The sequence below is a fragment of the Elioraea tepida genome (assembly GCF_019203965.1).
GTDB classification, from domain to species: Bacteria; Pseudomonadota; Alphaproteobacteria; order Acetobacterales; family Acetobacteraceae; genus Elioraea_A; species Elioraea_A tepida.
On sequence record NZ_CP076448.1, the window covers coordinates 1057502 to 1113191 of the forward strand.

53 protein-coding genes and 2 pseudogenes (2 of these 55 cut by a window edge) are annotated in these 55690 nt (G+C 71.1%); 31 read left to right on the forward strand and 24 right to left on the reverse strand.

Annotation, left to right across the window (positions count from 1 at the left end; genetic code table 11):
- Window positions 1–77: the 5' portion of a PAS-domain containing protein gene (locus KO353_RS05090; protein ID WP_218286645.1), read on the reverse strand. Its footprint begins 2965 nt before the window's first position; 77 of the gene's 3042 nt are visible here — the first part of the coding sequence; the start codon lies at window positions 75–77; its stop codon lies beyond the left edge, outside the window.
- Between the two features lie 180 nt (window positions 78–257).
- Here KO353_RS05090 and KO353_RS05095 point away from each other — a divergent pair, with 180 nt between their 5' ends.
- Genes KO353_RS05095 through KO353_RS16690 form a run of 6 tightly spaced genes read left to right on the forward strand, consistent with a single transcriptional unit; the run spans window position 258 to window position 5075 of the window.
- Window positions 258–1478 carry an NADP-dependent isocitrate dehydrogenase gene (locus KO353_RS05095; RefSeq protein WP_218286646.1) on the forward strand — a complete coding sequence of 407 codons (1221 nt, stop codon included), beginning with the start codon at window positions 258–260 and terminating at the stop codon, window positions 1476–1478.
- A 35-nt stretch (window positions 1479–1513) separates the two neighbouring features.
- Window positions 1514–2050 (forward strand): type VI secretion system tube protein TssD, encoded by a 537-nt coding sequence (gene tssD, locus KO353_RS05100; protein WP_218286647.1) that lies wholly within the window; start codon window positions 1514–1516, stop codon window positions 2048–2050.
- A gap of 17 nt (window positions 2051–2067) precedes the next feature.
- Window positions 2068–2751: a DUF599 domain-containing protein gene (locus tag KO353_RS05105; RefSeq protein WP_218286648.1), complete on the forward strand. Its 684-nt coding sequence runs from the start codon at window positions 2068–2070 to the stop codon at window positions 2749–2751.
- Between the two features lie 34 nt (window positions 2752–2785).
- Complete coding sequence (locus tag KO353_RS05110; protein ID WP_218286649.1) at window positions 2786–3298, forward strand: DedA family protein; 513 nt, start codon at window positions 2786–2788, stop codon at window positions 3296–3298.
- A gap of 41 nt (window positions 3299–3339) precedes the next feature.
- A complete protein-coding gene (locus tag KO353_RS16685; protein WP_268906213.1) occupies window positions 3340–3957 on the forward strand; it encodes a SulP family inorganic anion transporter in 618 nt (205 codons plus the stop codon).
- Window positions 3870–5075 carry a SulP family inorganic anion transporter gene (locus KO353_RS16690; RefSeq protein WP_268906214.1) on the forward strand — a complete coding sequence of 402 codons (1206 nt, stop codon included), beginning with the start codon at window positions 3870–3872 and terminating at the stop codon, window positions 5073–5075. Before KO353_RS16685 ends, KO353_RS16690 begins: the two co-directional genes overlap by 88 nt.
- Window positions 5076–5157: 82 nt before the next feature.
- Here the strand turns inward: KO353_RS16690 and epmA are convergent, their stop codons facing one another.
- A complete protein-coding gene (epmA, locus tag KO353_RS05120; RefSeq protein WP_218286650.1) occupies window positions 5158–6186 on the reverse strand; it encodes an EF-P lysine aminoacylase EpmA in 1029 nt (342 codons plus the stop codon).
- Between the two features lie 92 nt (window positions 6187–6278).
- Here epmA and KO353_RS05125 point away from each other — a divergent pair, with 92 nt between their 5' ends.
- The 9 genes and pseudogenes from KO353_RS05125 to upp form a co-directional block, all read left to right on the forward strand.
- The gene (locus tag KO353_RS05125; protein ID WP_218286651.1) at window positions 6279–7583 is read left to right on the forward strand and encodes an HlyD family efflux transporter periplasmic adaptor subunit; all 1305 of its coding nucleotides are present in this window, start codon (window positions 6279–6281) and stop codon (window positions 7581–7583) included.
- 18 nt (window positions 7584–7601) lie between these two features.
- On the forward strand, window positions 7602–9584 hold the full coding sequence (locus KO353_RS05130; protein WP_218286652.1) for a glycosyltransferase: 1983 nt from the start codon (window positions 7602–7604) through the stop codon (window positions 9582–9584).
- Between the two features lie 40 nt (window positions 9585–9624).
- Window positions 9625–10701 carry a lysine-2,3-aminomutase-like protein gene (locus tag KO353_RS05135; RefSeq protein WP_218286653.1) on the forward strand — a complete coding sequence of 359 codons (1077 nt, stop codon included), beginning with the start codon at window positions 9625–9627 and terminating at the stop codon, window positions 10699–10701.
- A gap of 44 nt (window positions 10702–10745) precedes the next feature.
- A complete protein-coding gene (gene efp / locus KO353_RS05140) occupies window positions 10746–11312 on the forward strand; it encodes an elongation factor P (RefSeq protein WP_218286654.1) in 567 nt (188 codons plus the stop codon).
- Between the two features lie 18 nt (window positions 11313–11330).
- Entirely contained in the window at window positions 11331–12155 is an 825-nt protein-coding gene (locus tag KO353_RS05145; protein WP_218286655.1) for an inositol monophosphatase family protein, read from the forward strand.
- Between the two features lie 83 nt (window positions 12156–12238).
- The gene (locus KO353_RS05150; RefSeq protein ID WP_218286656.1) at window positions 12239–13093 is read left to right on the forward strand and encodes an OmpA family protein; all 855 of its coding nucleotides are present in this window, start codon (window positions 12239–12241) and stop codon (window positions 13091–13093) included.
- Entirely contained in the window at window positions 13093–14229 is a 1137-nt protein-coding gene (locus KO353_RS05155) for a flagellar motor protein MotA (RefSeq protein WP_456236932.1), read from the forward strand. The genes KO353_RS05150 and KO353_RS05155 overlap by 1 nt, the downstream gene beginning before the upstream one ends.
- Window positions 14230–14274: 45 nt before the next feature.
- A complete protein-coding gene (locus tag KO353_RS05160) occupies window positions 14275–15810 on the forward strand; it encodes a peptidoglycan -binding protein (protein WP_218286658.1) in 1536 nt (511 codons plus the stop codon).
- 34 nt (window positions 15811–15844) lie between these two features.
- Window positions 15845–16447 (forward strand): annotated as a pseudogene (gene upp / locus KO353_RS05165) (uracil phosphoribosyltransferase); the annotation flags it as partial.
- Between the two features lie 199 nt (window positions 16448–16646).
- Here upp and KO353_RS05170 read toward each other — a convergent pair.
- The 3 genes from KO353_RS05170 to KO353_RS05180 all read right to left on the reverse strand — a co-directional run bounded on the left by KO353_RS05170 (window position 16647) and on the right by KO353_RS05180 (window position 19970).
- The gene (locus KO353_RS05170) at window positions 16647–17180 is read right to left on the reverse strand and encodes a class I SAM-dependent methyltransferase (protein ID WP_328774525.1); all 534 of its coding nucleotides are present in this window, start codon (window positions 17178–17180) and stop codon (window positions 16647–16649) included.
- A 359-nt stretch (window positions 17181–17539) separates the two neighbouring features.
- Window positions 17540–18538, reverse strand: coding sequence for an alpha-E domain-containing protein (locus KO353_RS05175; RefSeq protein WP_218286661.1), 999 nt, complete (start codon window positions 18536–18538; stop codon window positions 17540–17542).
- Between the two features lies 1 nt (window position 18539).
- On the reverse strand, window positions 18540–19970 hold the full coding sequence (locus KO353_RS05180; RefSeq protein ID WP_218287269.1) for a circularly permuted type 2 ATP-grasp protein: 1431 nt from the start codon (window positions 19968–19970) through the stop codon (window positions 18540–18542).
- Between the two features lie 297 nt (window positions 19971–20267).
- Here KO353_RS05180 and KO353_RS05185 point away from each other — a divergent pair, with 297 nt between their 5' ends.
- Window positions 20268–20780: a hypothetical protein gene (locus tag KO353_RS05185; protein WP_218286662.1), complete on the forward strand. Its 513-nt coding sequence runs from the start codon at window positions 20268–20270 to the stop codon at window positions 20778–20780.
- Window positions 20781–21094: 314 nt separating this feature from the next.
- Here KO353_RS05185 and KO353_RS05190 read toward each other — a convergent pair whose 3' ends face one another.
- Window positions 21095–21511 carry an OmpA family protein gene (locus tag KO353_RS05190; protein WP_328774503.1) on the reverse strand — a complete coding sequence of 139 codons (417 nt, stop codon included), beginning with the start codon at window positions 21509–21511 and terminating at the stop codon, window positions 21095–21097.
- A 456-nt stretch (window positions 21512–21967) separates the two neighbouring features.
- Window positions 21968–23050: an OmpA family protein gene (locus tag KO353_RS05195; protein ID WP_218286663.1), complete on the reverse strand. Its 1083-nt coding sequence runs from the start codon at window positions 23048–23050 to the stop codon at window positions 21968–21970.
- 343 nt (window positions 23051–23393) lie between these two features.
- Between KO353_RS05195 and KO353_RS05200 the strand changes: the two genes are divergently transcribed.
- Window positions 23394–24023 carry a GNAT family N-acetyltransferase gene (locus KO353_RS05200; RefSeq protein WP_235692031.1) on the forward strand — a complete coding sequence of 210 codons (630 nt, stop codon included), beginning with the start codon at window positions 23394–23396 and terminating at the stop codon, window positions 24021–24023.
- Window positions 24024–24077: 54 nt separating this feature from the next.
- Entirely contained in the window at window positions 24078–24614 is a 537-nt protein-coding gene (locus KO353_RS05205) for a GNAT family N-acetyltransferase (RefSeq protein WP_218286664.1), read from the forward strand.
- Between the two features lie 19 nt (window positions 24615–24633).
- Here KO353_RS05205 and KO353_RS05210 read toward each other — a convergent pair whose 3' ends face one another.
- Complete coding sequence (locus KO353_RS05210) at window positions 24634–25806, reverse strand: M20/M25/M40 family metallo-hydrolase (protein WP_218286665.1); 1173 nt, start codon at window positions 25804–25806, stop codon at window positions 24634–24636.
- Window positions 25807–25952: 146 nt separating this feature from the next.
- On the opposite strand from KO353_RS05210, the gene KO353_RS05215 reads away from it, so the two are divergent.
- The 4 genes from KO353_RS05215 (at window position 25953) to KO353_RS05230 (ending at window position 30509) form a co-directional block, all read left to right on the forward strand.
- Window positions 25953–26642, forward strand: coding sequence for a CYTH domain-containing protein (locus tag KO353_RS05215; RefSeq protein WP_218286666.1), 690 nt, complete (start codon window positions 25953–25955; stop codon window positions 26640–26642).
- A gap of 16 nt (window positions 26643–26658) precedes the next feature.
- Window positions 26659–27393, forward strand: a complete 735-nt coding sequence (locus tag KO353_RS05220) for an aspartate/glutamate racemase family protein (RefSeq protein ID WP_218286667.1) — start codon at window positions 26659–26661, stop codon at window positions 27391–27393.
- Between the two features lie 81 nt (window positions 27394–27474).
- Window positions 27475–28626, forward strand: coding sequence for an MFS transporter (locus tag KO353_RS05225; protein WP_218286668.1), 1152 nt, complete (start codon window positions 27475–27477; stop codon window positions 28624–28626).
- A gap of 107 nt (window positions 28627–28733) precedes the next feature.
- Window positions 28734–30509, forward strand: a complete 1776-nt coding sequence (locus KO353_RS05230; protein ID WP_218286669.1) for a glucan ABC transporter ATP-binding protein/ permease — start codon at window positions 28734–28736, stop codon at window positions 30507–30509.
- A gap of 103 nt (window positions 30510–30612) precedes the next feature.
- Here the strand turns inward: KO353_RS05230 and KO353_RS05235 are convergent, their stop codons facing one another.
- The 4 genes from KO353_RS05235 to KO353_RS05250 are packed head-to-tail and all read right to left on the reverse strand — an operon-like array spanning window position 30613 to window position 34501.
- The gene (locus KO353_RS05235; RefSeq protein WP_218286670.1) at window positions 30613–32007 is read right to left on the reverse strand and encodes a dipeptidase; all 1395 of its coding nucleotides are present in this window, start codon (window positions 32005–32007) and stop codon (window positions 30613–30615) included.
- The gene (locus KO353_RS05240) at window positions 32007–32762 is read right to left on the reverse strand and encodes an SDR family NAD(P)-dependent oxidoreductase (protein ID WP_218286671.1); all 756 of its coding nucleotides are present in this window, start codon (window positions 32760–32762) and stop codon (window positions 32007–32009) included. The genes KO353_RS05235 and KO353_RS05240 overlap by 1 nt, the downstream gene beginning before the upstream one ends.
- Complete coding sequence (locus tag KO353_RS05245) at window positions 32759–33790, reverse strand: ketopantoate reductase family protein (protein ID WP_218286672.1); 1032 nt, start codon at window positions 33788–33790, stop codon at window positions 32759–32761. Before KO353_RS05245 ends, KO353_RS05240 begins: the two co-directional genes overlap by 4 nt.
- Window positions 33791–33802: 12 nt before the next feature.
- The gene (locus tag KO353_RS05250; protein WP_218286673.1) at window positions 33803–34501 is read right to left on the reverse strand and encodes a creatininase family protein; all 699 of its coding nucleotides are present in this window, start codon (window positions 34499–34501) and stop codon (window positions 33803–33805) included.
- A gap of 80 nt (window positions 34502–34581) precedes the next feature.
- Here KO353_RS05250 and KO353_RS05255 point away from each other — a divergent pair, with 80 nt between their 5' ends.
- From KO353_RS05255 to KO353_RS05265, 3 genes are read left to right on the forward strand one after another with little or no spacing between them, the layout of a single operon-like run.
- Window positions 34582–36171 (forward strand): ABC transporter substrate-binding protein, encoded by a 1590-nt coding sequence (locus KO353_RS05255; protein WP_218286674.1) that lies wholly within the window; start codon window positions 34582–34584, stop codon window positions 36169–36171.
- Between the two features lie 45 nt (window positions 36172–36216).
- Entirely contained in the window at window positions 36217–37113 is an 897-nt protein-coding gene (locus KO353_RS05260) for a DMT family transporter (RefSeq protein WP_218286675.1), read from the forward strand.
- A 59-nt stretch (window positions 37114–37172) separates the two neighbouring features.
- Entirely contained in the window at window positions 37173–39137 is a 1965-nt protein-coding gene (locus KO353_RS05265) for a methyl-accepting chemotaxis protein (protein WP_235692091.1), read from the forward strand.
- A gap of 7 nt (window positions 39138–39144) precedes the next feature.
- Here the strand turns inward: KO353_RS05265 and KO353_RS05270 are convergent, their stop codons facing one another.
- The 3 genes from KO353_RS05270 to KO353_RS05280 are packed head-to-tail and all read right to left on the reverse strand — an operon-like array spanning window position 39145 to window position 42061.
- Window positions 39145–40137: an ABC transporter ATP-binding protein gene (locus KO353_RS05270; RefSeq protein WP_218286677.1), complete on the reverse strand. Its 993-nt coding sequence runs from the start codon at window positions 40135–40137 to the stop codon at window positions 39145–39147.
- Window positions 40134–41027 carry an ABC transporter permease gene (locus tag KO353_RS05275; protein WP_218286678.1) on the reverse strand — a complete coding sequence of 298 codons (894 nt, stop codon included), beginning with the start codon at window positions 41025–41027 and terminating at the stop codon, window positions 40134–40136. Before KO353_RS05275 ends, KO353_RS05270 begins: the two co-directional genes overlap by 4 nt.
- The gene (locus KO353_RS05280) at window positions 41024–42061 is read right to left on the reverse strand and encodes an ABC transporter permease (RefSeq protein WP_456236926.1); all 1038 of its coding nucleotides are present in this window, start codon (window positions 42059–42061) and stop codon (window positions 41024–41026) included. The genes KO353_RS05275 and KO353_RS05280 overlap by 4 nt, the downstream gene beginning before the upstream one ends.
- Before the next feature lie 269 nt (window positions 42062–42330).
- Between KO353_RS05280 and KO353_RS05285 the strand changes: the two genes are divergently transcribed.
- The 4 genes from KO353_RS05285 (at window position 42331) to KO353_RS05300 (ending at window position 46424) form a co-directional block, all read left to right on the forward strand.
- On the forward strand, window positions 42331–43098 hold the full coding sequence (locus KO353_RS05285; protein ID WP_218286679.1) for a PEP-CTERM sorting domain-containing protein: 768 nt from the start codon (window positions 42331–42333) through the stop codon (window positions 43096–43098).
- 530 nt (window positions 43099–43628) lie between these two features.
- Window positions 43629–44609, forward strand: coding sequence for a TRAP transporter substrate-binding protein (locus tag KO353_RS05290; protein WP_218286680.1), 981 nt, complete (start codon window positions 43629–43631; stop codon window positions 44607–44609).
- On the forward strand, window positions 44606–45121 hold the full coding sequence (locus KO353_RS05295) for a TRAP transporter small permease (protein WP_218286681.1): 516 nt from the start codon (window positions 44606–44608) through the stop codon (window positions 45119–45121). The genes KO353_RS05290 and KO353_RS05295 overlap by 4 nt, the downstream gene beginning before the upstream one ends.
- Window positions 45122–45146: 25 nt before the next feature.
- Window positions 45147–46424 carry a TRAP transporter large permease gene (locus KO353_RS05300; protein WP_218286682.1) on the forward strand — a complete coding sequence of 426 codons (1278 nt, stop codon included), beginning with the start codon at window positions 45147–45149 and terminating at the stop codon, window positions 46422–46424.
- A 17-nt stretch (window positions 46425–46441) separates the two neighbouring features.
- On the opposite strand, the gene KO353_RS05305 is transcribed toward KO353_RS05300, so the two are convergent.
- The 8 genes and pseudogenes from KO353_RS05305 to KO353_RS05340 all read right to left on the reverse strand — a co-directional run bounded on the left by KO353_RS05305 (window position 46442) and on the right by KO353_RS05340 (window position 53144).
- Window positions 46442–47494 (reverse strand): ABC transporter ATP-binding protein, encoded by a 1053-nt coding sequence (locus KO353_RS05305; RefSeq protein WP_218286683.1) that lies wholly within the window; start codon window positions 47492–47494, stop codon window positions 46442–46444.
- Entirely contained in the window at window positions 47491–48702 is a 1212-nt protein-coding gene (locus KO353_RS05310) for an FAD-binding domain-containing protein (protein ID WP_218286684.1), read from the reverse strand. The genes KO353_RS05305 and KO353_RS05310 overlap by 4 nt, the downstream gene beginning before the upstream one ends.
- 41 nt (window positions 48703–48743) lie before the next feature.
- Complete coding sequence (locus KO353_RS05315; RefSeq protein ID WP_218286685.1) at window positions 48744–49523, reverse strand: alpha/beta fold hydrolase; 780 nt, start codon at window positions 49521–49523, stop codon at window positions 48744–48746.
- 9 nt (window positions 49524–49532) lie between these two features.
- Window positions 49533–49757, reverse strand: a pseudogene (locus KO353_RS05320) (hypothetical protein); the annotation flags it as partial.
- 69 nt (window positions 49758–49826) lie between these two features.
- The gene (locus KO353_RS05325; protein ID WP_456236927.1) at window positions 49827–50459 is read right to left on the reverse strand and encodes a DMT family transporter; all 633 of its coding nucleotides are present in this window, start codon (window positions 50457–50459) and stop codon (window positions 49827–49829) included.
- Window positions 50460–50476: 17 nt separating this feature from the next.
- Entirely contained in the window at window positions 50477–51289 is an 813-nt protein-coding gene (locus tag KO353_RS05330) for an EAL domain-containing protein (RefSeq protein ID WP_218286687.1), read from the reverse strand.
- A 111-nt stretch (window positions 51290–51400) separates the two neighbouring features.
- On the reverse strand, window positions 51401–52138 hold the full coding sequence (locus KO353_RS05335) for an SDR family oxidoreductase (RefSeq protein WP_218286688.1): 738 nt from the start codon (window positions 52136–52138) through the stop codon (window positions 51401–51403).
- A gap of 4 nt (window positions 52139–52142) precedes the next feature.
- Window positions 52143–53144 (reverse strand): NAD(P)H-quinone oxidoreductase, encoded by a 1002-nt coding sequence (locus KO353_RS05340; protein ID WP_218286689.1) that lies wholly within the window; start codon window positions 53142–53144, stop codon window positions 52143–52145.
- Between the two features lie 145 nt (window positions 53145–53289).
- Between KO353_RS05340 and KO353_RS05345 the strand changes: the two genes are divergently transcribed.
- The gene (locus tag KO353_RS05345) at window positions 53290–54498 is read left to right on the forward strand and encodes an ABC transporter substrate-binding protein (protein WP_218286690.1); all 1209 of its coding nucleotides are present in this window, start codon (window positions 53290–53292) and stop codon (window positions 54496–54498) included.
- A 22-nt stretch (window positions 54499–54520) separates the two neighbouring features.
- Window positions 54521–55291, forward strand: a complete 771-nt coding sequence (locus KO353_RS05350; RefSeq protein WP_218286691.1) for an SDR family NAD(P)-dependent oxidoreductase — start codon at window positions 54521–54523, stop codon at window positions 55289–55291.
- A gap of 63 nt (window positions 55292–55354) precedes the next feature.
- Here the strand turns inward: KO353_RS05350 and KO353_RS05355 are convergent, their stop codons facing one another.
- Window positions 55355–55690 carry the final stretch of a Bug family tripartite tricarboxylate transporter substrate binding protein gene (locus KO353_RS05355; protein ID WP_218286692.1) on the reverse strand. Its footprint extends 639 nt past the window's final position, so 336 of the gene's 975 nt are visible here — the last part of the coding sequence; its start codon lies beyond the right edge, outside the window — the gene reads right to left on this strand; its stop codon occupies window positions 55355–55357.

The window sequence follows — 55690 nt, forward strand, 5'->3', positions numbered from 1 at the left end:
CGCGCCGCCTCCTCAACGGAGGGCGGCGTCGCCGCCGGCGCCGCCGCGGCCGCTCCTGTCTGACCCTGACCGGTCATCGGTCGCGCGTCATGCCTCGCTGCCTCAGCGCCTGCCACTCTGCCGGGCAGGCCGGCGTGGCGCAACAACCGGGGCAGGTGTGCGGGCCTGTGCCTTGCCCGGGGCGTGCCGCCTACCTATGGTGCCGCCGCGCCGGAGCCGGCGCCTCGAGCCAATGCGCGTTCCGGAGACGAGAGGCGATGTCGAAGATCAAGGTGAAGAACCCCGTCGTCGAGATGGACGGGGACGAGATGACGCGCATCATCTGGGGGTTCATCAAGCAGAAGTTGATCCTTCCCTATCTCGACATCGACCTGAAATATTTCGATCTCGGCATCGAGAATCGTGACAGGACGAACGACCAGGTCACCGTCGATGCCGCCAACGCCACCAAGCAATATGGCGTCGCGGTCAAATGTGCGACCATCACGCCCGACGAGGCGCGGGTGAAGGAGTTCGGGCTCAAGAAGATGTGGCGCAGCCCGAACGGAACCATCCGCAACATACTCGACGGCACGATCTTCCGCGAGCCGATCATCTGCCGCAACGTGCCGCGCCTCGTGCCGCACTGGGACAAGCCGATCGTGATCGGCCGCCATGCCTATGGCGACATCTACAAGGCGGCCGAGTTCAAGATCCCTGGCCCCGGCAGCGTCACGATCACCTGGACGCCGCACGACGGCACGCCCGGGCTCGCGATGGAGGTGATCGACATGAAGGGCCCGGGCGTGGCGCTCGGCATGCACAACACGGTCGCCTCGATCGAGGGCTTCGCGCGCGCCACCTTCAACTACGGCCTGATGCGCAACTTCCCGGTCTACCTCTCGACCAAGAACACGATCCTCAAGGCCTATGACGGCACCTTCAAGGACGTCTTCCAGGAGGTCTTCGAGCGCGAGTTCAAGGCCGAGTTCGACAAGCGCGGCCTGACCTACGAGCACCGCCTGATCGACGACATGGTGGCCTGCGCGCTCAAGTGGCGCGGCGGCTACATATGGGCGTGCAAGAACTACGACGGCGATGTCGAGAGCGACATCGTCGCCCAAGGGTTCGGCTCGCTCGGGCTGATGACCTCGGTTTTGCTCACCCCCGACGGCAAGACGGTGGAGAGCGAGGCGGCGCACGGCACGGTCACCCGCCACTATCGCGAGCACCAGGCCGGCCGCGAGACCTCGACCAACCCGATCGCCTCGATCTTCGCCTGGACGCGGGGGCTTGCCTATCGCGGCCGGTTCGACGGCACGCCCGAGGTCGAGCGGTTCGCGACCACGCTCGAGCGGGTGTGCATCGAGACGGTCGAGGCAGGGTTCATGACCAAGGACCTCGCGATGCTGATCGGGCCGACCCAGCCCTGGCTAAACACCCAGGCCTTCCTCGACAAGATCGACGCCAACCTCAAGGCGGCGATGGCCGCCTGGTAGGCTGACAGGCCCGGGCGGAGCAGGCGACGCCCTGGATGTACCCCTTCTACGTGAGGATCGTCGGCGCGCGTCAGGGCGCCTTCCCCGGCGAGGCGCCCTCGCCGCACGAGGGCAAGTTGGTCGGCCTTGCCTTCGAACTGTCGAGCAGCGTGCCGGACGGCTCACGCGGGCGCGCGGCGGCACGGGCTGTAGCTGGCCCGGTGCGCTTCACCCGTGCCTGGGGCGCGGCGAGCCCGTTCCTGCTCGCCGCGCTTGCCACCGGCGAGACGCTGACCGAGGTCACGTTCGAGTTCGTGCGCACGACCGAGGAGGGGATCGAGGCGATCCTTCAGCGGGTGCGGCTCCACGGCGCGCGTGTGGTCGGGCTGCGACGCGTTATCGGGCTTGATGCGCAACCGGCGAGCCTGCTGCCGCTGCCGCCGCTCGAGGAGGTGACGCTCTCCTGCTCCGGCCTCGACCTCGAGCACGTTCCGACCGCCACGACGGCGATGATCGGGACGGGGGCGGCAGCGCGGCGACCTGGGACGCGTCGAGGCGCCGCAGCGCCGGCCCGGCCCTTGCGGCGTCGCTGACCCCTCGCGCGGCGTCGATGCTCGGCCCGTTCTCGCCGCTCGATCTCGTGGCGCTTGCAGTGTTCGTCGCCTCTTGGGTCGGCTACGCCACGGTGGTCGACCGCGTGCCCGCGATCCGGGCGAGAAGCGTGATCGCGGCGATGGACGAGCACAGGCGCCGCTGGATGCGGGCGATGGTGACGCGCGACCCGCGCGTCGTCGATGCCATCATCATCGGCAACCTGATGTCGTCGGCGACCTTCCTCGCCACGACGGCGATCTTCATCCTGGGCGGCCTCGTCGCCATGCTCGGCGCCTCCGACCTCGGCTTGCGCGTCGTCGGCGCCCTGCCCTTCACATCGACCGGGACCGAGCTCCTGTGGGAGATCAAGGTCGGGCTGTTGATCCTCATCTTCATCCAGGCCTTCTTCGCGCTCACCTGGTCGATCCGCCAGTTCAACTACGCCCAGATCATCATGGGCGGGATCGGCGCGACGGCCGATGACGACGCCTTCGCCCGCGCCGAGATGGCGGCCAAGATCGCCAACCGTGCCGCGCGGCATTTCAACACGGGGCTTCGGGCTTACTATTTCGGGCTCGCCGCGCTCGCCTGGATCATCCACCCCGTCGCCCTGATCGCGGCAAGCCTCGCGGTGCTTGCGGAGCTGCACCGGAGGGAGTTCCGCTCGGTCGTGAACGAGGCGATGCGCTCGCGGCCTTGACCGCGGCGGCAGCGCGAGCCCATCTCCGCCGCGCATGCACGAGCTCGGCGCTGACATCACCTCGCTGATCCGCGAGAACGCGGGCCTTGCCGTGCCGCTGACCTTCCTGGTCGCCTTCTGCGAGTCGGTGGCTCTCGTCTCCTTCCTCGTCCCGGCGACGGTGATCCTGCTCGGGCTCGGCGCGATCGTTGGCGCCGGGGCGGTCGAGTTCCTGCCGGTCTGGGCGGCCGCGGCGGCCGGGGCGGTGGCCGGGGACGTGATCTCCTACTGGCTCGGCTGGCGGTTCAAGCGCCGCGTCGCCGGGCTCTGGCCGCTGTCGCGCGATCCCTCTCTCCTGCCGCGGGCGGAGGCGTTCTTCCGGCGCTGGGGCATCGCCGGGGTGTTCTTCGGCAAGTTCCTCGGCCCGATGCGGGCGACGGTTCCGCTCGCGGCCGGTCTGACGGCGATGTGTCCGGTGCGCTTCAAGCTCGCCACCGTCGCCTCGGCAGCCGTCTGGTCGGCCGCGATTCTGGCGCCGGGCGCCTTCGGGGTTTCGCTGCTCGCCTGATCGGGACTTGAACGCGCTCCCGAGCGCCGCGAGCATGGCGCGTGGCCGAAAGATCAGCCGCTGTTGCCGCCCAGCCGCGACAGGGTGCCGCGCCCGGCTTTCGCCTGTTCGTCCCGAAGCGTGTCACCGTTCTGCGGCAGGGCTACGGGCCGGCCGATTTCCAAGCCGACCTGCTGGCCGGCCTCACTGTTGCGATCGTCGCCCTGCTGCTTGCGATGGCGCTCGCCATCGCCTCCGGAACCACTCCCGATGTCGGCCTCGTCACCGCGGTGGTCGGCGGGTTCCTGGGCTCTGCGCTAAGCGGCGCTCGGTTCAACATCTCAGGCCCCACCGGCGCCTTGGTGGTCGTCGTGTTCGGAGTGATCGAGCGGCACGGCTATGACGGGCTCGTGGTCGCCACCATGATGGCGGCGATCATGCTCGTCGCGGCGGGCCTGCTTCGCTTCGGCACCTGGATCAAGTACGTGCCCGAGCCGGTCGTCGTCGGCTTCACCGCCGGCATCGCGGTGATCATCTTCTCCTCACAGGTGCGGGACCTGTTCGGCCTCTCGCTCGAGAAGCTGCCGGGGGTGTGGCCTCGCAGTGGCAGGCCTACTGGGCGGCGCGCGGGACGGTCTCGTTCGCGGCCACCCTGGTCTCTGCCGAAGCGCTTGGGCTGATCCTCGCGGTCAGACGCTTCGCCCCGCGCCTGCCCGGGTTCCTGATCGCCGTCGTCGCCGCCTCCGCGCTTGTCGCTGCGACGGGGCTGCCGGTGGAGACGATCGGCTCACGTTTCGGCGAGCTTCCCTCCGCGCTGCCGGCACCGCGCCTGCCCGAGGTCTCGCTCGAACGGATGGGGGAACTCGTCGAGCCTGCCTTCACCATCGCCTTCCTCGCCGGAATCGAGAGCCTGCTCTGCGCCGTGGTGGCCGACGGCATGACCGGGCGGCGGCACCGCTCGAACGCCGAGCTCGTGAGCCAGGGCATCGCCAACTTCGCCTCCGCCTGCTTCGGCGGCCTGCCGCTGACCGGGGCGATCGCCCGCACCGCCACCTCGATCCGCGCCGGCGCCAAGAGCCCCGTGGCGGGAATGCTGCACGCGGTGTTCCTGCTCGCGTTCATGATGGTGGCGGCGCCGCTCGCGGCCTACGTGCCGCTCGCCTCGCTCGCCGCGGTGCTCGTGATCGTCGCGTGGAACATGAGCGAGCACCACAAGGTGCGCCACATGCTGGCCACCGCCCCGACGGGCGAGCGCTTGGTTCTCGCCGTCACCTTCCTGCTCACCGTGCTGGTCGATCTCACGCTTGCCATCGAGGTGGGGGTCGTGCTCGCCGCGATCCTCTTTATGCACGGGATGGCAGAGGCGGTGTGCTTGATGCAGGACGGGCGGCGCGTCGTGATCGCCGACGAGGACGATTTCGACCGGCCGCGCGAGGACCGCTACACCCAGCGCGACGCGCTGCCCGAGGGGGTCGAGGTCTTCCAGCTCCGCGGCCCTCTCTTCTTCGGCGCGGCCGGCCGGCTCGCTGACGTGGTGGAGCTGCTACCGCGCTACCCGCGCTGGTTCATCCTGCGCATGCGCGAGGTGCCGTTCATCGACAGCACGGGGGTGGCCGCGCTTGCTGACGTCGTCCGCCGCTGCCGCGCCAACGGCACGCACGTGATCGTCACCGGCATCCAGCCGCAGCCGCGCGCGGTGATGGCGCGGATGGGGCTGACCGACGCCACCCCCGGCTTCACGATCGCCGAGGATTTCGCCGCCGCGCTCGCCATCACCAGCCGGCAGGCCCCGAGCTGATCGCACCCGCCTCGCATCGGCCCCAGCCGTCAAGACGCGCGCACCCACGGAGGGAGGCGACGACGCCGGTTGCCAGGGTGCTCTAGACTGCCGGAAGCCAGAGAACGTCCTCGATCCGCGCCGCCCCTGACGCGAGCATCGCGAGGCGGTCGATCCCGAGCGCGATGCCGGAACAGGGGGGAAGCCCGTGCTCCAGCGCGTCGAGGAAGTCCTCGTCCACGGCCCGGACTTCGCCCGTGAGCCGGCGCCGCTCCTCCGCCCAGGCCGCGAAGCGGGCGCGCTGCTCGGCCGCATCCGTCAGCTCCTCGTAGGCGTTGGCGAGCTCAAGCCCGGCGGCGAACAGCTCGAAGCGGAGTGCCACGCGCGGATCGGCGGGGTCGCGCCGCGCGAGCGCAGCCTCGGAGGCCGGCCAATGCGTCAGGAAGGTCGGCCGGTCGCGCCCGATCGCTGGCTCCACACGCTCGAGCAGCAGGCGGAAGAACAGGTCCTGCCAGGTCTCGCCCGCGCGGTGCCGGACGCCGATGCGCGACGCCGCCTCGGCGAGGAGGGAGACCTCGGGGGCGAGCGGGTCGGGGGCGGTGGCGAGGAGGTCGAGCCCGTCGCAGTGCCGCAGGAAGGCCTCGGCGACCGAGATCCGTTCGAAGGGCACGTCGGTCGGCACCGAGAGGTGCTTCGTGCGCAGGCCTTCGGGCACGACCGTTCGGATCAGCGCCTCGGTTTCGTCCATCAGCCCGGCAAGGGAAAGGCCGGGTCGATACCATTCGAGCAGGGTGAACTCCGGCTGGTGGTTCGGCCCCGCCTCGCCGTTTCGGAACACCCGCGCAAATTGGAAGATCGGGCCCGCCCCGCCGGCCAGCAGCTTCTTCATCGCGAATTCGGGGCTGAACTGGAGATAGAGCGTGCGCTGCTCGCAGCCGACTTTGGCCGAGTAGCGCGTCACGAACGGGTCGAGATTGGGCTCCATCCCTGGGCAGGCCTGGAGGATGGGCGTTTCCACCTCGGTGTAGCCACGCGCGGCGAGGACGGCGCGGATCTCAGCCACAAGCCGCGCGCGCCGGCGCAGAAACGGCAGGCGCGCGGCGAGACGCTCGGGAGCCCAGGGGGGGGACATGGGCCCGAGGAAGCGGGGCGAGGGGGCCGACGTCAACGCCCGATTAACCCCTCTCGGCCGAAACTTGGTCTCGCGACGAAAAGGGCGAGGCCATGCTGACCCGACGTTTCAGCCGAATCCTGCTCGGTGCCGGGCTGCTCGGCGCGGCCGGCTATGCGTTCGCACCCCACCTCACCAACCGGATCTCGACCGACGCCGTCGTCAACAGCGAGGTGGTGCGGATCGTCTCGCCGATCGACGGGCTCGCCGACGAGCGCCTGCCGGGGCCCGGCACGGTGCTTGCCGCCGGCGTGGCGACGCCGCTCGTCCGGCGCCTCGTCGCCGAGGATCGGGAGTTGCATCGTCTCGCGCATGACCTCGCTCTTGTCCGCGCCCAGGCGGAGGAGGCGCGGCGCGCGCTTGCCGAGCTCGAGGCGCAGGACCGGGCGCTCGCCGAGCGTGCCCGCGTCCACACCGAGGCGGCGCGCGCGCGTCTTGCCGCGGAACTCGCCGAGGCGCGGGCGGAGCACGCGGGCGCTCTCGCCGTCGTCAACCAGGCAAGCGCCGAGCTTGACTATGTGCGCACCCTCTACGCGCAACGTCACGTCGCTGCCGTGCGCGTCGAGGCCGCCGAGTCGGCGCTTCGCCGCGCAGACGCCGCGGCAGAGGCGCTCGCGGCGCGGATCGCGCGGCTCGAGGTCGAGCTCCGCGCGGCCGAAGCCGGGCTGCACCTGCGCGACGGCCAGAACGACGTTCCCTACACGGTGCAGCAGCGCGAGCGTCTTCTCTTCGAGCGGCGGCTCATTGCCGACCGTCTGGCCGAGGCTGTGGCGCGCGAGCCGGCGCTTGCTGCGGCGCTCGCCGCCGAGGAGGAGGCGCAGCGGACCCGCGCGCGCTACGACGTCTCTCCGCCCGCCGATCTCCTCGTGTGGGAGCGTCGCGCCACCCCCGGCGCCCCGGTCAAGCCGGGCGAGGCTTTGCTCGACCTCGTTCGCTGCGACCGGCTGTTCGTCGAGGTCTCCCTGCCCGATCTCGCCTACAGCGCGCTCCTGCCTGGGCAGGTCGCGCAGGTTCGGCTGCGCGGCGGCCCCGAGCTCGAGGGCACGATCCGCTCGATCCGTGGTGCGGGGGCGCGCAACCGCGCCGCCCTTCTCGCCGCCGACCGCCCGGTCGAGGACCGCGGCCAGCTCACCGTCGAGGTGGTGCTGCCCGCTGACGCCGCCGCCCGGATCGCGCGCGAGGCGGAGGGCGGGTTCTGCGGCATCGGCCGCCTCGCCGAGGTGAGCTTCCCAGCCGCCTCCGGCCCCGTCGCCGAACTGGCCGATCGGCTCGGCGCCCTGGCCCTGCGCCTGCGCAAGACGGCCGACTGGGCGGTCGACCTCCTCGCGCAGCGGCTCGCCGCCCGCGCCGCTCCCTGACCCGGGCCGGCCAGGCGGATGCTGCTCGACATCCCGAGCGAGGCGCTCTGGCCGCTGTTCGCGGTCGCGGGGCTCCTTCTGCTTCTGAGAGGCGCTGATGACGAGCGGCTCGCCCGCGCGATCGTGCCGACAATGGTCGCCGTGATCGTCGCCTACTACCTCTCCTGGCGCTTTGCGAGCACGCTCTCTGGGCCCGGCCTCGGCCCGGCCGACAGGGTGTTCATCCTCGCCTTCCTCGGCGTCGAGCTGCTCGCCTTCGCCGACGGCATGATCCTTATGCTTCTCCTGTCCCGGCGGCGCGACAACTCGGCCGAGGCCGACCGGCACGAGGCACGGCTCGCTTCGCTCGACCCCTCGGCGCTTCCGGCGGTCGATGTGTTCATCCCGACCTACAACGAGCCGATCGAGGTGCTCGAACGCACCATCGTCGCGGCGATGGCGCTCGATTGGCCCTGCTTGCGCGTCTGGGTGCTCGATGACGGCCGGCGCGACTGGCTGCGCGCCTGGTGCGCGGCGCGCGGTGTTGGCTACCTCACGCGGCCGGACAACAAGGGGGCGAAGGCGGGCAACATCAACGCCGCGCTCGCGCGCACCGATGCGCCCTTCGTGCTCGTGCTCGATGCCGATTTCGCGCCCCGCGCCAATTTCCTCCGCCGCACCATGGGGTTCTTCGACGACCCCCGGGTCGGCATCGTCCAGGCCCCGCATCGGTTCTTCAACCCCGACCCGATGCAGCAGAACCTCGCTCTGCAGCGCGTCCTGCCCGACGATCAGAGGCTCTTCTTCGACGTGATCATGCCGGCGCGCGACGCCTGGGACGTCGCGTTCTGCTGCGGCTCGAACGGGATCATCCGCCGCGCTGCTCTCGACGCGGTGGGCGGAAAACTCCCAACCGGCTCGATCACCGAGGACATGCTGCTTACCCTCGTGATGCTTCGGAAGGGCTACGTCACGCGCTACCTGAACGAGACCCTCGCGCTCGGCCTCGCCCCGGAATCGACCGATGCCTTCTTCGTGCAGCGCGCCCGCTGGGCCCGCGGCGCGATCCAGATCCTCTACCTGCGCGCAGGGCCGCTCGGCCCGGGGCTCACCCTTCTGCAGCGGCTGTTCTTTCTGCCCACGCACTGGCTCTCCGGGAGCCTCGTGCAGAGCTTCTCGCTGGTCGCGCCGGTGGTGTTCATGCTCACGGGCCTCGTGCCGATCGCCAATGTCGGCGTGCCCGAGGTGCTCGCCTACCAGATCCCTGTCGTGCTGGCCTACATGGGCGGGCTGCAGCTCCTCTCCCGAGGCGCCTACCACCCGCTCGCCGCGGTGGTGCTCTCGGCCTTCTCCGCGGTGCGGCTTCTGCCGGCCGTGCTCGTTACGCTGTTCCGGCCCTACGGGCACGCGTTCCGGGTCACGCCGAAGGGGCGTGACGCCGCTTCCCGCGTGGCGGACCGGCTGGTGGTCGGAACGGCCTTCGCCGTGATCGCCGCCACGCTCGCGGGCCTCGTGCTCAACACCGCGCTCGAGGTCAGGATCGTCGAGCGGATGGCCTTGATCCCCGTGGTGGCGGGATGGTCGATCGTCAACGCGGTGGTGCTTCTGCTCGTGATCGTGCTTGCGGTGCCGCGCCATTCGGGGCGCGCAGAGGAGCGCTTCGCGATGGGCGGCGAACCGGCCGCACTCATCGTGAACGGCGAGCGGCTCGAGGCGGCGCTGATCGACCTCTCCGTCACAGGCGCGCTCGTCGAGCCGAGGGCGTCGCTCCCGTTCCGGCGCGGGGACCGTGTGACGGTCGCCCTCTCCAAGGTGCCGACGCTCGAGGCGACGATCGTGGGCGTGCGCGGCGCGCGGCTCGGGCTGCGGTTCGAGGCGGTGTCGGATGCCGCGCGCGCGGCGCTGATCAGGCGGCTGTTTTCCGAGGCGCACGACCCGGTGCTCGCCCAGGCGCCCGCGCGCGGCACGCTGCCTGCGCTGCTCGCGCGGCTCCTGCTCGGGGCGCCGCCGCAGCCGGCCTGACGCTTGCCCGCTCTGGCGCGCCGGCCTAAACCCTCGCGCCATGCCCGACGGCACCGCCGCTCCCGCCGCGCCACCCAAGACGCTGAGGACCATGGCCGCGCTCGCCTCGGCCGGCCTCGTGCGCGTCGATGAGCTTCCCAAGCTCGAGGCGGTCGCGGAGCGCTACGCGATCGCCGTCACGCCGCATGTCGCGTCGCTGATCGACCGCGACGACCCGGCCGACCCGATCGCCGCGCAATACGTCCCGCATCCCGACGAAGCGGTGACGCGCCCAGACGAGCACCCTGACCCGATCGGCGACGACCGGCACAGCCCGGTTCGAGGGATCGTCCACCGCTACCCCGACAGGGTGCTTCTCAAGCCGCTGCTCGCCTGCCCCGTCTACTGCCGGTTCTGCTTTCGACGCGAGAGCGTCGGCCCCGATGGCGGGGTACTGGCGGACGCAGAGCTCGAGGCGGCCTACGCCTATGTCCGGGCGCGGCCTCAGATCCGCGAGGTGATCCTCACGGGCGGCGACCCGCTGATGCTGTCGCCACGACGGCTCGGGGCGATCCTGCAGGCTCTCGACGCGATCCCGCACCTCGAGACGCTTCGGATCCACACCCGCGTTCCGGTGGCCGAGCCCTCGCTCGTCACACCGGCCCTCGCCGCAGCGCTCGCGACCGAGAAGCCGCTGTGGCTGATGGTGCACGTCAACCACGCGCGCGAGCTCAGCCCCGCGGCGCTTGAGGCGCTCGGCAGGATCCGCGCCGCGGGCGTGCCGATCCTCTCCCAGAGCGTTCTTCTCCGGGGCGTCAACGACTGCGAGGCGGCGCTTGAGCAGCTCTTCCGCGCGCTGATCGCCGCCCGGGTCAAGCCCGCCTATCTGCACCACCTCGACCGCGCGCCCGGCACGGCGCGGTTCCGCGTTCCGCTCGCACGCGGCCGCGCGCTGATGCGGCGCCTGCGCGGGCGCATCCCCGGCCATGCCCTGCCGATCTATGTGGTCGACATCGCAGGCGGCCACGGCAAGGTGCCGGTGGGCGAGAGCCATGCCGAGCGGGATGGCGAGGGCTGGCTGCTCACCGCGCCAGACGGGTCGCGCCATCGCCTTGCCGATACCGGCGAAAGCGGCTAAAGCCCCGCGCGACCCCCGACAGAAGCGACGGAAACGGCTCTGCCATGAAGATGCAGGCGAACCAGATGCGCCCGGGCCACGTGATCGAGCACGAGGGCCGGCGCTGGACCATCCTCAAGAGCCACATCAACACCCCTGGCAAAGGCGCGGCGGTGATTCAGGTCGAAATGCGCGACCTCAAGACCGGTGCGAAGAAGGACGAGCGCTGGCGCACGGTCGACACGGTCGAGCGTCTGCAGACCGAGGAACGGGAGATGGACTTCCTGTTCGCCACCGGTGAGATGCTGACGCTGATGGACAAGGAGACCTTCGAGCAGATCGAGGTCTCCTCCGAACTTGCCGGCGAGGCGAAGCAGTTCCTGCAGGAGGGCATGACGCTCACGGTCGATTTCGTCGACGGCGACCCGGTGGCCGTTCACCTTCCGCAGACGGTGGTTCTCGAGGTCGTCGAGGCCGACCCGGTGGTGAAGGGGCAGACGGCCGCCTCCTCCTATAAGCCGGCGGTGCTCGCCAACGGGGTGCGGATCATGGTCCCGCCGTTCATCGAGAGCGGGGAGAAGGTGGTGGTGCGCACCGAGGACGCGACCTACGTGGAGCGGGCGCGCGGCTGAGCCCGGCCGCGCCCGCCGATGGTCGTCCCGCGCTTCTCGCCTGTCGTCAACGTGATGATCGCCGCCGCCCACAAGGCGGCGAAGCGCCTCTTGCGCGACTTCGGCGAGGTCGAGAACCTCCAGGTGTCGGTAAAGGGCCCCTCCGACTTCGTGAGCCAAGCCGATCTCCGCGCCGAGGAGACGCTGCGTGCCGAGCTCTCCAAGGGCCGCCCCGACCACGCGTTCCTGATGGAGGAGCGCGGCAGCTCGGGGCCGGAGGACTGGAAGTTCCGCTTCCTGGTCGATCCGCTCGACGGCACGACGAACTTCCTGCACGGGATTCCGCACTGGGCGATCTCGATCGGGCTCGAGCGTCGCCTCGGCAAGACCTCGGAGATCGTGGCGGGCGTGGTGCATTCCCCCGCCCAGGGCGAGCTGTTCGTGGCGGAGAAGGGGGTCGGCGCCTTCCTCAACGAGCGTCGCTTGCGCGTCTCGGCACGGCGGGAGATGCGGGAGGCGCTGTTCGCGACCGGAATCCCCTTCGGCTCGATGCCGTACAAGCGCGAATTCACGCATACTCTGACGGCGCTGATGCCCGAGGTCGCGGGCATACGCCGCGCCGGGGCGGCGGCGCTTGATCTCGCCTGGGTGGCGGCGGGCCGCTACGACGGCTACTGGGAACTCAATCTCAACCCGTGGGACATCGCGGCGGGGATCATCCTGGTGCGCGAGGCGGGCGGCTTCGTCACCGCCCCCGACGGGGGCGACCCGCTCGCCTCCGGCGATGTCGTGGCGGCGAACCCCGCACTTCACCCGAAGCTGCGCGAGGTGGTGGCGAGCGGGATCGCCGCGGTACGCCGATGAGACAGGCGGCGCGGGTTGGTGTGCCCGCGCGTCATCGCGTAAGGTCCCGCCACGGGATCGTTCACCTCTGACGCGCGGAGACGATGGCGCGGCTCGCTCGCCTCACTGGCCTCCTGCTCGGGCTCGGGCTTCCGCTCGCGCCGCTCGGCGCGGCGGCGCAGGACCCAGGCGTGCGGGTGGACCGCTCCGTGCTCGATGCGCTCGGGCCTGCGCCGCGCCAGCCTCTGGCCCCCGGGTTCGAGCCGCCCGCCGCGCAGGAGCCGAGGCGCAGTGTCCGGCGCACGCCGCCCCAACGCCCGGCAGCGGAGGAGACCAAGGACGGCGTGGTGCGCGTTCCGCCGCCTCCGCCGATCGCCGCCGCGCCGCCGCGTGAGGAGGAGGCGCCGCGCCCGCTCGCCCCCTCTCTCCTGCCGCCCACCCTGCGTGCTGCCCAAGCCCCACCGACCGCTCCGGCTCCCGGCGCGCCACCCCCGGCCTCTGCCCCGGCGGCGCCACAGGCTGCGGCACCGGCTCCGTCGGCGGCCGCTCCGGCCCGGCAGGCGCCACAACAGGCCCAGGCACCCGCGGCGGCACCTCCGGCCCGCCCCGCGGCGGCGACGCCCGTAGCGGCGGCGACCGCCGCAGCCCGCTCGCTCAGGCTCGAGTTCGCGGGCGGGGCGACGGAGCTCACCCCCTCGGCGCGCGAGCAGGTGCTCCGGTTCGCGAGCGGCATCGCGGAGGACGACCAGGTGCGGATCACCGTCAACGCCTATGCGGGGGGAGACCCGTCCGACCCCTCCCGCGCACGCCGCACCTCGCTCTCCCGCGCGCTCGCCGTGCGCGCGGCGCTGATGGAGGCCGGCATACGCTCGACACGGATCGATGTGCGCGCTCTTGGCCTCGGCTCCGGCGACGGCCCTGCCGACCGCGTCGACATTCTCGCCGGAGCGGGCCGATGATCACCCGGCCGCGACGCTTCGTCCTGCGCATGCTTCTCTTCGTCGCAGTTGTGCTCGCGGTCGCCGCGGTGCTGCACCGGACGCTGATCGAGGCCTTCCTCGCCACCCCGCTTCTCAACGGGCTGATCCTCGGCGTGCTGCTCGCGGGCGTGATCTACACCTTCCGGCAGGTGATCGCGCTCGAGCGCGAGGTCGAGTGGCTCGAGACCTTCCGGCGCAACCGGCCCGGCCTTGCCGGGCTCGGGCAGCCGAGGCTGCTCGCGCCGATGGCGGCGATGATCGCGGAGAAGCGCGATCGCCTCACCCTGTCAGCGCTCGCGATGCGCAGCCTGCTCGACGGCATCCGAAGCCGGCTCGACGAGACGCGCGAGATCAGCCGCTACACGGTGGGGCTTCTGATCTTCCTCGGCCTGCTCGGCACGTTCTGGGGCCTGATCCAGACGATCGGTGCGATCGCCGAGGTGATCGGCGGCATGACGGTCGGCTCGGGCGACCTGCCGACCCTGTTCAACCAGCTCAAATCGGGCCTCGAGGCGCCGCTTCGCGGCATGGGCACGGCGTTCTCCGCCTCTCTGTTCGGGCTTGCCTCCTCGCTCGTGCTCGGCTTCCTCGACCTCAACGCCGGCCAGGCGCAGAACCGCTTCTACATGGACCTCGAGGAGTGGCTCGCTCAGGCCACCCGGCTCTCCTCCGGGGCGATCGGCACCGAGGGCGAGGGCTCGGTTCCCGTCTATGTCCAGGCGCTGCTCGAGCAGACGGCGGAGAACCTCGAGGGGCTGCAGCGAATCCTCGCCCGCGGCGAGGAGGGAAGGATGGCGGCGAACCAGGCGGTGATCGGGCTGACCGAGCGACTCGGTCAGCTCACCGACCAGATGCGCGCCTCGCAGGCGATCCTGTTGCGCATGGCGGAAGGCCAGCAGGAGCTCCGCCCTGTGCTTGCGAGGCTTGCCGATGCGCAGGCGCATGGCGCTCTCGACGAGGCGACGCGCGCGCACATCCGCAACCTTGAGCTCTACATGGCGCGCCTGCTCGAGGAGTTAATCCAGGGGCGGAACCAGCTTTCCTCCGAGGTGAGGAGCGAGATCAAGCTGCTCGCACGCACCATCGCTGCGCTCGCGGAGAACGATCAGCGATGAGGCCGCAGCACGGGGGCGGCTGATGGCGGGTCGGGAGGGCGTCTGATGGCAGGGCTCGCGAGCGGTCGGCGACGCGGCGGCTACGAGCCCTGGCCGGGCTATGTCGACGCGCTCTCGACCCTCCTGATGGTGATCATCTTCGTTCTGCTCGTGTTCGTGCTCGCGCAAGGGTTCCTCTCGGTGGCCCTCTCGGGTCGCGACCAGGCGCTCGCGCGGCTGAACCGGCAGGTGGCGGAACTGTCAGACCTGCTCGCGCTCGAGCGCGGCACGACGGCGGAGCTGAGGCTCTCGGTCGCACGGCTGGCCTCAGACCTCGAGGCGATGGCGGCCGAGCGCGATGCGCTCTCCCGCGAGATTGCCTCTCTCTCTGCCCAGCGCGACCGTGCCGGGGCCGACCGCGCCGCCGCTCTCGCCGAGCGGGCGCGGCTGGCCACGGAGCTTGCCGAGGCGCGGGCGCGCGCCGACGCCGCCGCGGCGCGGGTGCAGCGTCTTGAGGCGGAGCTCGCCGAGGCGCTGACCCGGGCCGACCAGGTGCAAATGGTGGCCGACGCCCGCGCCCGCGACGCGCAGGATGCCGCGCGCGAGGCGGCCGAGCGCCAGCGCGCCGCGACGGAAGCAGCACGCGCCGCCGCGGAGGCGCAGCGGCAGCTCGCCGATGCCCGGGCCGAACTCGCCGAGACGCGCCGCACGCTCGAGGCGGAGCGGGCGCAGCTCGCCCGCATGCGCGAGGAGATCGCAGCGCTTGACCGCCAGGTGACGGCCGACCGCGCGACCATCGAGCTTCGCCTCTCGGAGATCGCTCGGCTCACCGGCCAGATCCGGGCGCTCACGGCGCTGCGCGACGAGCTCGAGCGCGAGGCGCGGGCGGCGGCGGCGCGTGCCACCACCGAGGAGCAGCAGAGGCGCGCCCTCGCCGCGCTGCTCGAGGAGGAGCGTCGGCTCGGCGAGACGGCGCGGGCGCAGGTGGCCCTCCTCAACCGCCAGATCGAGGAGCTTCGCGCCCAGATCGCGCGAATCGCCGCCGCTCTCGAAGCCGCCGAGGCGGAGGGGCGTGACAAGGACGCGCAGATCGCCGCCCTCGGCCAGCGGCTCAACCTCGCTCTTGCCGCGCGGGTGGAGGAGCTGCAGCGCTACCGCAGCGACTTCTTCGGCCGGCTGCGCGAGGTGCTCGGCAACCGCCCCGGGATCCAGATTGTTGGCGACCGGTTCGTGTTCCAATCGGAGGTGCTGTTCCCGGTCGGTTCGGCTGATCTCCAGCCCGAGGGGGTGGAGCAGATTCGCCAGATCGCCGCTGTGGTGCGCGAGATCGCGCGCGACATCCCCCCCGACATCCCGTGGATCCTGCGCGTCGATGGCCATGCTGACCGCACGCCGATCACCGGCACCGGCCGGTTCGCCTCGAACTGGGAGCTTTCGGCCGCGCGCGCCATCACGGTGGTTCGGCTGCTCGCGCTGCTCGGCGTTCCCGAGAACCGTCTCGCCGCCACCGGCTTCGGCGAGTTTCAGCCGCTCGACCTGGGCGACAGCCCCGCGGCTCTGGCGCGCAACCGCCGGATCGAGCTCAGGCTGACCGACCGCTGAGGAAAGGCAGGTTCCACCGACGCTCCTCGATCACCCGCTCGCGGCCGACTCGGTGGCGACACTCAGGCGCGCCGAGACCTCGCCGCCCGCTTTCCGTTCCGCTCTCTTCCGCGTGGCCCTTCTGCTCGCGGCCGAAGCGACACGGCATCTGCCGACGCGGACCGCTTCCGTCACGACACCGCTCGAGACCGCCTCAGTGCCGGTGCTCGCGGCGAAACCGCCCTGCCTCGTTCCGGTTCTGCGCGCGGGCCTCGCCCTCGTCGAGGGCTTCGCGACACTGCTGCCGGAGAGCCCTGTTGCGCATTTTGGCGCCTGGCGCGACCACGACACGCTCAAGCCGGTCGAGTACTACTTCAAGGCACCGGCCGACCTCGGAGAGCGTGGCGCGATCGTGCTCGACCCGATGCTTGCGACGGGCGGAACGGCGGTCGCCGCCGTCACGCGGCTGAAGGCGGCCGGAGCACGCGATGTCACCGTCTGCGCCGTGATCGCGGCGCCGGAAGGGGTGCCCGCTCTCGCCGCGGCCCACCCCGAGGCGCGGCTGATCATCGCCGCGCTCGACCGCTGCCTAGATCCCCGGGGCTACATTCTGCCCGGGCTCGGGGATGCGGGCGACCGTGCCTTCGGCACCGGGTGAGGGTCCTCGGTCGTGAACGGACAGGCGCGTGCCGGTTCGCTCGCGCACGGCCAGGCTGATCGTTGGTTCGCTGCTCCGGCGGGGCGGCGTCTTCGGTGCGCGCCCGCACTGCTGTCGCCGTGCCGGCAGCTCGGATGGCTCGGGGGTTGGGCCCGCAGTCCACGGCAACCGCTGCGGTCGGCTTCGCGACGCGAGGGTCCTACCGCCGCGTGAGAACCGCGATCATGTTGTCGTCCGTCGGGAGCGACAGAAGCAGCGAGACCTCGATGTCGAAGCCCGCCGCGTCCGCCATCCGTCGCAGGCTTGCCGGGGTGAAGTCGTTCACATGGTCCGGCAGGCGTATGCCGCACCACCGGCTGCCCATGACTCGGCGATTGAGGCTGCCGAAGTTCGGCACCTTCACCACCGCAACGCCGCCGGGGAGGAGGGCGCGGTGCAGGGCGCACAGCACCCGGGCGGGCTCCGCCTCGTGTTCGAGGTAGGACCGCAGGAGCGCGCCGGTGAAGACACCGCTGCCGAGTCGTTCCATGGCCGTGACAGCCGGCGCGGAGATCACCTCTCCCCCCAACGGCGCGAGGGCCGCGCGAGCGGCCTCGGCCAAGGCCTGCGAGACCTCGATGCCGACGGGGCGGAACCCTGATGGCAAGGCGAGCATGTGGCTGCCGTCGCCACAGCCGATGTCAAGCACCGCACCGGGCCGAGCGCGCCGTGCGAGGATGGAAACCGGTTCGATTCACGGCAGAAGGTGCAGCCGCCAGCGGCTGGCGGAGTCGAGCCAGGCGAGCAGGCCATCCTCCTTCTGGCGGCGCTCGGCTTCGCGAGCGAAGCTCTTCTCCCAGGCCAGCTGCTCAGCCAGCTCTTCCGGGTTCCGGCACCTCCGGCAGATACGCGAACCCGCAGGCGTGGCAGGAGATAATCCGCCATCCGTCGCGGGCGAACCACGGCCTCGCGTCCGACGACGACGACGCACCGCACAGCGGGCAGCTGCGGGTGCGGATGCGGAGTGGGCGTGTCACGTCGCTGTCGGCCATCGGTGCATGGTTCTCCATCTCGGAAGGTTTGGCTCGGGCCGCCAGGGCGTCAGCGCCTGGCTCACCCGGGGCTTGCGGCACCGGGCCGCCAGTCGCGGAAGAAGGCCGTGCCGACCGCACCCGCGATCGCGATCAGCATGCGCTGCACCCAGTCCAGGAACTCGTGCAGCCCGGCCTCGACGATCCGGTCGATGCTGCGCTCCTCGAGGCCGGCGCGGAGCTCCTCCGCGCGCTCGGCCGCCTCGCGGGTTCCGCGCAGACCATAGCGGGAGCGCAACTGCTCGAGCGCCCACTCCGCCTGGCGGACACAGAGCAGGACCGAGCGCGGGAAGGCACCGTCGAGAAGCAGGAAATCTGCCACAGCCCGGGGCGTCAGCTCGCGCGGATGCACCCGCCGGAAGGCGTGGTAGCCGGCGGCGGCGCGCAATAGCGCGTGCCACTGCGACAAATCGAGCGCCGAGCCGACATCGGCGAGCGAGGGCAGAAGGAGATGGTACTTGATGTCGAGCAGGCGCGTGGTCTGGTCCGCCCGCTCGATGACGCGGCCGAGCTGGAGAAAGTGCCAGCCCTGGTCGCGGTAGAATGTTCCCTCGGTGATTCCGGTGTTGAGCTGCACGCTCTCCTTCAGACGCGAACAGAGCCGCGACAGCCCGTCGCCTGCGATCTCCTCCTCGGTCAGCGCCGAGACCCAGCCGTGGAAGACGTTGAGCTGGGTCCACATCTCGGTGGAGATGAGCGGGCGCAGGATTCGGGCGTTCTGCCGCGCTGCGGCCACCGCGGCCGGGATCGAGGTCGGGTTGTCAGCATCGAGCAGGTAGAAGCGCCGCACCGCCTCGGGCGTGGCCTGGCCGTAGCGCCGGGCGAACTCCGCCTCGTCGGCGTTGATCCGCACCACGCTCTCCCACGCCTGGGCGGGGCGGCCGGAGGCCTCGAAGGTCTGGGTGACGTCGAGCACGCGGGCGAGGTTCTCGGCGCGCTCGAGATACCGCGCCATCCAGAACAGGCTCTCGGCGTAGCGGGCGAGTAGCGGCTGGGCGGGGGCACGAAGCGTATCGGTCATCTCATTCGTCCACCAGCACCCAGGTGTCCTTCGACCCCCCGCCCTGCGAAGAGTTGACGACGAGGCTTCCGGGCTTGAGCGCTACCCGGGTCAGCCCTCCGGGCAGCACCCAGGTGTCACGGCCGGTGATCGCGTAGGGGCGGAGGTCGAGATGCCGCGGCCGAAGCCCGTCCGGCGTCAAGGTCGGGGCGACGGAGAGGTTGATCATCGGCTGGCTGATCCAGTTCGCCGGGTTGGCGAGCAGCTTCTCGCGGCAGGCCTCGAGCTCGGCCCGGGTCGCGCGCGGGCCGATGGTGATGCCATAGCCACCGGATCCGCCGACCGGCTTGATGACGAGGTTGGGAAGCTCCGCCAGCGTGGCGGCAAGCCCCTCCGGCTCGCGGCAGATCCGCGTCTCGACGTTCTCGATCACCGGATCCTCGGCGAGGTAGTAGCGGATGATCCGCGGCATGTAGGCGTAGAGCGCCTTGTCGTCGGCCACCCCCGTGCCGACGGCGTTGGCGAGCGCGACATTGCCCTTGCGCCAGGCGGCGATGAGGCCGGGCACACCGAGCAGGCTGTCGGGGCGGAACACGGTCGGGTCGAGGAAAGTGTCGTCGATCCGGCGGTAGATGGTGTGCACGGGTGCGAGGCCCGCCGTGGTGCGCATGAACACGCGGTCGTTCTCGACCGTGAGGTCGGCGCCCTCGACCAAGGGCACGCCCATCTCGCGCGCGAGGAAGACGTGCTCGAAGAAGGCCGAGTTGTAGATCCCTGGGGAGAGCAGCACGACCTGCGGATCGGCCACCGCTGGCGGCGCGATCGCGCACATCGCCTCCTGCAGCCTGAGCCCGTAGCCATCGACCGGCCGGAGGCGTATGCCCTGCATCAGATCGGGGAAGGCGCGCAGCATCGCGTGCCGGTTCTCGATCACGTAGGAGACGCCCGAGGGCGTTCGGGCATTGTCCTCGAGCACGCGGAAACGCCCGTGCTCGTCGCGCACGATGTCGATGCCGCAGATGTGGACGTAGCTGCCGAACGGGACCGGGAAGCCCTGCATCTCCGGGCGGTAGTTCGGGTTTCCGTGCACGAGATCGGCGGGAACCACGCCGTCCTTGAGGATCTTCTGCCCGTTGTAGATGTCCTGCAGGAAAAGGTTCAGCGCCGCCACGCGCTGCTTCACGCCTGCCTCGAGCGTGCGCCACTCGCCCGCGGTCAGCACGCGGGGAACGATGTCGAACGGCAGGATCCGGTCGATCGCCGTCGCCTCCGAATACACGGTGAAGGTGATGCCGAGATTGAAGAGGTCACGCTCGGCCGATGCCGCGCGACGCCTCAGCTCCTCCACAGGAAGCGCGGCCAGGCGCCGAAGCACGGTTGCGAGCGCGCCTCCGTCGCCCGGTCGCTCGGTGGTGAGCTCGCAGAAGAAGCCGCCAGGATCGTAGCCGGGCAGCGGAAGCGGTCGTCCGTCTGCGTCGAAGACCTCGGTCGTGCGCGGCTTCGGCCCGCTCACCGCTTGCCCATCCCCTGCTTCGCCGCCCTCGCCGTGCCGAACTGCGCCGCGCGCACGCCGGCCGATCCGAAAATGCTAGCCCGCCCGGCCTGGGGCGGCCAAGCACCGCCCATCACCGGATCCCGGGCCGGCACGCGCGCGGATGCTTGATCATGGCTTCGGCTTCGCCGATATCAGGGTGGCAAGCGAAGGCGAGGCACCGCCCGAGTCGCAGGCTGTAGAGAGGGGAGCCCACCCGTGCGTCACGCACTCCTGGCAACAGCGACCATCGCCGCACTCGGCCTCGCGGGAACCGGAACGGCGATCGCCCAGGCCTGCGTCAATGCGCGTGAGCAGCAGGCATTTCATCTCCGCGCCCTGCAGACGCATCTGATGGTCGGCGCGCTCTCCTGCGGCATGCATGACCGCTACAACGCCTTCGTCACCCGCTGGCAGTCGGATCTTGCCGGTGCGCACCGCAACCTCACCGGCTACTTCAACCGGACCCAGGGGGGCCAGCGCGCGCTGAACGCCTACATCACTGCTCTCGCCAACGCGCACTCCCAGGAAGGGATACGACTTGGCGCAAATTTCTGTGGGCGCGTCGGCCCACTGTTCGAGCAGGTGGCGCTACTTCGGTCCTCGAACGACCTCGTCGCCGCCTCCGCCAGCGCCGGCCTTCCGCTCGCTTTCGATCTTCGGCCCTGCGAGGTGCGGGCGGCGGAGCAGACACCAGCGCGCTCCCAGCAAGCCCAGCAGCCGCGTCGCTGACCCCGCGCCGCGTCCTCGGCAAAGGGCGCGCCGGCGGCTTGGCGTAGGAGGCGCAGACGGCTCAGCGAGCGGGGTGAAGACCGGGGATGAGCGGTCGGGCGACCAAGCGTGGCATGCCGGTATGCTCTGGTCGACCAGCCCTTCGACCTTCCGGCATCGACCCGTCGTGACTGCCGCGGCCTTGGCCTTCGGCACGTCTCACCGGGGCCACCTGAGGGCGACATGGTTTCGCGCGTACCCGGGCGGCTTCCCGAAACGAGAGGGGCGCGCGAAGGCACTCTTCCGATCACCACGGTGACCGAGCTGTCCCAACGTCAGCGCAGCACGATCTCCACGCGGTTGTTCTGCGGCTCGCGGACGTTCGGCCCCGTGGGCACCAGCGGCTGGCTGAAGCCCACACCGCGGATGACCATCTGGCTGCGCGGAATGCCGCGCGCCTCGAGCTCTCGCGCCACGGCCTCGGCGCGACGAAGCGATAGGCCCTGGTTGTAGGCCGCGGACCCGACCGTGTCGGTGTGGCCGGTGACCTCGATCCGCGTCGTCTGCGCCCGCGGCGCATTCGCCGCCTCGGCGATGATCTGGCGGGCGCGGTCGGTCAGAGCCGCGCTGTCGAAGTCGAAGACGACGAGGTCGGTGCGGGTCGCCCCGTGAGCACCAGTAGACTGGGTGTTCGCGGCAGCGGGCGACAAAACCATGAACGAGGCGGCCAGCAACGCGCTCAGAAGCCTCATTATTCCTTCCCTCGGCTTGCACGTTCTCGGGGTGTGGGCGACGACGTTGCGGATAGCCGCGGCCCTCGAGAGCCGCCCCCACCACCCGGCTCAGTGCGGAACGATACCGGACCCCTCCGGGTGGTGCACCTCCCCCCCCCGTGGAGCACCGGCCCCTCACGCATGAATGCCGAAGCATGTTGCGGCCGCGCGACAGTTGTGACCGTTCTGCCTGACGGTCGGCACCGCGGCCCTCGCGCGCCGAACCATTCGCTGGTCGCCTTCCCTTTGGCCCGTGTGAGGGGGACAGTCGCCCATCGCCCCGTCGCGGCCGTAGCCGGAGCGTTCTCTCGCGCGGCGCGGCCGCTCATCTGTAAGGCGGATGCGATGTCGCCTCAACCGCAACCGGGCTTCCCGGGAAAGCAGGAAGGGCGCCCGAAGGCGCCCTTCCGCTCGCTTCGTCTGGATATCGCCGCGTCAGCGGAGCACGATCTCGACGCGCCGGTTCTGCGGCTCGCGGACATTCGGGCCCGTCGGCACCAGCGGCTGGCTGAAGCCCACACCGCGGATAACCATCTGGCTGCGCGGGATGCCGCGCGCCTCAAGCTCCCGTGCCACGGCTTCGGCGCGCCGGATCGAAAGAGCCTGGTTGTAGGCGGCCGAGCCGACCGTGTCAGTGTGGCCGGTGACTTCGATCCGCGTGGCCTGCACGCGCGGTGCGTTCGCCGCCGCCTCGGCGATGATCTGGCGGGCGCGGTCGGTCAGCGCGGCGCTGTCGAAGTCGAAGAACACGAGGTAGGTGCGGGTTGGCGCCGGGGCGGCCGCGGGCGCCGGCGGCGGCGGCGGCGGCGGTGGCGTCACCCCGAAGGCGTAGGTGAGGCCGATCAGGAAGGTGTGGTTCTGGGTGTCGACGTCGAAAGTGTTGCGACCCGGGTTGGCGGCACGAAACGCAGCCGTCGTGTTGTATCCCTCCTCGAGCAACGAGAAGTAGCGATACTCGGCGTTGATGGAGAGGCCGGGAACGGCGTCGATGCCGATCGCGAGGCCGATGATCCCCTGCCAGGCGAAGTGCCCCTCGGTGTCATCCACCACGGGCCTCCCACCCTGCCGCGCCTTGAGGCTGTTCCAGGCATAGCCCGCGCCGACGCCGAGATAAGGCGCGATGCCGCCAAAGTCATAGGAGACGAGAGCATTCACCATCAGGGCGAAGACGCTGTTCTCGCCACCGCTACCCACCGTCGCGTTGCCGATCCTGACGGTGTCGTTGTTGTTGTACCGGTAGGAGCCCTCGAGCTCGATCGCGAGCCCGAGATTGGCGTCGAGCTTGAACCCGTAGCCGATCCGGCCGATCGCAGCCCAGCCGCCGTCGAACGACACCTCGCTGCCCGGCGACGCCGTCGGCCGGAAGTCGAGACCGATGTCCTCGAGAATGTTGTAGCCGCCCATGGCGCCGATGTAGACGCCCTGCCAGCCGGCCGGGCCGCCGGCATACTGTGCGTTCGCGGCAGCTGCGGGCAGAACCCCGAGAGAGGCGGCCAGCAACGCGTTCCGGATCTTCATTCTCATCTCTCCTTGCACATCCGGGGCGAGAGAGCCGCGTCCAGTGCCGAGATTAGCGGCGCTGAGCATCCCCACCTCGCGACGGCCGGACAATAGCGGAGCCCTCAGCCACGCGCACCTCCCTGGCCCAGGGAAACGCCATCCAGGGACAACGAATTTCTCGTCCTGTTGCGTCCGCGCCACAGGTGTGGCCGTTGAGCCTAAGGCTTCCGGCTCTGCAGCCTCCAGACGAACCCAAGCCGTCGCGCCAGATCCCCTTCCCGGCGCGCGTGCGGAGCCACGACTCGCGGTCTCGACAGCACGGGCGCATCGCGCCACCATTCGCGTCGAGGGGAGGATCGCGATGACGCCTGCGGGCATGTCGGTGCTCGGTGACGGCTTCTACGACGTACCGCGCGGGCGAATCGCAATCGTCGTGACCCATCTCGAGATGACGGAGCGGCCGCCCCGCCAGGTGCCGCGCAAGCGTCCGGGATGGGCGCTGCGACATGAACCGGCGCTCGCCCCGTCCGACTATCGGGCGCTGTTCCGGCGGATCGGTGAGCCCTGGCTCTGGTTCAGCCGGCTCAGTCTTTCCGACGAGGCACTCGCCGCCCTGCTCGCTGACCCGGCGCGTGGCGTCTGGGTGCTCGAGTCGGAAGGCGAGGATGCGGGCCTCGTCGAGCTCGCCTTTGACCGCCCCGGCATCTGCGAGGTGGTGTTCTTCGGCGTCATCCCCGACCTGATCGGCAGCGGCGCCGGGCGGTTCATGATGTCGCATGTCCTGGTCGAGGCCTGGTCCCGCCCCGGCGTCGAGCGGCTCACTGTTCACACCTGCACCCTCGACCACCCGCGCGCGCTCGCCTTCTACATCCGCTCCGGCTTCCGCCCGGTGCGGCAGCAGGTCGAGATCGCGCCCGACCCTCGGCTCGCCGGAATCCTCCCCGAGGCGGCGGCCCCCCACGTTCCCTTGATCGTCGAAGCGGCGGGCTGAGAACGGCAGAGCCTGGGCTTCTCCGCCCCAGCCGCGCGTGCGAGCCTCCGCCGCATGCTCGTTCCCGTGCTCACCACCGCCCGCCTCACCCTGCGCGGCTTCTGCGAGAGCGACCTCGGGGACTATGCCGCGCTGCAGGCCGACCCGGAGGTGATGCGCCATCTCGGAGCGGGCGCCCGCGCCGGCAGGACGCGCACGCGCGACGAGAGCTGGACCGACATGGCGCTGATGCTCGGGCAATGGGCGCTGAAGGGCTATGGCAGTTTCGCGCTCGAGGAGACGGCGAGCGGGCGCTTCGTCGGCCGCGCCGGCATCCTGCACCTCCCCGGCTGGCCGGAGCCTGAACTCGCCTTCGCCCTCGTCCGCTCGGCCTGGGGCCAGGGGTTCGCTGAGGAGGCCTGCCGCGCCATCCTGCCCTGGGCCTTCAGCATCACGGGCGCGGAGCGCCTCGTCTCCTCCATCAAGCCCGGCAACCTGCGCTCGGCGCGGCTTCTCGCGCGTCTCGGCGCGGTTCGGGAGGGGATGGGCGAGCTCAAGGGGGAGCCCTGCGAGGTGTGGGTGCATGAGGGGCTGCCGCGGGCTGTCGCGTGAGCGCCCCGCCGCCGCGGCGCTACCCCTCGAGCGTCATCAGGAGGCCTGCGAGAAGCCGCGCCCGCGGCACGAGCGAGGAGACGAGCAGGTGCTCCTCGAGCGTGTGGATGCCGCCGCCGAGCACGCCGAGCCCGTCGAGCGTCGGCACCCCCATCGCTCCGGTGAAGTTCCCGTCCGAGCCGCCGCCGGCGGAACTCGCCGGCAGCGCGCCGATCCCGATCGCGCGCGCGATCGCCTCGGCCCGCGCGTGCAGGGCGCGCCCCTTCGCATCCGGCTCCCAGACCGGCCGGGTGAGCGTGGGCGTGATGGTGAACCGCACGTCCGGAGTCGAGGGCCGGAGCGCGCCGAGGCGGGCGACCAGGGCATCAAGATCCGCCTGGGTCTTGGCCATCGCAAGGCACTCGGCGCGGCAGTGGGTCGGCACACAGTTCACCCAGGCGCCGCCCTGGATGACGCCGACGCTCGTCGTCGCCTCCTCGCTGCTCATCGCCTCGATCGCGAGCACCTGCGTCGCCATCTCGCGGATCGCGCTTCGGCCCTCAGCGAGTCGGGCGCCGGCATGGCTCGGCCGGCCCACGGCCTCGAGAGCGAAGCGCGCGATCGCATAGCGCCCCCACACCACCCCGCCATCGCTCCGCGCCGGCTCGGGGATGAGCACCACCTTCTGCCGCGCCGCTTCGGCCTCGATCAGGGCGCGCGTCGAGGGGGAGCCGACCTCCTCGTCGGAGGTGAGGAGCACGGAGATCGGGAGCTTCGTCGACGCACCGGCGGCGAGGATCGCGCCGACGGCGGCGAGCGCGAGATAGGCGCCCCCCTTCATGTCGCAGATCCCTGGGCCGTAGGCGCGCTCGGCGGCGCCCGCCCCCTCGCGCCGGAAGGCGAGCGGGCCACCCGGCGCGCCGGTCCCGACGGGGTGGACCGTGTCGAGATGGCTGAGCAGCAAGATACCCGGCGCGTCCGCCCCGCCGCCGAGCGACGCCTGCGGGAAGCGCGCGCGCACGCAATCGCCGAACCCCATCCGGCCGGGGATACGCTCGATCCGCGCGCCGAGCACGGCAAGGTCGTGCGCAGCGAGGTCCATCATCCGGTTCACCGCCGCCGCGTCATAGGTCGGGCTCTCGGTCTCGACCCAGGAGCGGATCCCGGCGAGCAGCCTTTCGGTGTCGAACGGAAGGGTGTTGGGGTGGGTCATGCGTGGGCGTCCGCTGTCGAGGGCGGAACCCTCGCTGCCACGGCGTCGCTTGTCCAGAACCGGCCCGCCTCCTCTCGGCCGGGCGGCTCGGCCTTGCGCCGGCCCCGCCGCTGTGCTGCGCTGCGCGCAACGATCGGGGGGCTTTGATGCCGCGCGACGGAATCGAGCGCGAGTTCAAGGCGATGCTTGCCGACGCCGCCGAGCGCGACCGGCTGCTCGGGCTGATCGGCGGCCACGCGCGCGTGCTCGAACAGCGCAATCTCCTGTTCGACACGCCGACGCGCCGGCTCGCCGCCGCTGGGCTGTCGCTCCGGCTGCGGCAGGAGGGCGGGCGGTGGATCCTCACCGCCAAAGGAGACCCCGGAACGCGGCGGGGCGACCTCGCGCCGCTTCTGTTCGCCCGAGCCGAAGCCGAGCGCAGCCTTCGCCCCCCCGTCGCCCTCCATCTTGCCTCCGGAACGGTCGACCCCCTGCCGCTCCTCCGTCTCGCCGAGCCGGCGGCAATGGCGCTCGCTCTCGCCGAGGCGATCGAGGCGGCGGCGGCCGGAGCGCCGCTCGGCATCGTCGGCGAGTTCCGAAACGAACGAACGCTCTGCGAGGCCGCGCTCCCCTGCGGCACGCCGGTCTCGGTCGCGCTCGACCGTTCGGAGATGCCCGACGGCACAATCGAGCACGAGCTCGAGGTCGAGATCGCGCGCGGGTCGATCACCCCCGCCGCCGCCTGGCTCGAGGCGCTGATGCATCGTGCAGGAATCCCCCTCCGCCCGGCGGCAAGCAAGCGACAGCGCTTCGCCCGCGCTCTCGCCCGCCGCGCCCACCAGGACCTGGGCGGCTGAGCGCGGACGCGGCGGGATGCGCCTTCTGCTCGCCAACGCCAACACCACTGACGCGGTGACCGAGACCTGCGCCCGGGCCGCCCGCGCCGCGGCCGCCCCGGACACCGAGATCGTTGCGGTAACTCCACGGTTCGGCCCACGCGTCATCTCCTCGCGCGCCGAGAACGCGATCGCCGCGCACGGGCTGCTCGACTGTCTCGCCGAGCACCATCCCGGCTGCGACGCCGCGATCCTCGCCGTCTCCTACGACACCGCGCTCGCGGCGGCGCGCCAACTCCTGCCCATCCCGGTGATCGGCATGACCGAGGCCGCCTGCCTCGCCGCCTGCCTCGCGGGCGGCCGGTTCGGTCTTGTGACGTTCTCTTCGCCCGATCTCTACCGCGAGGTGATCGCGGGCCACGGGCTTGCCGGCCGGCTCTCCGGCATCGCTCTGATCGACGCCACCCCCTACGACGCCGCCTCCGACCCGGAGTCGGTCGCGGCGAAGGTCGCCGAAGCGGCGGCGGGGCTCGCGCGCGAGGGAGCGGACTCGGTGCTGCTCGGCGGCGCGGCGCTCGCGGGCATGGCCGGGCTGATCCAGGAGCGTGTGCCCGTGCCGCTGATCGACGGGATAGCCGCGGCGGTCGTCTTCGCTGAAGGGATTGTGCGCCTCCGCCTGCCTAAGCCGCGCCTCGGCGGCTATGCCGCGCCCGCGAACCGGCACGCGGTCGGGCTCGGCGAGGCGCTCTCGGCCTTGCTTCGTCGCGGCTGACGCCCCCTTCCGGGGCGGGGCCGCCGCCGCTAGCCTCGGCCTATGTCGCCGCCCGCGGCGTCGCGGCTCCCCTGGGAGGCCGTGGCCGCCCTCTCCGTCACGCAGATCGTCGCCTGGGGCGCGCAATACTACGCGATCGCGGTGCTCGCCCCCGCCATCGCCGCGGCCGAGGGCTGGAGCCGCGAGGCGATCTTCGGCGCCTACTCGCTCGGCCTGCTCGCGCAAGGGATCGCCTCTTTCCCCTCTGGCCGCCTGATCGACCGCTATGGCGGACGGATCGTGATGTCGGCGGGCTCGCTTCTCTCGGCTTTGGCGCTCGCGGCGCTCGCGCGCGCTCCCGACATCTGGAGCTTCGGTGCGGCCTGGATCGTCACCGGGGTGGCGATGGCAGCGACCCAATACGAACCCGCCTTCGCCACCCTCACCGCGGGCTTCGGCAGCGACGCGCGCCGCGCGATCACTTGGCTCACCTTCGCCGGCGGTCTCGCCTCCACCGTCGCCTGGCCGGTCACGGCGGCGGCCCTGCCTGTGCTCGGCTGGCGCGGCGCCTATCTGGGCTGGAGCGCGGTGACCGTCGGGCTCTGCCTTCCCCTGCATCTATGGCTTCTGCCGCGGGCGCGCGGCGGGGCGCAGGCGAGAACCGGCCGAGCGCTCGGGCCGGTGCTCCGCTCCCCGGCCTTCTGGCTGGTCGCGTTCGCGCTCACCGCGGGCAGCCTCCTGTTCTCGGTGATCGGCGTGCACGCGATCCCGATGCTCGAGGAGGCGGGGCTGTCGGCCGCGGAAGCCGTCGCTGTCGCCTCCTTCACCGGGCCGATGCAGGTGGCGGGGCGTGTGACCGAGTTCGTGGGGCTCGCCCGGCTTCGCCCCACCCGCGTCGCGATCCTGGCCTCGGCCGCGCAGCCGCTCTCCATCCTCGCCCTGATGGCCGTCTCCGCCTCGCCGCACGCGGCGGGGCTCTATGTGGTGCTCTATGGCATGTCTGCAGGCATCCTCACCATCGTGCGCGGCACCGTGCCCGCGGAACTGTTCGGCCGCGAGGGCTACGGGGCGGTGGCGGGAGCGATGGTCGCCCCAGGAATCATGGCGCGCGCGGCAGGCCCCTATCTCGCCGCCTGGATGTGGGAGAGCTTCGGCGGCTACCGCTCCGTCCAGGTGGTGATCCTGATCGCCGGCATCACCGCCTGCATGGCCTTCATCGGTGCGGCCGCGCTGGCGCCGAAGCGGCCGGCCTGAGGCCTGGGCCCGCCGCGCCGCGCCCGCGCGACGGCCGCCGCCTCGCACCGGTGCCCGCCGCGCCCGCCTGCCCTGATGCCGCCCCAGTGCGCTGCTAGTCTTCGTCCATGGGTTTCTTGCGCCTCTATCTCCGCGTGCTCGGGGAGCTCGCGCCTGAGCGGTGGCTCGCGATCGCGCTTGCTGCGGCGAACGTGCTGCTCGCTGGGCTCGTGTTCCTCGAGCCCGTGCTGTTCGGCCGCGTGGTGGACATGCTCGCGCGCAGCGAGGCGATGCCGGCCGAGGCCGTCTGGTCGGGCACGCTTGCCCTGCTCGCGGTCTGGGCCGCCGTCGGGATCGGCGGCATCGTCGCCAACATCCTCGTCGCGCGCGAGGCCGACCGGCTGGCCCACCGCAACCGGCTCGCGGCGATGGCGCGCTACTTCCAGCACGTGCTCGGGCTTCCGCTCTCCTTCCACGGCGACACGCACTCGGGGCGGCTGCTCAAGGTCATGCTCTCGGGAGCCGACAACATGTTCTGGGTGTGGCTCGGCTTCTTCCGCGACCATCTCTCCACCTTCGTGATCGCGCTCGTGCTCCTGCCGCTCACACTCCTGCTCAACTGGCGGCTTGCGCTTCTCCTGATCGTTCTCGCCCTCTCGTTCGCGATCGGCGCGGCTGTCGTGATCCGCCGCACCCACGAGGGACAGCGCAGCGTCGAGAGCCACCACGCCGCGCTCGCGGCCACCGCAGGCGATGCGCTCGCGAATGTGATGCTCGTCCAAAGCTTCGTGCGCCTCTCGGCAGAGGCGCGCCTGTTCCAGGACGGGATACGGCGCCTGCTCGAGGCGCAATTCCCGGTGCTTGACTGGTGGGCGCTTCTGACCGTGCTCACGCGCGCCGCCTCGACGCTCACGGTGATCGCGATCTTCCTCCTCGGCACCGCGCTGCACCTCCAGGGCCACGCAAGTGTCGGCGAGATTGTCACCTTCATGGGCTTCGCGACCCTCCTGATCGGCCGGCTCGAGCAGGCGATGGGGTTCGTGTCGACCATGTTCCTGCAGGCGCCCGCGATCGCCCTTTATTTCGAGGTGATGGACACGCAGTCCACGGTCGCCGACCCGCCCGGGCTTCCTGCGATGCCGCGGCCGCGCGGCGCGGTCGCCTTCGAGCATGTGAGCTTTGCCTATCCGGGCGGCCCACCGGTGCTCTCCGACGTCTCCTTCGAGGCAGCGCCTGGCCAGACGGTCGCTCTCGTCGGCGAGACCGGGGCAGGGAAGTCGACCACCATGGCGCTGCTGCAACGGTTGTGGGACCCGCAGTCGGGGCGGGTGACCATCGACGGGATCGACATACGCTCCGTCAGCCTCGACTCGTTGCGCTCGCATATCGGCGTGGTGTTCCAGGAGAACCTTCTGTTCAACCGCTCGTTCCGGGAAAACCTCCTGGTCGGCCGCGCGGATGCGACCGATGCCGAGCTCGAACAGGCCTGCCGCCTCGCCCAGGTGCACGACTTCATCCTCCGCCAGCCGCAGGGCTATGACACCCGCGTGGGCGAGCGCGGCGCCTCGCTTTCGGGCGGGCAGAGGCAGCGTCTTGCGATCGCGCGGGCGTTGATCAAGGACCCGCCGATCCTGATCCTCGACGAGGCGACGAGCGCGCTCGATGCCGCGACCGAGGCCAAGGTGCAACTCGCGCTCCGCGCTCTGATGGCGGGCCGCACGACCTTCGTGATCGCCCATCGGCTCTCGACGGTTCGCGAGGCCGACCTGATCCTCGTCTTCGCCGAAGGCAGGATCGTCGAGCGCGGCAGCTATGACGAGCTGGTCGCGCGGGGCGGCGCCTTCGCCCAGCTTGTTGCGACCCAGCTCGCCGCCGGGGCGCCTGTACGCGAGGCGGTCGACTGAGGGGAGCGGGACCGCCCGGGGTGTGGCGCGGCCGGCGATCTCCGGCGCGCGGCGTCACGTCGCGCGGTTCGGGCGTGCCGCGGGCCTCGGCGCGGTTGAGCCGTCAGCGTCGCGGCAGGGCGGCGAGCGCCTGGAACACACGCGCCCACGCCACGAGGCCGCGGTCGAAGCTCGCGGCACGGAAGAACTCGTTGGGCGCGTGGAAGTCCTCGTCCGCCGTCGAGAACGACATCGGCACCGTGTCGAGACCGAGACGTTCCTTGAAGAGTGCGCAGAGCGGCAGCGTGCCGCCGATCCGCGTGCGGACGCACGGCACGCCATAGACCCCCTCGAGCACGTCTTCGACCAGGGCGAGGGCGGGATGGTCGCGCGCAATCTCATAGGCTCTCGCACCTCCCCCGCCCGGGCGTATCTCGATCGTCGCCTCCGGCGGGCAGGCGGCGCGGAGGTGCGCCGCCACCGCCTCCACCACACGCTTCGGGTCCTGCCCCGGAACGAGGCGGCAGGTGATCTTCGCATGCGCCTCGCAGGGAAGGACGGTCTTCGAGCCGTCGCCCTGGTAGCCACCCCACAGCCCGTTGATCTCGAGGGTCGGGCGAAGCCAGATCTTCTCGAGCACCGACCGCGAAGGCTCGCCCCACGCCGCCTTGGCGCCGACGGCCGCAAGCCAGGCCGCCTCGTCGAACGGCACGGCGGCGAGCTCGGCGCGGTCCTCGTCTGTCGTCTCCCGCACGCCGTCATAGAAACCCGGCACCGCGACGCGGCCGTCGGGCTCGTGCAGCGAGGCGATGAGGCGCACGATCGCCACAAGCGGGTTGAGGATCGCCCCGCCGTAACTGCCGCTGTGCATGTCCTTCGATGCCGTGCGCAGCGTCACCTCGAGCTTGCAGATGCCGCGCGTGGAGACCGAGACGTCGGGACGGTCGGGGAACAACATGCCGCCATCGGCTGAGAGGCAGAGATCGGCGCGCAGCAGATCGCCGTGCCGGTCGAGGATGGCGCCGAGAGAGGGGCTTCCCGTCTCCTCCTCGCCCTCGAAGAACACCTTGACGTTGCAGGGCAAACGGCCGGTGGTGGCGAGCCAGGCCTCGATCGCGGCGAGGCTGATGCAGAGCGTGGCCTTGTCGTCCGAGGCGCCGCGGGCGTAGAGGCGGCCCTCCCGCAGGGTCGGCTCGAAGGGGGGCGTGGTCCAGAGCTCGAGCGGCTCGGGCGGCTGGACGTCGAAATGCGCGTAGACGAGGATCGTGGGCGCGTCCTCAGACCCGAGCCACTCGCCATAGACGGCCGGATGGCCGCCCTCCTGCAGAATGCGCACATTGCCAAGCCCGGCCCGGTTGCAGCGTGCGGCCACCCACTCCGCCGCGCGGCGCACCTCGGCGGCATGGTCGGGCTTGGCGCTGACCGAGGGGATACGCACGAGCTCGAGGAACTCGGCCCAGAGCCGGTCGCGTTCGTTGCGGAGCCACGCTTCGGGCAGGTCGGTCACACCGGCGTTCATCACTTCCCTCCGTCGACCGCAAGCGTCTGGCCGTTGATGTAGGCGGCGTAGTCGCTCGCAAGAAACAGCACGGCATGCACCATGTCCTCGGGCGTGCCAAGGCGTCGCAGGGCGATCCCCTCGAGCAGCGCGCGCTGCCCCGCTTCGCCATAGGCCTGCCATTGCCGCATGGTCGAGGGGTTGGAGAGGACGAAGCCCGGCGCGACGCTGTTGACGGTGATGCCGAAGGGCCCGAGCTCGTGCGCGAGCTGTCGCGTCAGCCCGATCTGCCCCGCCTTGGCCGCGGCATAGGCCTGGATGCCCGTCTTCGACACGCCGAGGCCGGCTCCTGAGGAGATGATCACGATCCGACCGCGGCGATGTGCCTTCATCGCGGGCGCCGCCGCCTGGGAGACGGCGAAGGCAGCGGTGAGGTTCACGCGCAGGATCGCGTCCCAGTCGGCGTCGCTCACCTCTTCGATCGGCCGCCCCGCCTGGCCGCAGACGCCGCCAGCGTTGTTCACGACCACGTCGACCGCGCCGCCCGCGGCCGCCTCGACGGAGGCGACCCAGGCCCGAACCGCTGCGCGGTCGGTCACATCGACCACGCTTGTCTCGATTCCGGGCGTTCGCGCCGTTACCGCGAGGTTGCCGGCATCGAGGTCGCAGGCGAACACCCGCGCGCCGCGGAGGGCAAAGCCGCGCGCGATCGCCCGGCCGATCCCGTGCCCGGCCCCGGTGACGAGAACCGCCTGACCGTCGAAGCGTATGTTCATGCCGCGACGAGGCCTGCAAGCTCGAGGAGGTTCGCGTCCGTCATCGGCCGCCGTCCGTCCTCGATCTCGTGGATCATCGCGACGAGATGGTCGATCAAGGGCGTGGCGAGACCGTGACGCCGGGCGATCACCGACACAGGTACGAGCTGCGCGTCCACCTCCGTCCGACGCTTGCGCACCGCAAGGTCGCGCCACACACCCGAGTGCGTCTTGGCGCTCGTTCGGTTGAAGGCGACCATCGCCGCGATCGAGGCCTTCGCTGCCGCCTCCGTTCCGCCGGGACGAAAGGCGTCCGGGTCGAAGCCGTTGAAGCCCTCAGCCCGCACGCCCTCGGCTGCGGCCACTGCCATCACCTCGCGGCCGAGGCCGAGCCAGAGCGGAAACAGAGACGGATTGGCGAGCGCGCCGGCGATGCTGTCCTGCCCCGTCGCCTGCGCGAAGAGCATCGCGCCATAGGCGAGCTTGCCCCAGAGATAGCCCCAGATGTTGTCGGTCATGACTGCCCGGTCGTCGACATCGAGCATGAGCCGGTGCAGGCTCACGAGCCTGCCGGTGATCCGCCCGTCAAGCTCGCCGAGCACGACCGCGCCGCGATTGCCGTAGAGAACCTCGCCCGGGCCCATCCAGTCGGCGCCGAAATTCACGAAAGCGCCCATCGTCCGCTCGCGCCCCACGATCGGCGCGATCACCGTCTCGCACAGACCGTTCTGCAGGCTGAGCACGTAGCCGTCCGAGGCGAGATGGGGCAGGAGCGCTGTCGTCGCGGCCTGCGTGTGGTGCGCCTTCACGCAGAGGAACACCTTGCGCCACACGCCGGTGAGCTCGGAAGGCAGGAAGGCCGGGGCGGTAACGGAGAACTCCGCCACCGGGCCCCTGATCGCGAGCCCACGTCCAGGCGCGGCGATCGCCCGCACATGCTCCTCAACGATGTCGACGAAGGTGACGTCATGCCCCGCGCGCACGAGGAAGGCGCCGACCGTGCCGCCGATCGCTCCCGCACCCCAAACCAGGATCGGATCACCGGGCATCGCTCTCCCCCTTCACCATCCGTTCTCCAGGAGCTCGCGGGTCTCGGCGACGGCGGTGCGCCAGATCGCGAGCATCTCCTCGTCCGGCCTCTGGTAGAGGCCGGCGAAGTTGCCGTCGCCGATCAGCGCGCGCACCTCCGAAGCCGGCCGGCCGGCGATCGCCGAGGTGTCGATCGGCTCCTTGCGGCCTTCGGGCAGCGCGACGCCAGCAAGCCGCGTCCAGGGGAAGTTCTCCATCCAGGAGCCGTGGCTCGCCACCGCGTCGGTCGCCTGCACCGCGGCCCAGGTGCGCGGCGCGTTCCACCAGTTGTGGAAGCGCACGCGGTGGCCGGGCCGCATCGACGCCCATTCGCGCACGAAGGCATCGACCGGGTTGTTCCCGCCATGGCCGTTGACGATCAGCACGCGCCGGAAGCCCTGGGCGGAGAGGCTGTCGAGCACATCGCCGACGACGGCGAGGAGCGTGCTCACCCGAAGCGACACGGTGCCGGGATAGGCCAGGAAATAGGGAGCAAGCCCGTAGGGCATCACGGGGAACACCGGCACGCCGAGCGGTTCGGCCGCTTCCGCGGCCACGCGCTCGGCAAGGATCGCATCGACCGCAAGCGAGAGATAGGCGTGCTGCTCAGTGGAGCCGAGCGGCAGGACGGCACGGTCGTCCCGCTCGAGCCAGTCCTCGACCGCCATCCAGTTCATGTCCGCGATCCGCACCGCCCTGCGCTTCCCCCACCTTCCGCTCCGTCGCCGGCGACGTTACGCTCCCCCGTCACTCAGGCAAGGGGAGAGGTGCGATGCGAGGATTCCGGTTCCTGGCTCGGCTCGGTCTGGTCGCCGCGGCGTTGTTCGCCGCTCCGCCCGGAGCGCTGGCGCAGGAGCTTCGCATCGGCGTGCGCGCAGGCCCCGAGGCGATCGACCCGCACTACATGGCGCTCGGCAACCACGCCGCCGCGCTCAAGAACATCTTCGACCCGCTCGTGTGGGTGGATGAGAACCTGCAGGTCCAGCCGGGCCTCGCCGTCTCCTGGAGGCCGGTGAACGACACGACCTGGGAGTTCAAGCTCCGCCCGAACGTGCGCTTCCACGACGGTTCGCCCTTCACGGCGGCGGACGTGAAGTTCTCGATCGAGCGCGTGCCCTCCGTCGCGGGGCCCGACGGCGGGCTCGTGATCTACACCCGCTCGATCGTCGGGGTGGACATCGTCGACGACCTGACGATCCGCATCCGCACCAATGTGCCGAACGCCGCTCTGCCGCAGGACATGACGCGGATGTTCATCGTCTCCTCGCGGATCGCCCCCGACAGCAAGGCGCCAGAGTTCAATTCTGGCCGTGCGGCGATCGGCACCGGCCCGTTCCGCTTCGTCTCCTGGACACCGCGCGGCGACCTCGTGATGGAGCGCTTCCCCGGCCACTGGCGCGGTGATGCGCCGTGGAGCCGCGTCACCCTGGTCGAGATCAGCAACGATGCGGCGCGCGTCGCGGGCCTGCTCTCGAACCGGGTGGACTTCGCCAACTACGTGCCCGTGAGCGACATCGCCCGCCTCAAGCGCGAGCGCAACATCGCCGTGTTCCAGGGCGAGAGCATCTACACGTTCATCCTTTACCCCGACCTGCGCGAGGACATGTCCGCCCCGGCGATGCGGATGATCACCGACAAGCAGGGCAACACGCTCTCGCGCAACCCGTTCCGTGATCGTCGCGTGCGCGAGGCGCTGTCGCTTGCGATCGACCGTGCCGGGATCGCGCAATCGGTGTTCGAGGGCACGGCGGTGGTGGCCGACCAGCTGATGCCGAACTACATGTTCGGCGCCAACCCGAACCCGCAACCGCTCCGCTACGACCCGGCCCGGGCGCGCGCCCTGCTCGCCGAGGCCGGCTATCCGAACGGGTTCCGCTTCCCGCTCTACTGCTCGTCCGACCGCCTGCCGGGTGACGGCGCGACCTGTGCCGCGCTCGGCCAACTCTTCGCCCGCGTCGGCCTCGACGTTCAGGTGAACGCCCAGCCGCGGACCGTGTTCTTCCCCGCCCGCACGCGCGGCGACTACCCGATCACCATGGCGGGGTGGGGCACGCTCACCGGCGAGGCGGGATATGCGCTGTCCTCCTTCGTGCACTGCAAGCGCGAGGGCGGCCGCTACGGCGCCTTCAATGTCAGCCATTACTGCAACGAGGAGCTCGACCGGATCATCGCCGAGGCGATGGGCACGCTCGATGACGCCAAGCGCCGCGAGCTGTTCCAGAAGGCGCAGGACATGGCGGTGGCCGATTACGGGCAGATCCCGATCGTCACCCTGCCAACGGTCTGGGCCGGCCGCGCCAACCTGACCTGGACGCCGCGCGCGGACGAGGACACGCTCGCCTTCTTCATCCGCCCGCGCTGAGGGAGGGAGGGCGGCGCGCGCCGGGGCCGGCCGGCGCGCGTGCCGATGCCCCAGGGAACGCGATCGCCGATCTTCGAGGCCGCGGCGCTGAGCTTCGCCGCCGCCGCTCTCTTCGTTGCCGAAACAGTCTTCGTCAAGCTGCTTGCGGGCATGGTTCCCGTCACCACCATCGTGCTTGTGCGGGCAGCGGCGCAGATCCTCTGGGTCCTGCCCGCGCTCGCCCGGGGTGGCTTCGCGGTCCTTCGCACGAGCCACCCTCTCCTGCACCTCATGCGCGGGCTGTTCAGCCTCGCGTGCTGGGTTCTCTACTACTGGTCGTTCCAGCACCTGGACCTGGCCACGGCCACGGTTCTCTCCTTCACGAGTGTGCTGTTCGTCACCGCGCTTGCCGGGCCGGTGCTCGGCGAGGTGGTGCGTTGGCGTCGCTGGAGCGCAACCCTCGTCGGCTTCGCCGGTGTGGTGGTGATCGCCCGGCCCGGCAGCTGCGGCCTCGATCCGGCCGTCGCCGTCGCTCTCGTCTCCGCCCTGTTCGGCGCCGGCATCGTGCTGACCACCAAGCAGCTCTCCCGAACCGAGCGAACCGATACGATCATGGTCCATATCGGGCTCGTGACCTTTGCAGGTGCGCTGCCGCTGGCGCTGCCCGCCCTCACCCTGCCCGAGCCGTGGCAGGCGGGGTGGCTCGCGTTGATGGCAGTCGCCGGGCCGGCCGGCATGCAGCTCTGGATCAGCGCCTTCCGCCTCGCCGACGCAAGCGTGCTCGCACCGCTGAGCTATGTGCGCCTCGTCTTCGCCGGAATCGCGGGCCTGATGCTGTTCGGCGAGCGGCCGGACGGGTGGACGGTTGCCGGCTCGGCGTTGATCGTCGGCAGCGCGCTCTACATCACCCGCCGCGAGGCGGCCCTCGCACGGCAGCGGGCGGCGATCCCCGATCGGCGCTAACGCAGCATTTACCAAGATCTGCGCACTCAACGGGCGAGGTTTTCGTTGAGGTGCCGACCATGCGCTTGACCATACGCCGCACCGCGATCGCCAGCCAGGTTATCCTCGCCCTGCTGATCGCCGGCTGTGCCTGGCTCGCGCTCCGCTCCGCACAGCAGGCGGAGGAGAGGGTAACAACCATCTTCGAGTATCACCTCTCGCCCCTGTTGCGCCTCAAGGCGCTCTCTGACGGCTATGCCGTGTTCGTCGTCGATGCGAGCCACAAGGTGAACAACGGCAACTGGAGCTGGGCGGAGGGGCGGGAGTCGCTCGCCAAAGCGTCCGCCGAGATCGAGAGCGCCTGGCGCGACCTGCGCGGCAGCATCACCTCCGGCGAGGGGCTTGCGCTTCTGAGCGCGGTCGAGGCGCGACGGGCGCAGGCCCAATCGCTGCTGCGAGACCTCGTCGCGGTGTTCGCCGCCGAGGACCGCGCCGCGCTCGATCGGATCGTCCGCGAGCGCCTCTACCAAACGATGGACCCGCTGACGGAGGCGCTCGACCGGCTCGCGGCCTACGAGGTCGCGTCGGGGGCAGCTGAGCGCGCGGCGATGGTCGAGGCGGCGGCGGCGCAGCGCCTCACCGCTCTCGTGCTCGGTGCCATCGCGCTTGCGATCGCCGCCGCGGTGGCGGTCGGGCTGCAGATCACCGTGCTCGGGCCGTTCGGGGCGATGACGGCGGCGATGCGGCGGATCGCCGCGGCGGAGTGGAGCACGCCCGTCCCCTGCACGGGCCGGCGCGACGAGCTCGGCGAGATGGCCGCCGCTCTCGCCACCCTGCGCGACGCCGGCAGCGAGGCGGAGCGGCTTCGCGCCGAGCAGGATCGCGAGCGGGAGAAGGCCGAAGCCGCGCGGAAGCGCTCGCTCGTCGAGATGGCCGAAGCGATCGAGGACGCAACCGGTGCAACGCTTGCCTCCGTCAGCGCAACGAGCGAGCGCGTCCGCGCCGAGGCCCGGGCGATGGCGGAGGGAACCGAGCGCGTCGGCGTCAACGCCCAGGCCGTGGCGGCGGCGGCGCAGCAGTCGCTCGCCTCAGCCGAGACGGTCGCCGCTGCGGCGGAGGAGCTCACGGCGAGCATCGGCGAGATCACCGACCGGGTGCGCGAGGCCGCGGCGACGGCGCAGCGCACGGCCGGTGAGGCGGAACGCACCGAGGCGGCGGTGGCCGCGCTTGCGGGCGCGGTGACGAATGTCGGCGAGGTGGTGCGCCTGATCAGCGAGATCGCTGGGCAGACGAACCTGCTTGCGCTGAACGCGACGATCGAAGCCGCCCGCGCGGGCGAAGCGGGCAAGGGCTTCGCCGTGGTCGCCTCCGAGGTGAAGAGTCTCGCCGGCCAGACCGCGAAGGCGACCGAGGACATCGCCGCTCGGATCGAGGGGATCCGCCGCGAGACGCAGGCCTCCGTCTCGGCCGTGCGCTCGATCATCGGCAGCGTCCGCGAGGTCGATCACCTGGCCGCGGCGATCTCCGACGCCGTGGGCCAGCAGCTCGCCGCGACCCAGGAGATCGCGCGGACGGTCGCCGAAGCCGCCTCCGCCTCGCGCGAGGTCACCAGGCGGATCTCGGAGGTCTCGCGCGAGGCGGTCGCGGCCGGGGAGCAGGCGCGCAGCGTTGGCACAGAGGTCGAAGAGCTCGCGGCTTCCGTCTCCACCCTGCGGCGTGAGCTCATTCGCGTGGTGCGCACCGCCGTTCCGGAGGTGGATCGTCGCCGCGAGCCGCGCGCACTGGCCGCGGGCATGGTGCGCTTCGCGCATGGCGGGGGCAGCGTCGAGCTCGCGCTTCTCGATGTCTCGTCGGAGGGCTTTGCCGGCCGCGCCGACCGCCCCGTTCCTGAAGGCGTGGAGGGGGTCGCGTCTGCGTTTGGCTTGAACGCGCGCTGCACCGTCGTCTCGGGCGGCGAGGGCAGGGTGGGCTTCCGCTTCGCCGATGCCGCGGCCGCCGCCCCCTTCGTCGCGGCGATCCGCGGCGAGATGCGGCGCGCCGCCTAAAGCACGCTCAGGCGAGATCGAAATGGCAGGCGACCATGCGGCCCGTGTCGATCTGGCGCGGCGTTGGCTTCTCCTCGCGGCAGCGGCGCACGGCATGCGGGCAGCGCGGGTGGAAGTGACAGCCCGAAGGCGGTGAGAGCGGCGAGGGGATCTCGCCACGCACCGGGTGGAAGCCGAAGCGCCGGCGTTCGAGCCGCGGCACCGCCTCGATGAGGCCGCGCGTGTAGGGGTGAGCCGGCGCGGCGAACACCGCCTCCGCAGGCCCGAACTCGACGATCCGGCCGAGATACATGATCGCCACACGGTCGGCGAGGTGGCCGACCACGCCGAGGTCATGGCTGATGAACAGCCAGGCGATGCCGCGACGGGCGCGCAGGTCCATGAAGGTATTCAGGACCTGCGCCTGGATCGAGACATCGAGCGCGGCCAGCGCCTCGTCCGCGACCACGACGCGCGGGTTCATCGCGAGCGCACGGGCGATGCCGATGCGCGCACGCTGCCCGCCGGAGAACTGGTGCGGGAAGCGTGCGGCGTAGGACGGATCGAGCCCGACATCGGCGAGCGTGGCCGCGACGCGCTCGGATCGTTCCGCTGCCGGCCAAAGCCCGTGGGCGAGCGGGCCTTCCGCGATCGCTTCCCCGACCTTCATGCGCGGGTTGAGGCTCGCGAATGGGTCCTGGAACACCATCTGCACCGCCGTGGTGCGCTTCTCGACCCGCCCGCTCCGCAACTCCGCGACCGGGCGGCCATCGAGCAGGGCGCTGCCGCCATCGGGCACGATCAGCCCCGCCGCAATCCGACCAAGCGTCGATTTTCCGCAGCCGCTCTCCCCGACGAGGCCGACCACCTCGCCCTCACCGATCGAGAGCGAGACCTGATCCACCGCATGCACGCTGCGCGGCGGCATCGGCCTGCCGAGCAGCGACAGCAGGCACTCCTCCACCGTCGCGCGACGGGTGAAGCGCTTCGATACGCTCTCGAGCGAGAGCAGAGCGGTCACCGCCTGAGCCTCGGGTTCAGAACGTCGCGCAGCCGGTCGCCCACCAGGTTGATCGAGACGATGACGATCAGAAGCGCGATCCCGGGATAGACGCTGATCCAGTAGCGACCCGAGAGCATGAACTGGAAGCCGTTCGCGATCAGCGTCCCCAGCGAGGGCTCGGTCACCGGCAGGCCGACGCCGAGGAAGGAGAGCGTGGCCTCGATCGCGATCGCATTCGCGACCTGAACGGTCGCCACGACGATCAGCGGCGGCAGGCAGTTCGGCAGGAGGTGGCGCAACAGGATCCGCGCCGGCCGGAGCGGGATCCCGGCGGCCGCCTCGATGTATTCCTTGCGTCGTTCGGCGAGCGCGGCGCCATGCACGGTGCGCGCGAAATAGGCGTATTGCGCGGCGATGAGGGCGGCGACCACCTGGGCGAGACCCTGGCCGAGCGAGGCGACGAGCACGAGCGCGAGCAAAATCGCCGGGAAGGAGAGCTGCAGATCGACGATCCGCATCAGGACGAGCTCGAGACGACCGCCGAAGAAGGCGGCCGCCAAGCCGAGCACGGTGCCAAGCGCAAGCGCCGCCGCCCCGGCAGCGACGCCGACGAACAGGCTGGTGCGCAGGCCCCAGAGGATGGCGGAGAACAGGTCCCGCCCCGCGGCATCGGTGCCGAGCCAGTGCACATAGCCGCCGCTGCCGACCGTGCCGGGAGGCAGCCGCGCGTCCATCAGCGACAGCGTCGCCTGGTCATAGGGGTTCTGCGGCGTGAGCCAGGGCGCGAAGATGGCGGCGAACACCGCGAGCAGGAACACCGAAAGCCCTGCAAGCGCCAGCCGGCTTTCGGCGAACTCGGCCCAGAACAGCGCCGCTGGCCGCTCTCCAGCCACCCGCACCTCGCTCATGCCCGCCCGCCCAGCCGAACGCGCGGATCAAGCGCCGCGTAGGCGATGTCAACGAGGAGGTTGATCAGCACGAACATCGCCACGACGAGCATGAGGTAGGCGACCATCACTGGGCGGTCGAGCGTGAGGATGCTGTCGATGAGCAGCTTGCCCATGCCCGGCCAGGAGAAGATCGTCTCCGTCACCACGGCGAAGGCGACCACCGAGCCGAACTCGAGCCCGAGCACGGTGACGATCGGGATCAGGATGTTGCGGAAGGCGTGCACGCCGACGACACGCGCGCGCGACAGCCCCTTGGCGCGGGCGAAACGGACATAGTCGGCAAGCATCGCCTCGCGCATCCCCGCGCGGGTGAGGCGGATGATCAGCGACAGCTTGAACAGGGCGAGGTTGAGGGCGGGCAGCAGGAGGTGCGAAAGCCCGTCGGCGGTCAGGAACGACCACTCGATTCCGAGGAGCGTCACCGTGTCGCCGCGGCCGCCCGAGGGCAACCAGCCGAGCTCGACCGAGAAGAGAAGGATCAGCATCAGCCCGACCCAGAAGGTTGGCAGCGAGAAGCCGAGGATGGAGCCCGCCATGATCGCCTTGCTCGCGGGCGCCTCGGGCTTGAGCCCGGCTGCCATGCCGAGTGGGATCCCGAACAGGATCGCGATCAGCATCGCTGCAAGCGCAAGCTCGAGTGTCGCCGGCAGTTTCGAGAGGATCAGCGGCAGGGCTGGCGTGTTGAACACGAAGGAGGTGCCGAAATCGCCCGAAAGAAGCGCCCGGGCGAAGCGGAGATACTGTTCCCAGAACGGCCGGTCGAGCCCGTAGCGGGCGATCGTCTCGGCGCGCATCACCTGGTCGGCGGCGGGGTTGATCAGGACGTCGATCGGGTTGCCGATGGCATAGACGCCGGCGAAGACGATCAGCGACATCGCCGCGAGCACGACGGCGGCAGAGGCGAGGCGCTGCAGGAGAAAGCCGAGCATCAGGGGGCGGCGCGAAGGGGCGTTGTGCCGATCCGTCATAGCCGCCGGCGCATCCGCTGTCATCGCGCCTTCCCGAGGCAAGCCAGCCGCGCTCGATCGGTGATAGGGAGGACTCAACCGGCCATGATCGCCGGGCGGAAGACGGCATCCGCCCCGACCGTCCCTGCCATGCCTTGGGGATGCTCTGGCCAAAAGCGATCCGCAACGCCGCGATCATCGCGACGCGGTTGAAGTGCTGGTGCTGACTGTGGCACGCTTCGAATTATTGGGGGGCGGTCCCGGGGGAAAGAGGGGCGGTCCGCAGCAGTGCTCACATGCTTAGGGGGAGTTCCATGAGAATTTTCGCGTCTTTGGTCTCGCGGGCCGCTGCCGCCGCGGTGATCCTCACGGCCGGGCTTGTGGCACTGCCAGGGGCAGTGCGCGCGGCGCCACTGTCGGTCGGCGACACGGTCTACCTGTCGGCTGCCACCCTCCCGAACGGCTCGGCCGGAGCCTGGGTCAGTTCGAATAGGGGCTACCTCGGTTTCGCCGGCGGCGGCTACACCCGGCTCACGCTCAACTTCGGCACTGTCTTCAACCCGGAGCAGACCTTCTTCCTCGATGCCTACTGCATCGACCCGCCGATTGCGGTGCGTTTCGGCGCCTACACGGTGGCGCCGCTCGACAACAATGGGCGAGGCTGGGAGCTTGCTCAGTATCAGCCGCTCTCCGACCTGCAGAAGGCGCAGCTTGGCTGGCTCGCCCACACCAGCCTTGCAGCCATGCCCGACCCTGCCGATCCGGCACGCGCCAATACCTCCATGGCGTACCAGATGGCGGTCTGGAAGACGCTCTATCCGTCCGCGACGTACTTTTATTTTGACAGCAATGTTGACTTGGAGAGCCAGTACAATGCGTTGATCAGCGCCGTGCCGACGTCGATCCTGCCGGAGGAGTTCCCGGCGCTGCAGCTCATCTGGCGCGACGAGGACGGGCGTAATTTCGGCCAACCCTGGCTGATCGCCGTGGCGCGGGCCGCACCGGTTCCCGAGCCAGCGTCGGCGACCCTCCTGGCCCTCGGGCTGCTTGGCTTTTTGTCCCTGGCGCGTCAGCGGGCCTGATTCGGGCTCCTGGCTTCGGTCAGGCGTGCCGGGCGAGGTTTCGCCTCGCCCGGCCTGCCGCGGCCAAGGGGGTGTGCAGCTGAGGCTTCTGTCCACCCTGGAGGAGCGCGCGAGAACCTCGGAATCCGCACAGGGTTCACGCCCCCCGTCCCCGCCCGATAGCGGTGCCGGTCTCTAGCGCCGAGCGGTCGACTGCTGGACGCGGCAGAGTCGGTGCCGCGTTTGCCTACGCGTTTCCCAGAAGTCATCCTTCCCCCTGCTACCCGAGCTCGTCTTCGCGTTTGCCAAGCACCTTGAAACCAACGTGGTTGAAGCCGCTTGCGCTCGCCGGCGGACAGGACGTGCCGCAGGCGTGTTCTACCGGACGCTGTGGCGGAGAGGGAGGACCGCCCATGTCGCGGCTCTAGTCCCTCGCTGGCCCAGCGCACCGGTACGGAGCGGCGCGTTGCCCTGGACCCGTCCCCTCGCCTATGGTCCGCGTCTCCGGCCGGGAGGGCTCCCGGCTTTGTCATCACGGGGAGGACAAACGCATGCGCACCACACGCCGCCTTCTGCTCGCGGGCCTCGCGGCCATCGCGCCCGCCGCCTTCACGCCGGCTGCGGGGCAGACGACCGTCACGCTCACCCACGCGCTGCCGCCCGCAAGCCACTACGGCGTCGGCGCGCTCGCCTTCAAGGAGACGGTGGAGCGCCTCTCGAATAGCCGCTTCCGCGTGACCATCCAGCGCAACGACAACGAGCGCGAGGCGATCGAGGCGACGCAGATCGGCACGCAGGAGTTCGTCATCACCTCGACCGGGCCGGTCGGCAATTTCGTTCCCGAAACACTTGTGCTCGACATCCCCTTCCTGTTCCGCGACTATGCCCATGCCCGCGGCGTGCTCGATGGCGAGATCGGGCGGGAGCTGCTCGCGCGGTTCCCCGCCCGCGGCCTCGTGGGCCTCGCCTGGATGGAGAACGGCTTCCGCAACCTCACGAACAACCGCCGCGAGGTGAGCTCGCCCGAGGACGTGCGGGGCCTCAAGGTGCGCACCATGGAGAACCAGGTGCACATGCGCGCCTTCCAGACCCTCGGCGCCCTGCCGACCCCGATGGCCTTCTCCGAGCTTGTGCCGGCGCTGCAGCAGGGAACGGTCGATGGGCAGGAGAACCCGATCCCGGTGATCGTCGCGAACAACCTCAACCAGGTGCAGCGCTTCCTCTCGCTCACCCGCCACGTCTATTCTCCCGCCGTTCTGATCGGCAACCCCGCCTTCCTCAACCGCTTGAGCCCGGCAGACCGGGCGATCTTCGACGAAGCCGCCAAAGCGGCCGTCGTGGCCAACCGGAACAAGGTGACGGAGGACGAGCAAAACGGCGTGGCCGAGCTCCGACGCCGCGGCATGACGGTGAGGGAGACGGTCGACACCGCGGCCTTCCAGGCCGCGCTCGCGCCGGCCTTCCAGGCCTATGCGCAGCAGTTTGGCGCGGCCACCATCGAGCGCATCCGCAACTGGCGGCCCGGCTCGTGACAGCCGGCCTTTCCCGGGCGCTTCTGGCGCTCGACCGCGTCACGACGCAGGCGGCCCTCGCGGCCGCCTGTTTCGCGCTCGCGGTCGCGGTCGGCGCCGGCGCCTGGCAGGTGTTCACCCGCTTCCTCGTGAGCCAGCCCTCGCCCTGGTCGGAGGCGCTGGTCCGTCAGGCTCTGGTGTGGATGGTGATGCTCGGGGTCGCCGGTGCGATCCGCGAGGGCGCGCTCGTTGCGATCGATGTCACGCGCTCGGCGCTGAAGGGCCGGGCGCGTCTTGTGCTCGAGGTCGTGATCTTCGCCGCGATCGTTCTCCTGTTCGCGGTGCTGTTCTGGTTCGGCTGGGAGATGGCGAACCGCGTGCGCCTGCAGACGATCGCGGGGCTCGAGGTCTCGATCGCCTGGGGCTATGCGGCGATCCCGGCAGGTTCTGTGTTCGCGATCATCGGCGCGCTCGCGGCCCTCCTCGACCGGCGCGGGACCGCCACCGAAGGCGCGGCGTCGGGCCAAGTGTAAGGCCGGGGCGGAGGGGGGTCGCACAATGGCCGGCACGATGCTCGCGGTGATGCTCGGGCTGTTCGCCCTGTCGGTGCCCGTGGCGGTCGCGATCGGGCTTGCCGCGGTGCTCGGCATCGTCGAGTTCACGCGCTTTCCGCTGATCGTCGCCGCGCAGCAGATCTATGTGGCGCTCGACCGTTTTCCCCTCGCTGCCATCCCGTTCTTCATCCTCGCCGGCAATCTGATGGAGGTGGGGGGGATCTCGCGCCGTCTTGTCGGCTTCGCGCGGGCGGTGGTCGGCGGAATCCAGGGCGGGCTTGCCGTCACCTGCGTGCTCACCTGCATGATCTTCGCCGCGATCAGCGGATCCTCCGTCGCGACCACCTTCGCGATCGGCGCGATCCTGGTGCCGGCGCTGCAGCGGCTCGGCTATCCGGCTGCCTTCGCCGGCTCGCTGCAGGCCACCGCCGCCGAGCTCGGCGTCGTCATTCCGCCCTCGATCCCGATGATCCTCTACGGTGTGGCGACGCAGACCTCGATCCCGGAGCTGTTCATCGCGGGCTTCGGGCCGGGCCTCCTGATCGGCGCCGCGCTGTCCGCCACCGTGCTCGTCTGGTGCCGGCTCACCGGTTGGGGCAAGCAGGATGGCGAGGGCCGCGACGGCCTTCTCCCCGCCACAAGGCATGCGTTCTGGGCGCTCCTGATGCCGGTGATCGTGCTCGGCGGAATCTACGGCGGCATCACCACGCCGACCGAGGCCTCGGTGATCGCCGTGATATACGCGCTCGTCGTCGGGCTTCTGATCCATCGCGAGCTCCGCCCCGCGGCCCTGTGGGGCGTGTTCCGGCGCTCGGTGATCACCTCCTCGGTGATCATGTTCATCATCGCCACGGCCGGGCTGTTCTCGTGGCTGCTCAACCGCCAGCGCGTGCCCGACATGATGGCGGAGTGGCTGGTCGCGACCTTCGGCTCGCCGGGCCTGTTCCTGCTCGGCGTCAACCTGTTCCTGTTCGTGGTCGGGATGTTCATTGAGACCTCGGCCTCGATCATCGTGCTCGGGCCGATTCTCGCCCCGGCGGCGGTGCGGTTCGGCATCGACCCGGTGCATTTCGGCACCGTGATGGTGGTGAACCTCGCGCTCGGAATGGTCACGCCGCCCTTCGGCGTCAACCTCTTCGCCGCGGCGCAGGTGGCGGAGACCGGCGTCGACAAAATGATGCGCTACCTTCCGGCTTTCATCGCGGTGATCGTCGCCTGCCTGATGGTGATCAGCTACGTTCCCGCGATTAGCCTGTTTCTCCGCGACGCGGTCTATCGCTGAGGGGTGACTGCCTCGGCTCAGCCGGAAAGGATCCGGCACGCCTCGGGGGGAAGCGACAGAAGCACCGCCCCTTCCCCCGGCACCGGCTCGGCCGCAGGCCGAACCGCGCGCAGCATCACGCCGCCGGCGAGCTCGGCGAGGAGTTCCCGCACCGGCCCGAAGAAGGTCGCGCGCACAAGGCGCCCGCGCACGACGTTCGGCCCAGGCTCGGAGGTGAGGGCGACCGCGTGCGGTCGGATCGCGACCAGAACGGATGCGCCCGCCTCGGCGGCGCCGCTCGCGCAGGCGAGCGAGAAGCCGCCGCAATCGACGACCCCCTCGCCGAGATGTCGGCCCGGGATCAGGTTCGCCCCGCCGATGAAGCGCGCGACGAAGGCGCTCGCAGGCAAGGCGTAAATCTCCTCCGGCGTGCCGAGCTGCACCACCCTGCCGCGATCCATCACCGCAACGAGATCCGCGGTCGCCATCGCCTCCGCCTGGTCGTGCGTCACGTAGAGCGTTGTCACACCATGCGCCTCGTGCAGGCGCCGCAGTTCGTGCCGCATCTCCTCGCGCAGATTGGCATCGAGGTTCGAGAGCGGCTCGTCCATGAGCAGCGTGCGCGGCTGCATCGCGAGCGCGCGCGCGATCGCCACCCGCTGCTGCTGCCCGCCCGAGAGCTCGGCCGGAAGACGTTCCGCAAACGCCTCGAGCCGGACCGCGCGCAGAACGGAGGCGACCTCGCGCGCGATCGCCTCCCGCCCGAGCCCGCGCAGCTTCAGCGCATAGGCGACATTGCCCGCGACGGTCATGTGCGGCCACAGCGCGTAGGACTGGAAGATCATTGCCATCCGCCGACGCTCGGGGGGAACCACGGCGCCGGGTGCGGAGAGAACCTCGCCGTCGCGCAGGATACGCCCCGCATCGGGGTCGACGAGGCCAGCGACGGCGCGCAGCGTCGTCGTCTTGCCGCAGCCCGAGGGGCCGAGCAGGCAGACCAGAGCGCCCGCGGGAACCGAGAGGTCGAGCGACTCCACGGCCGCGACGTCTCCGTAGCGGCAGGTGAGGCCCTCGAGGACGAGCCCGCTCACACCGCCCGCCCGAACGTGCGAAGGATCGCGGGGATGCGATCCTTGAGCTGGAAGAAACCGCGCGTGGCGTGCGGCCAGACGGCATCGTCCCAGGCGCGGCGAACTCTCAGGAGGCGGATGCCGCGCGCAGCGAGGGCCTGCTCCACGCGGTCGAGCGCCTCGGCCACCGGACCGACAGGGGCATAGGCCGTGACGAGGGTCCGGGCGCCGGACGCCGCCGCCCAATCGGCCACGGCGTCGAAACGTTCGAGCCGCTCGGCCGGCGCGCCGAACGCTGCCGCGGCGCGCGCGCACCCGTCCTCGACCGCGCCTTCGGCGAACCGTTCCGGGACCGACCCGACGGGAAGCGGGCTTCGCGCGGCCGTGCAGGTGACGGCGGCGACCGCGACGACGCGCGCGCGGCCAAGCAGCAGGGTCTCGGCGAGGCAGTCCTCCTCGGTGACGAGAAGCGCGACCTCCCCCTCCGGCGCAGGATCGGAGGGAGGGAGAGGCAGCGCCGGGCCCGGCGGCTCCTCCTCGAGCGGCGGCGCATGCTCGTCGAGCTCGCCCCTCGGGTCGAACCGACCGCCGGTGTATTCGGCGATGTTCGCCGCGCGCGCGAGATAGTGCTTGCCGCGCGTGTGCAGCCCGGCCACCCAGCGCCAGGAGAGCGTGTTCGAGGCCGGGTCGCCATCGGCGAAGTGGCGATAGGTGAAGTCGGCGCCGAGCACCCAGGGAAGCCTCAGCGTGAAGGTCCAGATCGAGGCGAACCACATGCGCGTGTGGTTGTGGAGGTATCCGGTCTCGACCAGCTCCCGCGCCCAGGAATCGAAGCAGGCAATTCCGGTTCGGCCGCTGACGGCATCCTCGTAGGCCCGACGCAGCCCCCCCTCCGTGCGGAGCCCGGCAACCGCCTCCGCCACGCGCGCCCGGTAGGCGGTCCACACCGAGGGCCGCTGCTCGAGCCAGCCCTTCCAGTAGCTGCGCCAGAACACCTCCTCGACGAACTTCGCGCACGCCGCCGGGGCGTGGCGCGCGAGCGCGGCCGCGACGAGCTCCTCCTCCGTCACGAGCCGGTGCCGGACATGCGGCGAGAGAAGCGAGACATTGCTGCGATCGCCTGGGCCACGGTCATGGTTCCGGGTCGCTGCGTAGGCGCGGCCCATCGCGGGAGCGAAAGCCTCGAGGCGCGCAAGCGCGGCAGCGCGGGTGGGTGCGGGGAGGGTCATGCACGCGATGTGGTCGCTCCCTGCCGGTCGGGAAGCGTCGTTCATCGGGGCGGCAGGGCCAGGAACGGGGTGACGGCCCGGAGGAAGGGCTCAGGCGCCTCGGCATGCACCCAATGCCCGGCGCCCGGAACGACCACGAAGGCGGCGGCCGGGAACCGAGTGAGAGCGGCGGCACGGCCGCGGGCGTCGATATAGCCGCTCCGCTCTCCCGAGACGAACAGCGCCTCGCCCGGCCACTGAACGCCGTCGGGAAAGGCGGGGAAACCGGAGATCGTCTCGAGGACGTCGGTGATCACGGAGAGGTTGCAGCGCCAGGCGGGAGCGCCGTCGGCAAGGCGCAGGTTCTGCAACAGGAAGGCGCGGACCGACGCGTCCGGCACGGCCGCGCGCAGCGCCGCATCGGCCTCCGAGCGGCGAAGCCCTGGGCGGAGCGGCACGGCGGCCATCGCCTCCGCATAGGGGCGGAAGGAGGGGGGATAGGCGACCGGCGCGATGTCGACGACGACGAGGCGCGAGACGAGCGTCGGCGCGGTGAGAGCGAGCACCATCGCCGCCTTGCCGCCCATGCTGTGGCCGAGCAACGCTATGGGCCCGCCTTCGGCCTCGATCAGCGCGGCGAGGTCCTCCGCCATCGCCTTGTAGTCCATCCGCGGATGGTGCGGGCTGTCGCCGTGGTTCCGCAGGTCCACAAGCAGCACCCGCTGTGTTCCGGCGAGCCGGCGCGCGATCGCCCCCCAGTTGCTTCCCGAGCCGAACAGGCCGTGGAGCACGAGAAGCGGCGGGCCCTCGCCGAGGGCGGTGACGTGCAGCGGAACGGGCATGGGCGCGTGTTAGCGCCTCGGCGCGAGCGAGGCGAGGCCCGCGAGGATGAGGGCACCGCCCGCGACGAGGGAGAGCGTCACGGGCTCGCCGAGGAGGGCGACCGAGAGCGCGGCGCTCACCACGGGAACGCCGAGGAACCCGAGCGAGGAGACGAGCACCGGCAGGGCACGCGAGACGCTGTTCGCCGCCCAGGTCGCGACCGGGCCGCCGAAAACACCGAGATAGGCGAGAGCGAAGCCGGAGCGTGCCCCGGGTCTGCCTCCCCCTTCCGGGTTCGAGAACCGCCGCCGCGGGCAGAAGGATCAGCGCGGCGAGGCCGAACTGCCAGGGCAGAAGGTCGGCGAGCGGCGAGGCGGTCGGGCGCGCGCGGAGGATGGCGATCGCTGTCGCCCAGGCAGCCGCGGCCGAGAGCAGAGGAGCCCGTGCGCCACGAGCTCGCGCGCGCTCGACCAGTCAACCTCCAACCGATCGGCGAGGATGAGCACGCCCGCAAGCCCGAGACCGACGCCGAGGAGGCGGCGGGGCTCGACGCTCTCTCCAAGCACGAAGGCGGAGATCGGCACGAGCCAAAGTGGGGTAATGTCGCAGAGCAGAACACCGCGCCCCACCGGCACGACGGCAAGCGCCGTGTGCAGGAAAATGAAGAAGAGGCCGATCTGGAATACGCCGACGCCGGCCACGGCGGGCCAGTCCCGCGGGCGTGGCCTCGCGAGCCTGCCGCGGCAGCCGACCAGCATGGCCGTCGTGAGGGCCGACAGCAGCGCACGCCAGAAGGCGAGCCAGGCGGGTGTCGCTTCGGCGAGGCCGAGCGCGATCACCGGCCCCGCACCGCCGAGACCGTGACGACGATGGCGAGCTGGATCAGCGCGGAACGTGGGATTGGCCCGGCCGTCGGCATGGACGGCAAGCAGCGCACGCCGTCGCCCGTGCCGCAAGCCGCACGCCGCGCTGGTCAGAGCAGGCGCGCGCTCTGCTCTCGCTGCCAGGGATCGGTGAAGCCGGGCGGAGCGGGCTCGGGCGGAAGAGACACCTCGTCCGCGTCGAGCACCCGGCCGGTCGCCGGTGGGGCGAACAGGAAGCCCTGGAACAGCGTCACGCCGAGCCGGGCGAGGCAGCGATACTCCCCCTCGTTCTCGACCCCCGTCGCGACAACGTCGACGTTCAGATCCGCGCAGGCCTCGAGAAGCCTCGAGAGGATCGGGCGCCGGGCAGGATGGAGATGGGCGTTCCGCGCGAGCCCCATGTCGAGCTTCACGAGGTCGGGGCGCACCGAGGCGAGCAGGCCGATGCCGCCATAGCCGGTGCCGAAAGCATCGAGAGCGGTGCGAAGCCCCTCCGACCGGAGCGCGGCGAAGGCGCTGACGAGGGCGTCGGCGTCCCCGATCCGCTCACCCTCCGCCACCTCGATCACGACGCGACCCGGTGGAATGTCCGAGGCGGCGACGACGCGCGCGAGCTCGGGCACCGTTCCCGGCCAGCGCAGGAGCACCTCCGGAGAGAGGTTGATGTGCAGCGACGCCGAGGGCGCGGTGCCGGCGAAGGCGTCGAGCACGGCCGCGATCGCTCCGATCTCGAAACGCTGTCGTTCCGGTTCAGGAACGCGGGCGAGCACCCCGCCGGCCGGCGTGCCGACGCTGCCGCGGAGCAGCGCCTCGTGCGCGAGGATGCGCCGGCGCGCGACGTCGACGATCGGCTGGAAGGCGATCGCGTAGCGCGGCAGCTGCGCCGCCCCCGCCGCCCGTCCCGCTTCGCCTGGCTCGGACATGTCCGCCGCCCCCGCCAATGCGTCACGCCCTGCGACGCAGGCTCACTGTCGCGCACGGACCATGAAGCATGCGTTAACCGCGTCACACCGCCCGCGGCGTCGGCCGGGTGCTCAGGAGTGGATGTAGAGCCCGCCGTTGACGTGGAGCGTCTCGCCGGTGACGAAGCCCGCGAGGTCGGAGGCAAGGAACAGCACCGCGCCGGCGACCTCCTCCGGCGTTCCCATGCGCCCAAGCGGCGTCTGCGCGACGAGGCCGGGCCCGCGCTCCTGCATCAGGCCGGCGATCATCGGCGTATCGATGAGTCCGGGGCTGACGGCGTTGGCGCGTATGCCGCGCGGGGCGAGCTCGGCGGCGAGGCTGCGGGTGAAGGCAAGGACGCCACCCTTGGCGGCCGCGTAGTGCGCGTGCCCGCGGGAGCCGCGATGGCCGGCGACGGAGGCGATGGTCACGATCGCCCCGCCGCGCCGCATGTGCGGCACAGCGGCGCGGCAGACGCGCATCGTCCCGTCCAGGTTCACGGCGAGGCACGAAGCCCAGGCGTCGTCCGTCATCTCCTCAAGCGTCGCGTCGGGGAAGATGCCCGCCGCCGGGACGACGATGTCGATCCGCCCGAAACGCGCCACGGCCTGTTCCGCGAGCGAGTCGGCCTCCCGGCTCGAGGTGACGTCGCAGGCGGTGGCGACCACATCGGTGCCGTCCGGGTCGAGAGAACGGGCAAGATCTTCGGGCGCCGCACGGTCGGACAGGACGAGGCGCGCCCCGGCGCGGCGGAACAGCCGCGCGATCGCGGCGCCGATTCCGCCCGCCGCGCCGGTGAGAACGAGCACGCGCCCCGAGAGATCGATCATCGTCTCACCGCACCTTCAGCATGATCTTGCCGATATGCGCGCTCGTCTCCATCAGCGCGTGCGCCGCCGCGGCTTCGGCGAGCGGGAAGGTCGCGTGGATGAGGGGGGCGCAGCGCCCCGCCTCGAGCAGAGGCCAGACTTTCTCGCGCAGCGCCGCCGCGATCGCTCCCTTCTCGGCGGTGGTGCGCGGGCGCATGGTCGAGCCGGTGAGGGTGAGACGGCGCGTCATCACCGGCAGCATGTCGAACTCGGCCACCTTCGAGCCCTGCAGGAAGGCGATTTGAACGAGGCGCCCCTCGAGCGCGAGGCAGCGTATGTTGCGCGGAATGTAGTCGCCCCCCACCATGTCGAGCACGACATCGACGCCGCGCCGTTCGGTCGCGCGGGCGACCGCCTCGACGAAATCCTCAGCCCGGTAGTTGATCGCGAGGTCGGCGCCGAGGCGGAGGCAGGCGGCGCATTTCTCCGCGCTGCCCGCGGTGGCGAAGACGCGCGCGCCGAAGGCCTTGGCGAGCTGGATCGCGGTTGTGCCGATGCCTGAGGAGCCGCCGTGGATCAGAGCGGTCTCGCCCGCGCGCAGCCGTCCGCGTTCGAACAGGTTGGCCCAGACGGTGAAGTAGGTCTCCGGCAGGGCGGCGGCGCGGAGATGGTCATAACTTGTTGGTGGTGGAAGACATTGTGCGGCCGGCACGGCGACATACTCCGCGTAGCCGCCGCCATTGGTCAGCGCGCAGACACGGTCGCCCGGGCTCCAGCCGGTGACGGCCTCGCCCACGCAAGCGACGATCCCCGCCACCTCGAGGCCGAGGATCGGTGAGGCGCCGGGAGGCGGGGGGTAGGCGCCGCGGCGCTGCTGGATGTCGGGGCGGTTGACGCCGGCAGCGTGCACCTCGATCAGGAGCTCGTCCGGCCCGGGCACAGGAAGGGGCGCCTCGGCGAGCTCCATCACCTCCGGGCCGCCGGCGCCGCGTGTCGCGATGTGTCGCATGCTCGCGGGCAGTGCCATCCGTCCTCCTCCCCCAACCCGGCGAAGGGTGTTGGCGTGGGCACGTGCCGTCAAGCGAAGCGGTCTTGCCGCTGTGGCGTGCGGCAGCCAGGATGCCGGGGAAACAGGGTCGCGCCCGCGGCGCAGGCCCGAGGGGGAGCGGGGGATGAGAAGAAGGCAGGTTCTGGCCGCCGCCGGGCTCGCATTGGCGCTCCGGCCCGCGAGCGCCCAGAACGGCGAGGTTCGCCTCGGCGCCCTCTATCCCTTGAGCGGGGCGCGGGCCCTGCTCGGCGACGAGGGGTTCCGCGGCCTCGAGCTCGCCTGCGAGGAGCGGAACGCGGGAGGCGGCGTCGCCGGCGCCAAGGTCCGCCTGGTCCGGGCAGATGCGACCGACCCGGCCTCGGCCGCCGCGGAAGCGCGGCGCCTGATCACCGTCGAGCGCGTCCGGGCGATCTTCGGCACGCACGCCTCCTCGCTCTCGCTCGCGGCCACACAGGCGGCCGAGCAGGCGGGCGTTCCCTATTTCGAGCTCGGAGCGATCGCCGACGCTATCACCGACCGCGGCTTCCGCTCCGTGTTCCGAAGCGCTCCGCCGGCGCGCGCCTGGGGCGAGGTGGCGATCGAGGCGCTGGCCGCAATCGCCCGCCGCACCGGACGCGACGAACGGCTGATCAGGGTCGCGGTGCTGCGCGAGGAGGGCGTGCTCGGCACCGCCGTGTCCTCGGCGCAGAAGGAGCGTGCCGCCGCCCGTGGCCTCATCCTGGTGGAGGACATTCCCTACAGCATGCGCACGGCCGACCTGACGGCGGCGGTGCTCAGGCTGCGCGACGCCCAGGCCGAGGTGGTGCTTCACAGCGGCTACCAGAACGACATCATCCTGTTCTACCGGGCGATGCGGGCGGCGCGCTGGAAGCCGCTCGCCGTCATTGGCTCGGGCGAGGGCTACGCTCTCGCCGAGACGCAGAAGGCGATCGGGCCCGACTTCCAGAACACGATGATCGTGGACGTTCCGCCGCTCGCCGTGAGCGAACGGATCGCCCCCGGGGCGAAGGCCTTCGCCGAGGCCTATGTGCGCCGCTACGGGCATGCGCCGCGCACGGGCTTGAGCCTCTCGAACTTCGTCGGCGCGCGGCTGTTCCTCGAGGCGCTCGCGCGTTCGGGAGGCGGCGACCGGGACAGGGTGCGCGCTGCCGTGCTCGCGCTCGACGTCCCCGAGCACAGCCTCGCGAATGGCTGGGGGGCCAAGTTCGACGAGGCCGGCCAGAACACGCGGGCGCGCCCGTTCCTTGCGCAGTGGCAGGGGGAGCAGGTGGTCACGGTTCTGCCTGAAAAGGCGGCGGTCGCCGAGCTTCGGCTCGGCCTCGGCGCGAGCTGAGGCGGAAGCGGGGGAAGCCAGGATGGGTGTGGAGAGAGGCACGACGGCGCTTGCCACCACGCCGCCGCCGGGGCTTCGCGTTCTCGTCACCGGAGCCGCGCGCGGCATCGGCCGCGCCATCGCCGAGGCCTTCGCCGCGCATGGCGCGCGCGTGCTGATTCAGGACAGCGAACCGGTCTCGGCGCCGCCCGAGGGGGCCCTCTGCCATCGGGGCGACGCCGCGCTCCCCGAGGATGTCGAGGCCGCCTTCGCTGTGGCCGACGCAGCCTGGGGCGGGGTCGATGTGGCGGTCGCCAATGCCGGGGTGGCGGCGAATCTCCCGGCGCTCGAGCTCGCCCCCGATCTCTGGCGTCGGATCGTCGCGCTCAACCTCGACGGCGTGTTCTTCGCCGCCCAGGCCGCCGGGCGGCGCATGGTGGCGCACGGGTCGGGGCTGATCCTCGCGCTCGGCAGCATCTATTCGCTCGCCGGTGCGGCGGAACGTGCGGCCTACTGCGCCACCAAGGCCGGGGTCGCCGGTCTGATGCGCGCTCTTGCCTGCGAATGGGCGCCGCACGGGGTGCGCGTGAACACGATTTCGCCGGGCTATATCGAGACCGATCTCGTGCGCGAGGTGGTGGCGCGCGGCGGGCTCGACAGGGGCGCGATCGTCGCGCGCAGCCCGCAAGCACGGCTCGGCAGGGCGGAGGAGGTGGCGGGGCTTGCCCTGTTCCTCGCCTCGCCGGCGGCGGCGCACATCACCGGGGCGACGCTTCCCGTGGATGGAGGCTGGCTCGCGAACGGGGCGCCGTAGTTCCAACGCGGCCTGCCCCGCGCCAACGAGCGCGGGGCCCTCACGCCGCCGGGCGCTGCCCGGTCAGTTCACCGTGATGTTGGCGCGGCGGATGATGTCGGTCCACTTCCGGTTCTCGGCGAGCAGGAAGGCGCGCGCGCTCTCGGGCGTGCTGTCGGCGATCGTCTCGGCGGTGAGCTCGGTCAGACGCTGCTTCACCTCGGGTAGCGCCATCACCTCATTCGTGACGCGGTTGATCCGGTCGACGATCGGCCGCGGCGTCCCGGCCGGCACGTGCATCATGTGCCATGTATAGGCTTCGTAGCCCGGCACGCCCGCCTCCTGGAAGGTCGGCAGATCGGGCGCGATCGGCGACCGCTTGGCCGAGGAGATCGCAAGCCCCTTCACCTGGTTCGACCG

What these genes read in the sequence shown, in the direction of transcription:
- KO353_RS05095 (WP_218286646.1), top strand. Translation starts at nt 258, where the DNA reads ATGTCGAAGATCAAGGTGAAGAACCCCGTCGTCGAGATGGACGGGGAC.
- tssD (WP_218286647.1), top strand. Translation starts at nt 1,514, where the DNA reads ATGTACCCCTTCTACGTGAGGATCGTCGGCGCGCGTCAGGGCGCCTTC.
- KO353_RS05105 (WP_218286648.1), top strand. Translation starts at nt 2,068, where the DNA reads ATGCTCGGCCCGTTCTCGCCGCTCGATCTCGTGGCGCTTGCAGTGTTC.
- KO353_RS05110 (WP_218286649.1), top strand. Translation starts at nt 2,786, where the DNA reads ATGCACGAGCTCGGCGCTGACATCACCTCGCTGATCCGCGAGAACGCG.
- epmA (WP_218286650.1), bottom strand. Translation starts at nt 6,186, where the DNA reads ATGTCCCCCCCCTGGGCTCCCGAGCGTCTCGCCGCGCGCCTGCCGTTT.
- KO353_RS05125 (WP_218286651.1), top strand. Translation starts at nt 6,279, where the DNA reads ATGCTGACCCGACGTTTCAGCCGAATCCTGCTCGGTGCCGGGCTGCTC.
- KO353_RS05130 (WP_218286652.1), top strand. Translation starts at nt 7,602, where the DNA reads ATGCTGCTCGACATCCCGAGCGAGGCGCTCTGGCCGCTGTTCGCGGTC.
- KO353_RS05135 (WP_218286653.1), top strand. Translation starts at nt 9,625, where the DNA reads ATGCCCGACGGCACCGCCGCTCCCGCCGCGCCACCCAAGACGCTGAGG.
- efp (WP_218286654.1), top strand. Translation starts at nt 10,746, where the DNA reads ATGAAGATGCAGGCGAACCAGATGCGCCCGGGCCACGTGATCGAGCAC.
- KO353_RS05145 (WP_218286655.1), top strand. Translation starts at nt 11,331, where the DNA reads ATGGTCGTCCCGCGCTTCTCGCCTGTCGTCAACGTGATGATCGCCGCC.
- KO353_RS05150 (WP_218286656.1), top strand. Translation starts at nt 12,239, where the DNA reads ATGGCGCGGCTCGCTCGCCTCACTGGCCTCCTGCTCGGGCTCGGGCTT.
- KO353_RS05160 (WP_218286658.1), top strand. Translation starts at nt 14,275, where the DNA reads ATGGCAGGGCTCGCGAGCGGTCGGCGACGCGGCGGCTACGAGCCCTGG.
- KO353_RS05175 (WP_218286661.1), bottom strand. Translation starts at nt 18,538, where the DNA reads ATGACCGATACGCTTCGTGCCCCCGCCCAGCCGCTACTCGCCCGCTAC.
- KO353_RS05190 (WP_328774503.1), bottom strand. Translation starts at nt 21,511, where the DNA reads ATGAGGCTTCTGAGCGCGTTGCTGGCCGCCTCGTTCATGGTTTTGTCG.
- KO353_RS05195 (WP_218286663.1), bottom strand. Translation starts at nt 23,050, where the DNA reads ATGAAGATCCGGAACGCGTTGCTGGCCGCCTCTCTCGGGGTTCTGCCC.
- KO353_RS05200 (WP_235692031.1), top strand. Translation starts at nt 23,394, where the DNA reads ATGACGCCTGCGGGCATGTCGGTGCTCGGTGACGGCTTCTACGACGTA.
- KO353_RS05205 (WP_218286664.1), top strand. Translation starts at nt 24,078, where the DNA reads ATGCTCGTTCCCGTGCTCACCACCGCCCGCCTCACCCTGCGCGGCTTC.
- KO353_RS05210 (WP_218286665.1), bottom strand. Translation starts at nt 25,806, where the DNA reads ATGACCCACCCCAACACCCTTCCGTTCGACACCGAAAGGCTGCTCGCC.
- KO353_RS05215 (WP_218286666.1), top strand. Translation starts at nt 25,953, where the DNA reads ATGCCGCGCGACGGAATCGAGCGCGAGTTCAAGGCGATGCTTGCCGAC.
- KO353_RS05220 (WP_218286667.1), top strand. Translation starts at nt 26,659, where the DNA reads ATGCGCCTTCTGCTCGCCAACGCCAACACCACTGACGCGGTGACCGAG.
- KO353_RS05230 (WP_218286669.1), top strand. Translation starts at nt 28,734, where the DNA reads ATGGGTTTCTTGCGCCTCTATCTCCGCGTGCTCGGGGAGCTCGCGCCT.
- KO353_RS05235 (WP_218286670.1), bottom strand. Translation starts at nt 32,007, where the DNA reads ATGAACGCCGGTGTGACCGACCTGCCCGAAGCGTGGCTCCGCAACGAA.
- KO353_RS05240 (WP_218286671.1), bottom strand. Translation starts at nt 32,762, where the DNA reads ATGAACATACGCTTCGACGGTCAGGCGGTTCTCGTCACCGGGGCCGGG.
- KO353_RS05245 (WP_218286672.1), bottom strand. Translation starts at nt 33,790, where the DNA reads ATGCCCGGTGATCCGATCCTGGTTTGGGGTGCGGGAGCGATCGGCGGC.
- KO353_RS05255 (WP_218286674.1), top strand. Translation starts at nt 34,582, where the DNA reads ATGCGAGGATTCCGGTTCCTGGCTCGGCTCGGTCTGGTCGCCGCGGCG.
- KO353_RS05260 (WP_218286675.1), top strand. Translation starts at nt 36,217, where the DNA reads ATGCCCCAGGGAACGCGATCGCCGATCTTCGAGGCCGCGGCGCTGAGC.
- KO353_RS05265 (WP_235692091.1), top strand. Translation starts at nt 37,173, where the DNA reads ATGCGCTTGACCATACGCCGCACCGCGATCGCCAGCCAGGTTATCCTC.
- KO353_RS05275 (WP_218286678.1), bottom strand. Translation starts at nt 41,027, where the DNA reads ATGAGCGAGGTGCGGGTGGCTGGAGAGCGGCCAGCGGCGCTGTTCTGG.
- KO353_RS05280 (WP_456236926.1), bottom strand. Translation starts at nt 42,061, where the DNA reads ATGACAGCGGATGCGCCGGCGGCTATGACGGATCGGCACAACGCCCCT.
- KO353_RS05285 (WP_218286679.1), top strand. Translation starts at nt 42,331, where the DNA reads ATGAGAATTTTCGCGTCTTTGGTCTCGCGGGCCGCTGCCGCCGCGGTG.
- KO353_RS05290 (WP_218286680.1), top strand. Translation starts at nt 43,629, where the DNA reads ATGCGCACCACACGCCGCCTTCTGCTCGCGGGCCTCGCGGCCATCGCG.
- KO353_RS05300 (WP_218286682.1), top strand. Translation starts at nt 45,147, where the DNA reads ATGGCCGGCACGATGCTCGCGGTGATGCTCGGGCTGTTCGCCCTGTCG.
- KO353_RS05310 (WP_218286684.1), bottom strand. Translation starts at nt 48,702, where the DNA reads ATGACCCTCCCCGCACCCACCCGCGCTGCCGCGCTTGCGCGCCTCGAG.
- KO353_RS05315 (WP_218286685.1), bottom strand. Translation starts at nt 49,523, where the DNA reads ATGCCCGTTCCGCTGCACGTCACCGCCCTCGGCGAGGGCCCGCCGCTT.
- KO353_RS05330 (WP_218286687.1), bottom strand. Translation starts at nt 51,289, where the DNA reads ATGTCCGAGCCAGGCGAAGCGGGACGGGCGGCGGGGGCGGCGCAGCTG.
- KO353_RS05335 (WP_218286688.1), bottom strand. Translation starts at nt 52,138, where the DNA reads ATGATCGATCTCTCGGGGCGCGTGCTCGTTCTCACCGGCGCGGCGGGC.
- KO353_RS05340 (WP_218286689.1), bottom strand. Translation starts at nt 53,144, where the DNA reads ATGGCACTGCCCGCGAGCATGCGACACATCGCGACACGCGGCGCCGGC.
- KO353_RS05345 (WP_218286690.1), top strand. Translation starts at nt 53,290, where the DNA reads ATGAGAAGAAGGCAGGTTCTGGCCGCCGCCGGGCTCGCATTGGCGCTC.
- KO353_RS05350 (WP_218286691.1), top strand. Translation starts at nt 54,521, where the DNA reads ATGGGTGTGGAGAGAGGCACGACGGCGCTTGCCACCACGCCGCCGCCG.